At 34.5% G+C, this 57,671-nt stretch carries 59 protein-coding genes (1 of these 59 running past the window's edge); 43 read left to right on the forward strand and 16 right to left on the reverse strand.

What is annotated here, in order from left to right:
• Positions 1-192: 192 nt before the first annotated feature.
• The 3 genes from ACWNMZ_RS23760 to ACWNMZ_RS23770 are packed head-to-tail and all read left to right on the forward strand — an operon-like array spanning position 193 to position 3,811.
• The gene (locus ACWNMZ_RS23760; protein WP_251630096.1) at positions 193-2,520 is read left to right on the forward strand and encodes a xanthine dehydrogenase family protein molybdopterin-binding subunit; all 2,328 of its coding nucleotides are present in this window, start codon (positions 193-195) and stop codon (positions 2,518-2,520) included.
• Positions 2,510-3,334, forward strand: coding sequence for an FAD binding domain-containing protein (locus ACWNMZ_RS23765; RefSeq protein WP_251630095.1), 825 nt, complete (start codon positions 2,510-2,512; stop codon positions 3,332-3,334). The genes ACWNMZ_RS23760 and ACWNMZ_RS23765 overlap by 11 nt, the downstream gene beginning before the upstream one ends.
• The gene (locus ACWNMZ_RS23770) at positions 3,335-3,811 is read left to right on the forward strand and encodes a (2Fe-2S)-binding protein (protein ID WP_251630094.1); all 477 of its coding nucleotides are present in this window, start codon (positions 3,335-3,337) and stop codon (positions 3,809-3,811) included.
• Between the two features lie 47 nt (positions 3,812-3,858).
• Here the strand turns inward: ACWNMZ_RS23770 and ACWNMZ_RS23775 are convergent, their stop codons facing one another.
• Both ACWNMZ_RS23775 and ACWNMZ_RS23780 read right to left on the reverse strand, forming a co-directional pair.
• Entirely contained in the window at positions 3,859-4,005 is a 147-nt protein-coding gene (locus ACWNMZ_RS23775) for a DUF4021 domain-containing protein (protein ID WP_231512600.1), read from the reverse strand.
• A 74-nt stretch (positions 4,006-4,079) separates the two neighbouring features.
• A complete protein-coding gene (locus tag ACWNMZ_RS23780; RefSeq protein ID WP_251630093.1) occupies positions 4,080-4,652 on the reverse strand; it encodes a CBO0543 family protein in 573 nt (190 codons plus the stop codon).
• Between the two features lie 147 nt (positions 4,653-4,799).
• On the opposite strand from ACWNMZ_RS23780, the gene ACWNMZ_RS23785 reads away from it, so the two are divergent.
• From ACWNMZ_RS23785 to ACWNMZ_RS23795, 3 genes are all read left to right on the forward strand, one after another.
• Complete coding sequence (locus tag ACWNMZ_RS23785) at positions 4,800-4,928, forward strand: hypothetical protein (protein ID WP_268817968.1); 129 nt, start codon at positions 4,800-4,802, stop codon at positions 4,926-4,928.
• Positions 4,929-5,024: 96 nt separating this feature from the next.
• Positions 5,025-5,453, forward strand: a complete 429-nt coding sequence (locus ACWNMZ_RS23790; protein ID WP_251630097.1) for a cell wall hydrolase — start codon at positions 5,025-5,027, stop codon at positions 5,451-5,453.
• 166 nt (positions 5,454-5,619) lie between these two features.
• Positions 5,620-6,090 carry a YbaK/EbsC family protein gene (locus ACWNMZ_RS23795; protein ID WP_251630092.1) on the forward strand — a complete coding sequence of 157 codons (471 nt, stop codon included), beginning with the start codon at positions 5,620-5,622 and terminating at the stop codon, positions 6,088-6,090.
• Positions 6,091-6,206: 116 nt separating this feature from the next.
• On the opposite strand, the gene lexA is transcribed toward ACWNMZ_RS23795, so the two are convergent.
• Positions 6,207-6,827, reverse strand: coding sequence for a transcriptional repressor LexA (lexA, locus tag ACWNMZ_RS23800; protein WP_031540276.1), 621 nt, complete (start codon positions 6,825-6,827; stop codon positions 6,207-6,209).
• 154 nt (positions 6,828-6,981) lie between these two features.
• Between lexA and yneA the strand changes: the two genes are divergently transcribed.
• The 8 genes from yneA to ACWNMZ_RS23840 all read left to right on the forward strand — a co-directional run bounded on the left by yneA (position 6,982) and on the right by ACWNMZ_RS23840 (position 13,093).
• Positions 6,982-7,293, forward strand: coding sequence for a cell division suppressor protein YneA (yneA, locus tag ACWNMZ_RS23805; protein WP_251630091.1), 312 nt, complete (start codon positions 6,982-6,984; stop codon positions 7,291-7,293).
• Positions 7,294-7,315: 22 nt separating this feature from the next.
• Entirely contained in the window at positions 7,316-7,969 is a 654-nt protein-coding gene (locus tag ACWNMZ_RS23810) for a YneB family resolvase-like protein (RefSeq protein ID WP_251630090.1), read from the forward strand.
• A gap of 222 nt (positions 7,970-8,191) precedes the next feature.
• Positions 8,192-8,425: a DUF896 domain-containing protein gene (locus ACWNMZ_RS23815; protein WP_251630089.1), complete on the forward strand. Its 234-nt coding sequence runs from the start codon at positions 8,192-8,194 to the stop codon at positions 8,423-8,425.
• Positions 8,426-8,670: 245 nt separating this feature from the next.
• Positions 8,671-10,677: a transketolase gene (tkt, locus tag ACWNMZ_RS23820; RefSeq protein WP_235249517.1), complete on the forward strand. Its 2,007-nt coding sequence runs from the start codon at positions 8,671-8,673 to the stop codon at positions 10,675-10,677.
• Positions 10,678-10,830: 153 nt separating this feature from the next.
• Complete coding sequence (gene sirA / locus ACWNMZ_RS23825) at positions 10,831-11,271, forward strand: sporulation inhibitor of replication protein SirA (RefSeq protein ID WP_251630088.1); 441 nt, start codon at positions 10,831-10,833, stop codon at positions 11,269-11,271.
• 86 nt (positions 11,272-11,357) lie between these two features.
• Positions 11,358-11,576, forward strand: coding sequence for a YneF family protein (locus ACWNMZ_RS23830; RefSeq protein ID WP_016205025.1), 219 nt, complete (start codon positions 11,358-11,360; stop codon positions 11,574-11,576).
• A 939-nt stretch (positions 11,577-12,515) separates the two neighbouring features.
• Positions 12,516-12,653 carry a hypothetical protein gene (locus tag ACWNMZ_RS23835; RefSeq protein WP_155986794.1) on the forward strand — a complete coding sequence of 46 codons (138 nt, stop codon included), beginning with the start codon at positions 12,516-12,518 and terminating at the stop codon, positions 12,651-12,653.
• On the forward strand, positions 12,650-13,093 hold the full coding sequence (locus ACWNMZ_RS23840; RefSeq protein WP_251630087.1) for a putative toxin-antitoxin system toxin component, PIN family: 444 nt from the start codon (positions 12,650-12,652) through the stop codon (positions 13,091-13,093). Before ACWNMZ_RS23835 ends, ACWNMZ_RS23840 begins: the two co-directional genes overlap by 4 nt.
• A 470-nt stretch (positions 13,094-13,563) precedes the next feature.
• On the opposite strand, the gene ACWNMZ_RS23845 is transcribed toward ACWNMZ_RS23840, so the two are convergent.
• Positions 13,564-14,016, reverse strand: coding sequence for a GNAT family N-acetyltransferase (locus ACWNMZ_RS23845; protein WP_251630086.1), 453 nt, complete (start codon positions 14,014-14,016; stop codon positions 13,564-13,566).
• A 527-nt stretch (positions 14,017-14,543) separates the two neighbouring features.
• Between ACWNMZ_RS23845 and ACWNMZ_RS23850 the strand changes: the two genes are divergently transcribed.
• Together ACWNMZ_RS23850 and ACWNMZ_RS23855 are read left to right on the forward strand one after the other, a co-directional pair.
• The gene (locus tag ACWNMZ_RS23850; RefSeq protein WP_031537591.1) at positions 14,544-16,298 is read left to right on the forward strand and encodes an ABC transporter transmembrane domain-containing protein; all 1,755 of its coding nucleotides are present in this window, start codon (positions 14,544-14,546) and stop codon (positions 16,296-16,298) included.
• Positions 16,291-18,102, forward strand: a complete 1,812-nt coding sequence (locus ACWNMZ_RS23855) for an ABC transporter ATP-binding protein (protein ID WP_031537592.1) — start codon at positions 16,291-16,293, stop codon at positions 18,100-18,102. Before ACWNMZ_RS23850 ends, ACWNMZ_RS23855 begins: the two co-directional genes overlap by 8 nt.
• A 76-nt stretch (positions 18,103-18,178) precedes the next feature.
• Here ACWNMZ_RS23855 and ACWNMZ_RS23860 read toward each other — a convergent pair whose 3' ends face one another.
• On the reverse strand, positions 18,179-18,445 hold the full coding sequence (locus ACWNMZ_RS23860; protein WP_449598937.1) for a Spo0E family sporulation regulatory protein-aspartic acid phosphatase: 267 nt from the start codon (positions 18,443-18,445) through the stop codon (positions 18,179-18,181).
• Positions 18,446-18,631: 186 nt separating this feature from the next.
• Between ACWNMZ_RS23860 and ACWNMZ_RS23865 the strand changes: the two genes are divergently transcribed.
• The 4 genes from ACWNMZ_RS23865 (at position 18,632) to ACWNMZ_RS23880 (ending at position 22,445) form a co-directional block, all read left to right on the forward strand.
• Entirely contained in the window at positions 18,632-19,336 is a 705-nt protein-coding gene (locus tag ACWNMZ_RS23865; protein ID WP_031537594.1) for a cytochrome c biogenesis CcdA family protein, read from the forward strand.
• Positions 19,337-19,549: 213 nt separating this feature from the next.
• Positions 19,550-19,909 carry a response regulator gene (locus ACWNMZ_RS23870; protein ID WP_031537595.1) on the forward strand — a complete coding sequence of 120 codons (360 nt, stop codon included), beginning with the start codon at positions 19,550-19,552 and terminating at the stop codon, positions 19,907-19,909.
• Between the two features lie 156 nt (positions 19,910-20,065).
• Positions 20,066-20,539, forward strand: a complete 474-nt coding sequence (locus ACWNMZ_RS23875; RefSeq protein WP_031537596.1) for a CcdC family protein — start codon at positions 20,066-20,068, stop codon at positions 20,537-20,539.
• Between the two features lie 217 nt (positions 20,540-20,756).
• On the forward strand, positions 20,757-22,445 hold the full coding sequence (locus ACWNMZ_RS23880; protein ID WP_031537597.1) for a methyl-accepting chemotaxis protein: 1,689 nt from the start codon (positions 20,757-20,759) through the stop codon (positions 22,443-22,445).
• Positions 22,446-22,554: 109 nt separating this feature from the next.
• On the opposite strand, the gene ACWNMZ_RS23885 is transcribed toward ACWNMZ_RS23880, so the two are convergent.
• Positions 22,555-22,815, reverse strand: a complete 261-nt coding sequence (locus tag ACWNMZ_RS23885) for a phage holin family protein (RefSeq protein WP_031537598.1) — start codon at positions 22,813-22,815, stop codon at positions 22,555-22,557.
• A 171-nt stretch (positions 22,816-22,986) separates the two neighbouring features.
• Between ACWNMZ_RS23885 and ACWNMZ_RS23890 the strand changes: the two genes are divergently transcribed.
• From ACWNMZ_RS23890 to ACWNMZ_RS23920, 7 genes are all read left to right on the forward strand, one after another.
• Complete coding sequence (locus tag ACWNMZ_RS23890; protein ID WP_031537599.1) at positions 22,987-23,208, forward strand: DUF1659 domain-containing protein; 222 nt, start codon at positions 22,987-22,989, stop codon at positions 23,206-23,208.
• Positions 23,209-23,242: 34 nt separating this feature from the next.
• Entirely contained in the window at positions 23,243-23,458 is a 216-nt protein-coding gene (locus ACWNMZ_RS23895; protein ID WP_031537600.1) for a DUF2922 domain-containing protein, read from the forward strand.
• Between the two features lie 98 nt (positions 23,459-23,556).
• Entirely contained in the window at positions 23,557-23,694 is a 138-nt protein-coding gene (locus ACWNMZ_RS23900; protein ID WP_031537601.1) for a YvrJ family protein, read from the forward strand.
• Positions 23,695-23,920: 226 nt separating this feature from the next.
• Positions 23,921-24,121: a cold-shock protein gene (locus ACWNMZ_RS23905; RefSeq protein ID WP_031537602.1), complete on the forward strand. Its 201-nt coding sequence runs from the start codon at positions 23,921-23,923 to the stop codon at positions 24,119-24,121.
• A gap of 450 nt (positions 24,122-24,571) precedes the next feature.
• On the forward strand, positions 24,572-25,717 hold the full coding sequence (locus ACWNMZ_RS23910; RefSeq protein ID WP_031537604.1) for an exonuclease SbcCD subunit D: 1,146 nt from the start codon (positions 24,572-24,574) through the stop codon (positions 25,715-25,717).
• Positions 25,714-28,854: an AAA family ATPase gene (locus tag ACWNMZ_RS23915; protein ID WP_251630079.1), complete on the forward strand. Its 3,141-nt coding sequence runs from the start codon at positions 25,714-25,716 to the stop codon at positions 28,852-28,854. The genes ACWNMZ_RS23910 and ACWNMZ_RS23915 overlap by 4 nt, the downstream gene beginning before the upstream one ends.
• Positions 28,855-29,031: 177 nt before the next feature.
• Positions 29,032-29,577 carry a M15 family metallopeptidase gene (locus ACWNMZ_RS23920; RefSeq protein WP_031537607.1) on the forward strand — a complete coding sequence of 182 codons (546 nt, stop codon included), beginning with the start codon at positions 29,032-29,034 and terminating at the stop codon, positions 29,575-29,577.
• Positions 29,578-29,623: 46 nt separating this feature from the next.
• Here ACWNMZ_RS23920 and ACWNMZ_RS23925 read toward each other — a convergent pair whose 3' ends face one another.
• Positions 29,624-30,670 (reverse strand): M42 family metallopeptidase, encoded by a 1,047-nt coding sequence (locus ACWNMZ_RS23925; protein WP_031537609.1) that lies wholly within the window; start codon positions 30,668-30,670, stop codon positions 29,624-29,626.
• Positions 30,671-31,182: 512 nt separating this feature from the next.
• Between ACWNMZ_RS23925 and ACWNMZ_RS23930 the strand changes: the two genes are divergently transcribed.
• The 3 genes from ACWNMZ_RS23930 (at position 31,183) to helD (ending at position 37,168) form a co-directional block, all read left to right on the forward strand.
• Positions 31,183-33,114: an LTA synthase family protein gene (locus ACWNMZ_RS23930; RefSeq protein ID WP_251629944.1), complete on the forward strand. Its 1,932-nt coding sequence runs from the start codon at positions 31,183-31,185 to the stop codon at positions 33,112-33,114.
• Between the two features lie 292 nt (positions 33,115-33,406).
• Positions 33,407-34,657 (forward strand): MFS transporter, encoded by a 1,251-nt coding sequence (locus tag ACWNMZ_RS23935; RefSeq protein ID WP_251629934.1) that lies wholly within the window; start codon positions 33,407-33,409, stop codon positions 34,655-34,657.
• A gap of 204 nt (positions 34,658-34,861) precedes the next feature.
• The gene (helD, locus tag ACWNMZ_RS23940; protein WP_251629936.1) at positions 34,862-37,168 is read left to right on the forward strand and encodes an RNA polymerase recycling motor HelD; all 2,307 of its coding nucleotides are present in this window, start codon (positions 34,862-34,864) and stop codon (positions 37,166-37,168) included.
• A 165-nt stretch (positions 37,169-37,333) separates the two neighbouring features.
• On the opposite strand, the gene ACWNMZ_RS23945 is transcribed toward helD, so the two are convergent.
• A complete protein-coding gene (locus tag ACWNMZ_RS23945; protein ID WP_031537615.1) occupies positions 37,334-38,704 on the reverse strand; it encodes a dipeptidase in 1,371 nt (456 codons plus the stop codon).
• Positions 38,705-38,875: 171 nt separating this feature from the next.
• Between ACWNMZ_RS23945 and ACWNMZ_RS23950 the strand changes: the two genes are divergently transcribed.
• Positions 38,876-42,229, forward strand: a complete 3,354-nt coding sequence (locus ACWNMZ_RS23950; protein ID WP_449598938.1) for a hypothetical protein — start codon at positions 38,876-38,878, stop codon at positions 42,227-42,229.
• 31 nt (positions 42,230-42,260) lie between these two features.
• On the opposite strand, the gene ACWNMZ_RS23955 is transcribed toward ACWNMZ_RS23950, so the two are convergent.
• The 3 genes from ACWNMZ_RS23955 to ACWNMZ_RS23965 form a co-directional block, all read right to left on the reverse strand.
• Positions 42,261-42,833, reverse strand: a complete 573-nt coding sequence (locus tag ACWNMZ_RS23955) for a class D sortase (RefSeq protein ID WP_031537617.1) — start codon at positions 42,831-42,833, stop codon at positions 42,261-42,263.
• A complete protein-coding gene (locus tag ACWNMZ_RS23960) occupies positions 42,826-43,764 on the reverse strand; it encodes a processed acidic surface protein (RefSeq protein ID WP_031537618.1) in 939 nt (312 codons plus the stop codon). Before ACWNMZ_RS23960 ends, ACWNMZ_RS23955 begins: the two co-directional genes overlap by 8 nt.
• A 322-nt stretch (positions 43,765-44,086) precedes the next feature.
• Complete coding sequence (locus ACWNMZ_RS23965; protein WP_031537619.1) at positions 44,087-44,632, reverse strand: pyridoxamine 5'-phosphate oxidase family protein; 546 nt, start codon at positions 44,630-44,632, stop codon at positions 44,087-44,089.
• A 127-nt stretch (positions 44,633-44,759) separates the two neighbouring features.
• Here ACWNMZ_RS23965 and pdxR point away from each other — a divergent pair, with 127 nt between their 5' ends.
• A complete protein-coding gene (gene pdxR / locus ACWNMZ_RS23970) occupies positions 44,760-46,151 on the forward strand; it encodes a MocR-like pyridoxine biosynthesis transcription factor PdxR (RefSeq protein WP_035416451.1) in 1,392 nt (463 codons plus the stop codon).
• Positions 46,152-46,164: 13 nt separating this feature from the next.
• A complete protein-coding gene (locus tag ACWNMZ_RS23975; protein WP_031537623.1) occupies positions 46,165-46,800 on the forward strand; it encodes a hypothetical protein in 636 nt (211 codons plus the stop codon).
• Here the strand turns inward: ACWNMZ_RS23975 and ACWNMZ_RS23980 are convergent.
• Together ACWNMZ_RS23980 and ACWNMZ_RS23985 are read right to left on the reverse strand one after the other, a co-directional pair.
• The gene (locus ACWNMZ_RS23980) at positions 46,795-47,178 is read right to left on the reverse strand and encodes an Hsp20/alpha crystallin family protein (protein WP_048717490.1); all 384 of its coding nucleotides are present in this window, start codon (positions 47,176-47,178) and stop codon (positions 46,795-46,797) included. The two genes, ACWNMZ_RS23975 and ACWNMZ_RS23980, sit on opposite strands and share 6 nt — an antisense overlap.
• A 108-nt stretch (positions 47,179-47,286) precedes the next feature.
• Positions 47,287-48,045 carry a TraR/DksA C4-type zinc finger protein gene (locus ACWNMZ_RS23985; RefSeq protein ID WP_031537626.1) on the reverse strand — a complete coding sequence of 253 codons (759 nt, stop codon included), beginning with the start codon at positions 48,043-48,045 and terminating at the stop codon, positions 47,287-47,289.
• A 218-nt stretch (positions 48,046-48,263) separates the two neighbouring features.
• Between ACWNMZ_RS23985 and ACWNMZ_RS23990 the strand changes: the two genes are divergently transcribed.
• Genes ACWNMZ_RS23990 through ACWNMZ_RS24010 form a run of 5 tightly spaced genes read left to right on the forward strand, consistent with a single transcriptional unit; the run spans position 48,264 to position 50,584 of the window.
• Entirely contained in the window at positions 48,264-48,536 is a 273-nt protein-coding gene (locus ACWNMZ_RS23990) for a hypothetical protein (RefSeq protein ID WP_031537628.1), read from the forward strand.
• Complete coding sequence (locus ACWNMZ_RS23995; RefSeq protein WP_031537631.1) at positions 48,526-48,894, forward strand: spore coat protein; 369 nt, start codon at positions 48,526-48,528, stop codon at positions 48,892-48,894. Before ACWNMZ_RS23990 ends, ACWNMZ_RS23995 begins: the two co-directional genes overlap by 11 nt.
• A gap of 18 nt (positions 48,895-48,912) precedes the next feature.
• Complete coding sequence (locus tag ACWNMZ_RS24000; RefSeq protein WP_031537634.1) at positions 48,913-50,049, forward strand: zinc-dependent alcohol dehydrogenase; 1,137 nt, start codon at positions 48,913-48,915, stop codon at positions 50,047-50,049.
• A 17-nt stretch (positions 50,050-50,066) separates the two neighbouring features.
• Positions 50,067-50,288 (forward strand): hypothetical protein, encoded by a 222-nt coding sequence (locus ACWNMZ_RS24005; protein ID WP_031537636.1) that lies wholly within the window; start codon positions 50,067-50,069, stop codon positions 50,286-50,288.
• Positions 50,285-50,584: a spore coat protein gene (locus ACWNMZ_RS24010; protein WP_031537637.1), complete on the forward strand. Its 300-nt coding sequence runs from the start codon at positions 50,285-50,287 to the stop codon at positions 50,582-50,584. The genes ACWNMZ_RS24005 and ACWNMZ_RS24010 overlap by 4 nt, the downstream gene beginning before the upstream one ends.
• 274 nt (positions 50,585-50,858) lie before the next feature.
• Here ACWNMZ_RS24010 and ACWNMZ_RS24015 read toward each other — a convergent pair whose 3' ends face one another.
• Complete coding sequence (locus tag ACWNMZ_RS24015) at positions 50,859-51,218, reverse strand: FlxA-like family protein (protein ID WP_031537638.1); 360 nt, start codon at positions 51,216-51,218, stop codon at positions 50,859-50,861.
• A gap of 207 nt (positions 51,219-51,425) precedes the next feature.
• On the opposite strand from ACWNMZ_RS24015, the gene ACWNMZ_RS24020 reads away from it, so the two are divergent.
• Positions 51,426-51,983 carry a hypothetical protein gene (locus ACWNMZ_RS24020; RefSeq protein WP_031537639.1) on the forward strand — a complete coding sequence of 186 codons (558 nt, stop codon included), beginning with the start codon at positions 51,426-51,428 and terminating at the stop codon, positions 51,981-51,983.
• Positions 51,984-52,081: 98 nt separating this feature from the next.
• On the opposite strand, the gene ACWNMZ_RS24025 is transcribed toward ACWNMZ_RS24020, so the two are convergent.
• A complete protein-coding gene (locus tag ACWNMZ_RS24025; RefSeq protein WP_031537641.1) occupies positions 52,082-52,225 on the reverse strand; it encodes a small acid-soluble spore protein P in 144 nt (47 codons plus the stop codon).
• 155 nt (positions 52,226-52,380) lie between these two features.
• Here ACWNMZ_RS24025 and ACWNMZ_RS24030 point away from each other — a divergent pair, with 155 nt between their 5' ends.
• The 4 genes from ACWNMZ_RS24030 to ACWNMZ_RS24045 all read left to right on the forward strand — a co-directional run bounded on the left by ACWNMZ_RS24030 (position 52,381) and on the right by ACWNMZ_RS24045 (position 56,834).
• Complete coding sequence (locus ACWNMZ_RS24030; RefSeq protein WP_031537642.1) at positions 52,381-52,638, forward strand: hypothetical protein; 258 nt, start codon at positions 52,381-52,383, stop codon at positions 52,636-52,638.
• Positions 52,639-52,861: 223 nt separating this feature from the next.
• On the forward strand, positions 52,862-55,567 hold the full coding sequence (gene acnA / locus ACWNMZ_RS24035; protein WP_031537643.1) for an aconitate hydratase AcnA: 2,706 nt from the start codon (positions 52,862-52,864) through the stop codon (positions 55,565-55,567).
• 246 nt (positions 55,568-55,813) lie between these two features.
• Positions 55,814-56,365 carry a GNAT family N-acetyltransferase gene (locus ACWNMZ_RS24040; RefSeq protein ID WP_235249338.1) on the forward strand — a complete coding sequence of 184 codons (552 nt, stop codon included), beginning with the start codon at positions 55,814-55,816 and terminating at the stop codon, positions 56,363-56,365.
• A 79-nt stretch (positions 56,366-56,444) separates the two neighbouring features.
• Positions 56,445-56,834, forward strand: coding sequence for a rhodanese-like domain-containing protein (locus tag ACWNMZ_RS24045; protein ID WP_031537644.1), 390 nt, complete (start codon positions 56,445-56,447; stop codon positions 56,832-56,834).
• A 54-nt stretch (positions 56,835-56,888) separates the two neighbouring features.
• Here ACWNMZ_RS24045 and ACWNMZ_RS24050 read toward each other — a convergent pair whose 3' ends face one another.
• On the reverse strand, positions 56,889-57,671 hold the 3' portion of the coding sequence (locus ACWNMZ_RS24050) for a D-2-hydroxyacid dehydrogenase (protein ID WP_251629940.1). Its footprint extends 201 nt past the window's final position; the window shows 783 of its 984 coding nt (coding positions 202-984); the start codon falls outside the window, past its right edge; it ends in the stop codon at positions 56,889-56,891.

Below are 57,671 nucleotides of genomic sequence, written 5' to 3' on the forward strand. Positions count from 1 at the left end.
AAGTAAAAGTTATCAGAACTAAAATGGTTGAAATTACTTTTTCTAATTTATTTCCTTATCTCATATACATATAAAGATTTGCAAGAAAAGATTTAAATTGTTTTTCTAATATCCGAAAGATATGAAATTAAATTACTGGCCAGAATACATACTTCATTCCAATATTTATCGATGAAAATGAGGAGGGAAACTGTGACATATATCGGAAAAAGTGTTTATCGGAAAGAATCCCTTGAAAAAGTGACAGGAAAAGCAAAGTATACAGCAGATTACTTAGCAAGTGATGCATTACATGTGGAGATGGTAAAAAGCTCGTATGCCCATGCGACTATTCGTTCAATTGAAATAGCTGAAGCCAAAAAGACAGAAGGGGTAAGAGCAATCATCCTTGGAGATAATTTACCTTTGATAGGAGAAGAAGTAATTGATCGACCTCCACTTGCTGTCAATAAAGTTCGATATTATGGAGAAGTCATTGCCTTAGTTGTCGCAGATACAATCCCCATTGCAAAGAAAGCAGCCCAACTTATTCACTTCGAATATGAGCCCCTGACAGTTGTTAATTCTCCATTACAAGCACTAGAGAAAGATGCACCACGCCTTCATGACAATTTACTCGATTACAAGAAAGACGAAGGGATTTATCCTGTGGAAGGAACAAATATTATCAATCACACAAAGATTAGAAAAGGAGATGTAAAAGCAGGAATGAAGGAAGGGGAAGTGATAGTTGAATCCCATTTTTCTATTCCGATATCTGATCATTCTTCTATGGAAACAAGAGCAGCACTGTGTGAAATTGGAGAAAGCGGAATCGTCCGAATTGTCACAAGCTCACAGGCACCTTATATGGTGAAAAAAATTATCAGTAGAGATTTTAAGGTGGAAACAGGAAAAGTAGTCGTAGAAACGCCATTTGTAGGTGGAGGTTATGGTGGAAAAGCTTCTGTTCACTTAGAAATATTTGCATACCTTGCATCAAAAGCAGTTGGTGGGAGAAAAGTACGTGTATTTAATACGCGTGAAGAAGATTTAACGGTTTCCCCAGTACATGTTGGCTTAGAAGCGACGGTTCAGCTTGCATGTACAGCGGAAGGCAAGCTGACTGCTGCAAAATTGAAATATGTATTTGATGGCGGAGCATATGCAGATAAATCGCCTCATCTTAGTACAGCAGGGGCAGTAGATTGTACAGGACCATATAAAATCGATCATGTCTGGTGTGATGCTTTATGTGTGTATACAAACCATCCCTATGCATCCCCATTCAGAGGATTTAGCCATGGAGAAGTCCATTTTGCTTTTGAAAGAGCGATGGATATGCTTGCGAAAAAAATAGATATGGATCCTCTATATTTCAGAAAAATCAATGTCATTCACCCAGGTGATACGACTCCGACACAAGTAGTTTTAACGAGCAGCAAAATAGGAGATGTAGAAAAATGCATAGATCGCTTAAGGGAATTAATGGAGTGGGAAAACGGTCAATTGGAAGCAATCTCTCAAAATATGGTCCGTGTAAAAGGAATCTCATGTAGCTGGAAAAACTCAACAATCGGTCCAGCAGTTAGTTCTGGAGTAGTGCTCACCTTTAATTCAGATGGAAGTATCAATCTAATGTCTGGATTAGTCGAAATAGGCACAGGAACGAAAACGGTATTAGCACAAATTTTAGCAGAGCAAATGAAAATGAGTGTGGATCGAATACATGTACGTATGGCTGTTGATACACAAACAGTACCAGAGCATTGGAAGACAGTAGCAAGTAGAGGAACGTTAATGGCAGGGAGAGCAGTGATGGCTGCAGCAGATGATGCCATTCGTAAACTGAAAAAAATGGGAGCGATTGTCTTAAGGGTTTCAGAAGATGATTTAGATGTAGCGAATGAAACGGTATTCTTACGAGATAACCCGAAACAATTCGTGCCATTTAAAGACATTGTGTATGGATATACCTATCCAAATGGAAATTCAATTGGCGGACAAATCATTGCAAATGGTAGTTACACACTGACAGGTTTAACTAATTTAGATCCAGAAACAGGTGCAGGAAATCCTGGTCCTGAATGGGCAGTAGCAGCACATGGAATCGAAATTGAAATGGATAGGAAAACATTTCGGTACAAAATTCTAAAAGCAATTACGGTCGTTGATTTAGGAGAAGTCCTTAATTACAAGGCAGCTCTTGGGCAAATAAAAGGAGCCATGAGTATGGGTATTGCCTGGGCAGGCAGGGAAGCTTTTTATTTTGATGAAATTGGTAGAGTTCTAAACCCCCAATTGAGAACCTATCGACCTTTAAGATTTGGTGAACATCCGCAATATGAAGTCGATATTATAAAAACACCTCACTTAGAGGCACCATTTGGAGCAAGGGGAGCAGGGGAACATGGGTTGGTTGGCATTCCGGCGGCGTTAGGAAATGCCCTTTCGCATGCCATAAACACTGAATTGAAAAGTCTCCCACTTACACCAGAAGCTATTTGGAGACAATGGAAGGAGGCACATAATGGCATTTGAATATAAACAAGCTTCCACCATGGAACAGGCAATGCAAATATATACAGAAACAAAATCGCAAAATAGACATCCAGCCTATTATGCGGGCGGTACAGAAATTATTACGCTAAGAAGAATAAACCAATTAAATGTGGATGTCACAATTGATATAAACAAAATAGCGGCATGCAATGTTCACCAGATGGAAGAAGAATACCTTGTAATCGGTTCCTGTATCACATTGACAGAAGTAGAAGAAAGCAATTATTTTCCCTTATTAACAATGGTTTGTAAAGAAATTGCGGATCGAACAGCAAGAAATAAGATTACGGTTGGTGGAAATATTTGTGGTGAAATCTTTTATCGAGAAGCAGTACTGCCATTCCTTTTAACAGATAGTGTGTTGGTGCTTGCAAATGAATCTGGAATCAGAACAGAATTTATCCATCATGTATTTGAGGGAAAATTATTGCTTCAGACGGGAGAATTATTGGTGCAGGCTTTTATTGAAAAACGATATTTGACTCAAGAATATATAGCAATAAAAGTGAGACAGCAGTGGGAGACAGGGTATCCATTAATTACAGTAGCTGCCTTAAAGCTGGATGGTCAAATTAGAGTAGCCATCAGCGGATTATGCCCTTTCCCGTTTCGAGCATTTGAAGTGGAGCGCATAATAAATAATCAAAGCATGAGTAGAGAAGAACGAATCGATTTAGCATTAGCCCATCTCCCTTCCCCTATCCTTAACGATGTCGAAGGTTCAAATGAATACCGATTATTTGTACTTTCTGACCTTTTAGAAAAAATAATTGATCGATTGGAGGGAGTGTAATTGGCGGAAAGTAGACAAAATTTAGTAATCGTAAAACTGCGGATAAACGAGGAAAACCATTCAGTAGTTATTCCTTCATCGAAAACATTACTTGCTACATTGCGCGAAGACCTCTATTTAACAGGTGCGAAGCCAGGTTGTTTCAACGGAGATTGTGGTGCTTGCACCATAATTATGGAAGGGATGCCGATGAAATCTTGCTTAATGCTCGCAGTGGAAGCACAAGGCAACGAGATTATTACGATAGAAGGACTGAATAATAGTCCCCTTCAACAAATATTTATCGAAGAATTTGCTTTTCAATGTGGCTATTGTACACCTGGATTTATTATGAATGGTCATGCACTCCTCCTTAATGAAGCTATTCCTAATAAAGAAAAGATTAAAGAATGGCTGGAATCCAATATATGTCGCTGTACGAGTTATGAGGAAATCGAGAAAGCGATTTTAAAAGCCATCGCTAATCGAAACGGATAAGGAAAATACCTCCTGCATAGCGAACGAAGTATGCAGGAGGCTGAAAATTACATTTTTTGCTGCTTATTTTGGCTATTTAACGCATCTTCTTCCATCGTTTCAGCCATTCCATATAAACCATTCATTTCTTGTTCATCTGCATCCAATCCTAATTTGTTTTGCTGCTTTGTGTCTTTCGCATTGGGATCTTTCATCGTTTTCTCTCCTTTCAAGATTCATTGCTTAGTTTGTGGAAAATGAATAATATTATGTGATAAATAGAACATTCTTATCTAGAAAGATGCTTTTTTATGGTTTCAAAAACTGCTTTTAAGAAAATACCTAGAACAATAAAGCCAATAAATGACTTTGTATGGGACCAATTTTCCCCTAATACGAACATTTTCCTAAGCATAAATAATGGCTCAATAATATAGGAAAATAGGATGGACCAGCATAACGTGGCGAACAAAAAATTTTTCCACGTGCTAAAATATTGATATACAAGCATAGCGGTGATAGGGATTACGACCAAATTAGCAGGAATAAGCGGGGTAATGATGGGGAGTAATTTGTCCGGATAGCTCCATAAGAACATCTCTGTGCCCATAATATCTAAGAGCATGCATAAAATGGCACATACCATTCCATAACAAAATATTTCAAAATAACGTTTTTTATCTACTACTCTCCAAAAAATAAAATATGGAATTACTGTTGATAGGAAAAGTATCCACCAATTAAAAGAAAATAAATCATGCTGAAACCAATGCTCAATGGACAGATGAAATAATTTTTCTTTTTCGTTATCAATTTCTACATTACTAGGGATGTGCAATAAAAAAAAATTTATATATCTCACCACTTTTACTCCTCCTAAATGGGTAATAAAAAGGAAGATTTTATTAAATTAGTATGAATCAAAAATAGAAAATTATTAGTTTTTTTATGTATACATAAATTTACCAAATGAGGGGAAGTTAGAGAGTATTAAAGGTGGGGATATGGGATGAAGAAAAAGTGGAAAAAATACAAGGTATATATCATTGGATTATTCTATATTTTGTTTATTAATGGATTAATTGCAGCGAGCTATATAATTGGATTTAAAGAATTTAAAAAACTAATCAATTTTTAACAAAAATCATCACCAAAGTCACTTTTCATCGTAATGTTTCCTATAGGAATAGGATAAGGTATGGAAAAATATGATGAAAGGGTAGGGGGGGGTTAAATAGCAGTCGTACGTGTTAATGATGCGGATATTGACTTATTGGCAAGACTTCTTCGTGCAGAAGCAGAGGGAGAAGGAGAATTAGGCATGTTATTAGTTGGGAATGTAGGGATCAATCGAATGAGAGCAGATTGTTCCGATTTCAAAGGTCTTCGCACTGTAAATGATATGGTTTATCAAGCCCATGCATTTGAAGCAACAACAAAAGGCTATTTTTATCAACGACCAAGAGAAAGTGACCGAAGATTGGCAAGGAGAGTAGTAAACGGAGAATCCTTTTGGCCAGCAAAATATAGTTTATGGTATTTTCGTCCTCCAGGTGATTGTCCTAATACCTGGTATAATCAACCACATGTAGGAAGATATAAACTACATTGCTTTTATGAACCAACAGCAGAAGAATGTGAAAATGTTTATAATACATTCTAAATGGAATAATTAGTTAAAAGGAGTCCTCTTTAGTGAAAAGGACTCCTTTTTTGTATGCTTATTAAAAGCTATAATTCCGATTCATTTAAAGAATTTGAGCTTTATAGCAATTAATGATATATTTTAAATTATTAAAAAAAAAGGAATATTCAGGGAGTGTCATGCGTTGTCATTAGAAAATGTTCAAATTCATTTAAGTAAATGGAATAGAGAAAAAGATATTCAAGTATTTCAAACGTCTAGCGCTACTGTCTTAGAAGCAGCTGAAACATTAGGGGTAGAGCCAGAAAGAATCGCCAAAACGTTATCTTTCCGGAAAGATGATGATGCCATATTAATAGTTACAGCAGGGGATGCGAAAATTGATAACAAAAAATTTAAGCAAATCTTTGCAGAAAAAGCAAGGATGCTAGCGCCAGAAGAAGTATTGGAAAAAACAGGCCATGCAGTTGGTGGTGTTTGTCCTTTTGGGTTAGTAGAAAATTTGCCTGTCTATATGGATGAATCACTAAAACGATTTACCACTGTGTTCCCAGCATGTGGAAGCAGTAATTCAGCGATCGAATTGACCAATGAAGAGCTATATATATATAGCAATGCAGTTGATTGGGTAGATGTCTGTAAGGGATGGGAATAAAAGGAATCTCCATCTATGAGCATAAATGATACATAGAAAAGGCTTGTCCAAAAATGGGACAAGCCTTTTGCGTGCTCTTATATTCTTATATTCTTATATTCTTATATTGAGAATTATTATTGAATATGACGATATACGCCAATTACTTTCCCAAGAATGCTTACATTACGAAGAATGATTGGTTCCATTGTACTGTTCTCAGGCTGAAGGCGAATAAAGTCGCGTTCTTTAAAGAATCGTTTAACCGTAGCTTCATCTTCCTCTGTCATTGCAACAACAATGTCTCCGTTGTTAGCAGAATGCTGTTGTCTAACGATAACATAGTCACCATCTAATATTCCTGCTTCAATCATACTTTCTCCCATAATTTCTAGCATGAATATTTGTTCATCACTTGGTGCTAGTCTTTCCGGTAACGGGAAATATTCCTCGACATTCTCGATAGCAGTGATAGGCAACCCCGCTGTAACTTTTCCGACTACAGGTACATTAATAATATTATATTTTGGTATATTGCTTTCTTCTAAATCCAATATTTCAATAGCTCTAGGTTTTGTTGGATCACGACGGATTAATCCTTTACTCTCTAATCTTGCTAAATGGCCATGAACAGTTGAACTGGATGCAAGTCCAACAGCCTCTGCAATTTCACGAACAGAAGGTGGATATCCTTTTAGCTTTACTTCTTCTTTTATGTATTCTAGTATGTCTAATTGCCTCTTTGAAAGCTTCTGCATTATACGCACCTCGTTATATTATTCTTGTACTAATTATAGCACGTTCTATATAAGGATACAAACATAAGTTCTGTTTTATTGTTGACAGGAAACGTGTGTTCGTATTAAACTAAATTCATAAACGAACATATATTCTAAAAAGGTGGAATTATTTATGTCTAAATTGTGGGAAAAATATTCTTATACTATTATTCTTTTAATTTGTGGTTTTATAGCGTGTATAATGATTGTGGCGAATACTGGAGAAACAGATTCTAGCAAATATGTGTCAGTTACGGTGAAAAATGGAGAAACTGTATGGCAATTATCTAATGAATATGCAGGTACGTATAATATGACAAAAAAACAATTTATCAAATGGATAGAAGAGCACAACAATATAGCTGCTAATAATATTAAAGTTGGGGAAGAATTGGTCATCCCAGTAAGAGTAGAGGACCATCAATTAATGTTAGCTGCAGAATAATAGAAAGGGAATCTAGCAAGTAATGAAAAATAATAAGAATGCAATCATTTATTGTAGAGTAAGTACAGATAAAGAAGAACAGACAACGTCTCTTAAAAGGCAAGAAGAGGAATTATTAGAATTAGCAAGTAAAATGAACTTTCATGTAAAGAGAACCATCTCTGAAAGAGCAAGTGGATACGATCTCGATAGAGAAGGACTGCTTGATCTCTTATCCATGATAAAAGAAGAGGAAATATCGTCGATTTTAATTCAGGATGAAACAAGATTAGGGAGAGGAAATGCAAGAATTGCTATTCTTCACTGCATTTTAAAGGAAAATATTAAGCTTTATAGTATTTCTTCATCAGGAGAGCTTACTCTTTCAGAAGCCGATACGATGGTTTTACAGATTGTTAGCATAGTGGAAGAATATCAACGGAAAATACATAATTTAAAGATAAAAAGAGGCATGAGAAGAGCTGTAGAAAATGGGTATCGCCCAGACAAGAATTTAAAAAACTTAGGGGATCATTCAGGTCGACAGAAGTTAGATGTTCCCATAGAGGAAATCGTAAAACTAAAGCAAAATGGGTTAACATTTACAGAAATAACCTCCACTTTAAAGGGACTTGGATATCATTTTTCAAAGGCGACTATTCATCGCAGATATCAAGAATATATGGAGAAGCTATAATAGGAAAGACTAGATTACTTCTATGCTATGCTTAAAAATAGGAATGTACATGTATTTATGATATAATAGATTTTCAATTAGCCAGTTCATTTTTATAGACTGAGCTTTTTATTTTTGCTTTTATAAATAACCACCTTTAGTCCATACATGTAAACACAGCAAAAGTAAATGAAGAAGACTATTAAACAGAAATCATATACTATTTCTATAAAGGAGTTTAAAATGTTTCCTAAAAATAAACTTGATCGCATAAATGAACTTGCAAAAAAGAAAAAAGAGAAGGGCCTAACACATGAAGAAGCAAAAGAACAAACTAAGCTCCGTGGTGAGTATTTGAAAAATTTCCGTTCCACAATGGTAAATACGATTGAAAATGTAAAGATTTTTGATCCAAAAGGTAATGATGTAACACCACAAAAAGTGAAAGATATACAAAACAAAAAAAAGATGCACTAAGTTTCATGCTCGCGTCCTAAATAAAGGGCTGTTGTTTATGAACGAAGAAAAATATATAAAGTAATCTTTATGAAAAAATCTTAACATACGTTGTTAAGGTTTTTTTTTATGTTTTCTATTGGAATTTATGGGTAAAATACGAAATAAATGTCGAAAGTATATAGTGGTGCTTATTTTCTTAGTTTATTGGAGAAAAAGAATCTTTTAGGCATAATTATTATTTGAAAATGAGAGGATGTTGAATAGTGAATACAAAGCTTGACCATTTATCGATTGCTTCGATTAGAACTCTATCCATTGATACAATTGAAAAAGCAAAATCAGGTCATCCAGGAATGCCGATGGGAGCAGCTCCGATGGCGTATACCTTATGGACATCTTATATGAATCATAATCCTAAAAATCCTGACTGGTTTAATCGTGATCGCTTTGTGTTATCTGCCGGACATGGCTCTGCATTACTGTATAGCTTATTGCATTTATCAGGCTATGACTTAACCCTTGACGACCTAAAACAATTTAGACAATGGGGAAGTAAGACTCCAGGGCATCCTGAATATGGACATACTGCTGGGGTTGATGCTACAACAGGTCCTCTTGGACAGGGAATTGCGATGGCTGTGGGGATGTCGATTGCAGAAAAACAATTAGCGGGAGTTTACAATAAAGATAACTATGCAATCGTTGATCATTATACATATAGCATTTGTGGGGATGGCGATTTAATGGAAGGGGTATCTGCTGAAGCTGCTTCTCTTGCTGGACATCTAAAGCTAGGCAAATTAGTTGTAATGTATGATTCCAATGATATTTCTTTAGATGGCGATTTAGATAAATCCTTCTCCGAGAGTGTGGAACAGCGATTTAAAGCATATGGTTGGCAGTATATCCGTGTAGAAGATGGAAATGACACAGATCGGATCGCAAAAGCACTTGAAGAAGCGAAAAATGATCAAACGAAACCAACGTTAATTGAAGTGAAAACGATAATTGGATTTGGTGCGCCTAATAAAGCCGGTAAATCCCTTGTTCATGGCGCTCCCCTTGGTGCAGATGAACTTAAGCTAACAAAAGAAGCATATAATTGGACATTCGATGAAGATTTTTATGTTCCAGATGAAGTATATAATCACTTTAAAGAGTCTGTTGCTGTACATGGCGAGAACAAGGAAAAAGAATGGAATGAGCTTTTTTCAAGCTATGAAAAAGAATATCCAGAACTTGCAAAACAATTAAAAGCTGCATTAGCAGATACCTTGCCCGAGGGTTGGAATCGAGAAATGCCAGTTTATGAAGAGGGAAGCAGTTTAGCAAGTCGTGCATCTTCAGGGGAAGTAATCAATAGTATTGCAAAAAATCTTCCATTCTTAATTGGTGGTTCCGCCGATTTAGCAGGAAGTAATAATACAATGATAAAGGGAGAGAAAGATTTTACACCTGAAACTCCAGAAGGTAGAAATATTTGGTTTGGAGTAAGAGAATTTGCGATGGGAGCTGCTTTAAACGGAATTATGTTGCATGGTGGCTTAAAAATATTTGGCGGAACATTCTTTGTTTTTTCCGATTATTTAAGACCTGCCATTCGTCTTGCAGCACTAATGGGATTGCCTGTAACCTATGTATTCACCCATGATAGTATTGCAGTAGGTGAGGACGGCCCAACTCACGAGCCTGTTGAGCAATTAGCTTCATTAAGAGCGATGCCAAATCTATCTGTCATTCGACCAGCCGATGGGAATGAGACAGCTGCCGCTTGGAAAATTGCTCTAGAGTCTAAGGATAAGCCAACAGCATTAGTGTTAACAAGACAAAACTTACCGACGATTAAAGGTACAAAGGATAGTGCTTATGAAGGGGTATCAAAGGGTGGCTATATCATCTCTCCTTCAAAAGCAGAAACGCCTGATGCCCTATTAATTGCAGCAGGTTCAGAAGTTGGCCTAGCGGTTGAAGCCCAAAAAGAATTAGAGAAAGAAGGAATAAATGTTTCAGTCGTTAGTCTACCAGCATGGGATCGATTTGAGCAGCAATCCAAAGAGTATAAACAAAAAGTATTGCCAAAAACAGTGAAAAAAAGATTAGCGATTGAAATGGGAAGCTCTCTTGGTTGGCATAAATATGCAGGGGACGAAGGAGATGTACTCTCCATAGAAACCTTTGGAGCATCTGCGCCTGGAAATGAAATTTTAGAAGAATACGGATTTAGCGTGTCTAACGTAGTGAAGCGATTAAAAGCACTGTTAGAAAATTAAATGGTGCAGGATGGCTGTGTTTACTATCAGTCCATCCTACTTTCTCTGATTCGACAAAATAAGTCTGTTTTTTTTACACCTTGAGACACATCTTGAAATAAACCTTCTTTATAATAGAAGGAAAAGAAGTGGACAGGTTGGTGAAGGTGAAGTATGAGAAGATATCAATTGTATTTAATAAAAGAAAAGGTCGCCATTCATTATAACGGTAGAGAACGCTTGTTTTACAATTTATTTTCGGACCATACTAAAACAGACGATGAACAATTAAAGAGAATTCTTCAAAAACAGGTTGATTTTATCACACTTCCTATTTCCAAATGGATGATGGAAAATCAATTATATGCCGATCTGCAGCAAAATAAAAGCTTTCAATTAAAAGATGGAGTTTTTTATATTGATAATGGAAATTTAAGCAAAGCATCGTTAACAGTGGAAGAGAATTATTTATCGATAGAAGCAGATGGCTACTATGATGCAGAATCTATTTTCTTTGAAATTATTCGCAAACATGAGCCTTCTTTTTTAGCCATTGATGTAGAAAATGGGAGATTCGGCTGGTTAAAACCGATAAAAGAAAGAAATTTTGTGTAAAATGGAGAAATTCTGTAACAGATATTGTATAATATTATCTGGTCTAGTACACTAAAGTATAGACAACATGAAGGAGGAAAAAAGATATGCCTTGGTACGCTTGGTTAAGTATTGTCGTAGCCTTAATCGCCGGTATTGTTATCGGATTTTTTATTGCGCGTAAATACATGATGAACTACTTAAAGAAAAACCCACCAATTAATGAGCAAATGTTAAAAATGATGATGATGCAAATGGGAATGAAACCTTCTCAAAAGAAAATCAATCAAATGATGACAGCGATGAACAAGCAACAAGGAAAATAATAGGACGAGCTCCGTTGGTAACAAGGGGTGACATCCTATTCTCTTGGTTGATTAGATAGCAATCATTCGTTTTTATAACGTGATTATTAGTGATAGATGAAACAAACATAGAAGTTTTAAGTGAAATTGGTTAATCTGTCATCAAACTAGTTAAAACCGCCTATTCTGTTGGAAACTAAACCAATAGGAAGGTGGTTTTTTGTATTAGATTCACAAAAAAATTATTAACAAAAATCAAGAGTATCGAGCGATGAAACATTATCTACAAGAGAAAAAAGGAATTACTGTGTAAGATTTTATAACAGTACATGATGTAAAAGCTTATATTAGAAGCATACAATTAGAGGGTTTACAAGCTCAAATTATTGTTTCAATGTTTAAGATCACAGAGCATTCCTCTTAGGGTTTGAATCTAAAAAATATGAAGAGAAGATTGCTAGAAAAGTTGAATCGCTTTAGTTACCTTTCTCGAACTAATAATACAAATATATTAATGATTTTGGTATATCGATTTTTGGTGAAGGAAGTGGTTTAACTTTTTTTCAGATGCAGAAGTTATAGGATTACAAGCTACTGAGAATTTTCCAAACGTGACTGAAGTTATTGATTTACGTGTATGTTGTAAGGGAATCTTTATTCAACAGCTAGAGTATATATAATTTCGCACAAAGAACGTATTGAAGAGTTAGTAGATACAATTAAAAACATTGTTGAAAATGCTTAGGACGGGTTTTAACTCCTGGCTTATTTATTTTTCCAAAAACCTCGATAATTGACAAAATATTCTTTATTTCAAATTATTTTGTTTTGTCAATGAGAAAATATCCCAATGAATTTCTTCTTCCGAAGAGGAATATATGGTACAATATAGGCAATAAAGTATAGTAATAACTTCTTTTAAGGTGGTGTTACTATATGGATAATAGGGAGGAAAAAGACATGGCAACAGTCGTAAAAAAAGAAGACCAAGTATTAGACTTCATGGATGATCTTCAAGACATTATTCAAAAAACAATTAGTGAAAAAAATCTAACTCCTGATGAAATTAAAAAAGCATTAGATTATAAAAGAAGATGACGAAAAAGTATAAAGTAGTTATTGATACAAACATTTTCATTCAAGGATGGTTTTATGGTAATTCAAATTGCCAAACTATTCTTAAACTAATAAGAGATAATAAAATATATTTAGGTTTTTCACAAGATAGTATAGGCGAATTATTATATGTTACTAAAAATTTCGCTAGAAAATTTATCGATGATAAAAATGATAGATTGAAAACTTTAAATTACATTTCAAAATTATTTTATTATGGTAGTTCAGTAAATATAGCAGATATGGATGATGTTTCTGAGATTAAAGATAAAACAGATTTAATGTTTGTGCAATGTGCCATAGGTTATAACGCAGACTTTATTATTTCAAATGACTATAAAAGCGGCATGTTCGATGTATCACAATATTCATTCAATGTTCTTTCTGCTGAAGATTTTATCGAATTAATTAATGAAATATGAGAAACCCTCTCCTAAATTTATACTGATTGCTAAAAGTTATAATAAAGAATTTAACTTTTGAGGTTAGTACAATTGGTGAAGGTCTGTTTATTTTAGATAGGAGAAAAGGTGAATATACCACATTCCACCTATCTTTTTCTCTTAATTCAGACCAAAAATATGAAAAATATAGATGCAACTATTTAAAAGATGAAATGAAGGATTCCTTTTTGGATTATTTAAAAAGAATGTAAATAAATTAAAAAAAGGCTCCTCGGCTTAAGTTTTGTGGGGTCTAAAGCTTGCTCTACTTCCAGCAGGAGTCGACCGTCCTCCGCTCCATTTCACTTCATTTTTAAACCTTTTTCTAAAATATAAATACGAACGATTATGTAAACTAACCGCATAATCGTTCGTATTTATTGTTAGCTGCAATGTTTATGTCCCAACCTTAGTTGCAGTAGGGATAGATGTCCATTCTGATAGAAGCTTTATTTTATATTTTTAACAACAGCCATTTCTTTCCCAAATCTATCTCCATTATCAATAAACCCCAAACTGGAATACAAAGAATGGGCTGCTTTATTTTCGGGATGATAGCCAACCACAATTTTTTTGAGATCAGGTATTTTTCTCATTTCCGCTACCATTAATAAAGTGGCTGCTTTTCCTATCCCTTGTCCTTGGAAATCTTTATCAATCATGATTCTATATATCCAATGTCCACCAAGTTCTTCGATTGAAGAATTGAACATTAAAAAACCTACTACATTCTCTTCATAATAGATAGCAAACGGATTCAAAGTTGGTGCAAATTTAGATTGAGCGATAGATATAGCATTTGGTTCCATAAATTTTGCTTGTTCCTCTGATAAGTTTAATCCACAGCATGTATACCAATTATCAGCATTCAGTTCTACAATTTTTACTTTGGCAGTATTCATCATTTTTTCCCCTTTTCAAATTTGGGGAATCCTAAATAGTTTTGTTAATTAGGCATATTCCCCTTGGAATCGATATGATTAAATTGCTTGTTTGTCATAATGAACGCCTCCTTTAACAAATTTGATTTCTAAATAAACAACCTTTTTATTATAACATATATACAGAAAATTAATTTAATTAAATTTTTTTAAACCATATTACAAAAGATGAGTTATTCGAACATTTATTCCTTTTTGTATTGACAGCTAACAATGGCGATATTAAACTAAATTTATATACGAACACATATTCGATTAGGGGGAGAGACGGGAAATAGACAAAACATTATCGAGAAATATAAAGCAACATACACACTAGATAAAAAGACGATTAATAAAGTAATATCATCCTAAAAGAACTAATATTTTTACTCCATTAAATATTTTGAAAATATAATAAAATTTCTTTCCAGTTCCTAAATATTTTGCTAAACTAATGAAGGGTATTTTTACATAATTAGTTTCCAACAGACAAGAGGTGTATAAGTTTGAAAGTTTTTTTCGATTTAAAATGGTATTTTATGCAGGAGAAGAAGGCATATGTTGGAGGAGTTTTCCTGTTGATTTTAGTTGCAGTTCTGCAGCTTATTCCTCCAAGAGTAGTTGGTATTGTAGTTGACCATATTCAAGGAAGGACGTTGAATTGGTCCATTTTATTACAGTGGTTAGGAATTCTAGTTGCATCAGCTATAGCCATGTATGTGCTACGTTATTATTGGCGAGTGATGATATTTGGATCAGCTGTCAAGCTTGGAAAATTATTGAGGAATCAATTATATAGTCATTTTACAAAGATGTCCCAGTCCTTTTATCAGCGAAATCGCACGGGGGATTTAATGGCACATGCAACAAATGATGTTCAAGCTATCCAGCAAACAGCTGGGCAGGGAGTGCTTACACTAGTTGATTCATTAGCAACAGGCGGATTTGTTATTATAGCAATGGCTACAACCATAAGCTGGAAACTTACGCTTATTTGTTTATTACCCATGCCTTTAATGGCAATATTGACTAGCTATTATGGCTCATTAATACATAAATATTTTCATCAAGCACAGGCTGCTTTTTCTTCTTTAAATGATAAGACACAAGAAAGTATTTCGGGAATAAAGGTATTAAAAACATTTGGGCAAGAAAAAGAAGATATAGAAGATTTTCGTAAGTCCTCTCTTGATGTTGTAGATAAGAATATTAAGGTGGCTCGTGTGGATGCGTTATATGATCCGACCATCTCTATTATTGTAAGTATCTCTTTCTTTTTAGCGATTGTTTTTGGCTCTCGTTATGTTATTAATGGTGAACTCAGTTTAGGACAGCTTGTTTCCTTTACTACCTATCTGGGACTACTGATTTGGCCAATGCTTGCATTTGGATGGCTCTTTAATATTATGGAAAGAGGGAGAGCGTCTTACGACCGAGTTACTGCGTTGCTTGAAACCAGAGTTGATATTATCAATAATCCAGCAGCTATCAAGACTCCTCCAGCAGGAGACATTATGTACGATTTGAAAAAATTTTCCTATAACAAGAAAGTAGACGTTCTACAAAACATCCAATATCATTTAAAACGAGGGCAGACACTTGGAATAGTAGGGAAAACTGGGGCTGGGAAAACAACACTCTTAAAATTGTTATTTAGAGAATATGATCATTACGATGGAAAGATAATGATTAACGGGACAGAAATAAAACAAATAGATATAGATGCATTAAGAGTTTCGATTGGGTATGTACCACAGGAGCATTTTCTCTTTTCCGCTAGTGTAAGAGAAAATATTGCTTTTACAAATCCGAATGCTTCTGAGAAAGAAATCCATGAGGCTGCAAGGTTGGCAAATATTCATGAGGATATCCTTATGTTTACAGATGGCTACGACACAGTTGTCGGAGAAAGAGGAGTTTCCTTATCTGGTGGTCAAAAACAACGGATTTCTATTGCAAGAGCACTTCTGATGAATCCAGAAATTCTTATTTTAGATGATTCCCTTTCAGCGGTGGATGCAAAAACCGAGGAAACCATTTTAACAGCCCTGAAGGAAAATAGGGAAGGGAAAACAACGATCATTACTTCACATCGATTAAGTGCAATTGAGCATGCAGACCTTATCATTGTATTAGATGAGGGGCAAATTATTCAAAGTGGGGACCATCAAAAGCTTGTGAAAGAAAATGGTTGGTATAAAGAGATGTACCATCGCCAAGCTTTAGAAGTAATGGTCAGCATGGGGGATACAAATGGATAAGACAATTAAATTGACGAGTGAACAACAGCGAAAAGTATTGTTTCGTTTATTGCGTTATATTAAACCACACAAGAAAGCGGTAATGATTGCTTTCGCTCTTCTAATTTTATCAACATTGGGAGAACTTGCAGGACCGTACTTAATTAAAGTATTTATTGATGATTATTTAACACCACGAAATTTAGAATTACAGCCATTAGCGGTATTGGGCATAACCTATATTCTTATTCAAATAATGAATGTCGTAATTATGTATTTTCAATTGTTTAAGTTTCAAGAAATAGCGTTATACATTATCCAGCAGCTTCGAGTTGATGTATTTTCAAAAATTCATACACTAGGACTACGCTTTTTTGACAAAATTCCCGCTGGAAGTATTGTTTCGCGAGTTACGAATGATACAGAGGCAATTAAAGATATGTTTGTTAGCGTTCTTGCGACTTTTATTCAAAGTGGATTTATGATATTTGGCATCGTAATCGCGATGTTTGTGTTAAATGTAAAGCTCGGTGCCATTTGTTTAATTTTACTGCCGATTCTTGGATTTATTATTTATACGTATCGAAAGTATAGTGCTAGCTTTTATCAGGATATTAGAGAACGATTAAGCCAGTTAAATGCGAAACTTAGCGAATCTTTACAGGGAATGAATATTATTCAAGTATTCAGACAAGAAAAAAGATTAAATGCGGAGTTTGATGATATTAATACAAAGCACTATAAAGCAGGAATGAAGAATATAAAGCTTGAAGGTTTATTGCTTAGACCAGCAATAGATCTAGTCTATGTCTTAGGTCTAATTCTTGTGTTAAGTTATTTTGGAATATCTTCTTTTACGAATCCAATTGAAATCGGTGTATTATACGCGTTTGTTAGCTATTTAGACCGTTTTTTCGAACCTGTAAATAATATGATGATGCGTTTATCGCTATACCAACAAGCAATTGTATCTGCGTTTCGCGTATTTACTATTTTGGATGAGGAAGATTTAGAGCCAACTCTTGTGCCCGATAGCAAGAATAAAATTGAAAATGGAGTTATTGAATTCAAAAATGTTACATTTTCCTATGATGGCAAACAAGATGTATTGAAAAATATTTCCTTTACTGCTCGCGAAGGAGAAACTGTTGCATTAGTAGGGCATACCGGAAGTGGAAAAAGCTCGATTGTTAATCTACTTATGCGGTTTTATGATTTTGGAAAAGGGGATATTCTTATTGACGGCAAATCGTTAAAGACCTTCAGCAAGCATGAACTCCGCGAGAAAATGGGCTTGGTACTACAAGATCCGTTCCTCTTTTATGGGACAGTAAAGGATAATATCCGTCTATATAATAGGGAAGTTCGGGACGAAGAAGTAATCGAAGCGGCAAAATTTGTGCAAGCGAACCAGTTTATAGAAAAGCTAGAGGATCAATATAATCATAAAGTGGTGGAAAGAGGTTCTGCATTTTCTAGCGGACAGCGCCAACTTATTGCGTTTGCGCGCACAATCTTGACCAATCCGAAAGTCTTGATTTTGGATGAAGCAACCGCAAATATTGATACAGAAACAGAAGAGGCAATTCAGTTTGCCTTATCAAAAATGCGTAAAGGTAGAACAACAATTGCAATTGCTCATCGTCTTTCTACTATTCAAGATGCGGACTTAATTCTTGTCCTTCATAAAGGAAATATTGTTGAAAGAGGTAATCATCAGCAATTGCTTCAGCAAAAGGGATTGTATTATAAAATGTATCTTCTTCAAAATGGAGCGGCAGATTCTATTGAAGAAACGGTAGAGCATCAAGTAGAACTTACTTAAAATAGCAAAAAGCCTTTTAAGCGAATAAAAAACCGAAGATTTCCGCAGTATTTGCGGTTAACTTCGGTTTTTTTGCTTAAACATTCCATTGCTCTTTTGATTTTCGAAAGTTAGGAAATTCTTTTTTTAGATTCATTTCATTATATTTATTTAGTAATACATCTAATTCTTGACTGCATATAATGGCTGAGGACGATGAAAAACCATGTTTCATAGCAATTTCAATTAGCTCTGACCGTTTTAATTCAATTTGAGTTAGTAATTGCTTTTTTAGCATGGTATATGGTCCTTTCCGTATATTAATCCTGATAACTCTAATAGTTGTGAAATCGTTAGGAAACATAGTTTGATATTAATTTACTCATACAAGATAGTAGGAAGTATCCCCACTAATGCAAGTTTCTATTTTTTTGAAAATGATTTATTTAATTATATCTATTTTTGGAAGTAAATGCAAAAATATTGAAAAGTACATAAACAGATTGAACAAGCATATAGTTAATATATGGGAGAAGGTGAGAAATAAATAATGGTTGATATAAATTTATTTATAGCTTTGGGTGCAGGTTTTTTAAGTTTTATTTCTCCATGCTGTTTACCATTATATCCAGCATATTTATCCTATATTACTGGAATGTCAATTGGGCAGCTTGAAAAGGGAAGTATCATTAAAAATGCTAGCTTTTGGCATACACTATTATTCCTTTTAGGGTTTTCACTTATTTTTATAACGCTCGGTTTCGGTTCGTCCTTCATAGGGACATACTTTAAGACATATCAAGAAGAAGTTAGAAAGATAGGATCCATTCTTATTATCTTGTTTGGTCTCATGATAATTGGGTTATGGCAGCCTAAGTGGTTGATGAAAGAATATCGTTTTTCCTTTAAAACAAGACCAACAGGGTATCTTGGCTCCTTTTTAATCGGTTTAAGTTTTGCAGCAGGCTGGACTCCATGCAATGGTCCAATTCTAGCAACAGTTTTATCATTAGCAAGCCTTCATCCAGAAACGAGCTTACTATATTTAACAGCCTACATTCTTGGATTTGCTTTTCCGTTTATCTTATTGTCTTATTTTGTCTCACATTTGAACAAGCTAAAAAAGTATAGTCATTATTGGATGAAAATTGGTGGTTATTGTATGATTTTAATGGGTATATTGTTATATATGGATGGAATGAAATGGTTAACACGCGTCATTTCACCAATATTTGGCGATTTTCAAGGCTTTTAATAGTCTTATGTTCCTGTATAATGATAGTTAAAAAGTAGGATAGAAAATTCGTTTAAAATCTCAAAAAGTTAGACACATACATGCCATGGTTTGTCATATATTATGACAAAATAGATTGAAATTATCATAAAGATTCGCTATATTGAAATAAGGGATAGTAAATAAATTTATATTAATAGATTTTTTGTTTTTGGGTGTTGAGGAGGAAGCAAGATGGCTAGAATATTGATTGTGGATGATGCAAAGTTTATGAGAATTACTCTCTCAAATATTTTAACTAAATCAAATCATGAAGTAGTTGGTGAAGGAGAAAACGGGAAAGAAGCAGTAAGATTGTATCGTGAATTAGATCCGGATTTGGTCACAATGGATATTACAATGCCAGAGATGAGCGGATTGGACGCTGTTAAAGAAATAAAACAAGAATTTCCGCAGGCAAAAATAATTATGTGTTCTGCAATGGGGCAACAAAAAATGGTCGTTGAAGCAATTGAAGCAGGTGCAAAGGATTTTATTGTAAAGCCTTTTGATGATACACGTGTACTAGATGCAATAAATAGAGTTTTAAAATAACGATTGTGTAGTATTAAAGGATATGTTTATCGTATCCGTTTTTTTTTGCCTTTAATTAGACACTGTTGTTCTATAAAAAATGGACAGAGGACTAATCTTGATGGTAAGATTAAAAATATTATTATGAGATAAAAGGTAAGTAAAGGGGTTTTTTCTATGGCTTCTGTCATAATTTCAACATGTATCGCAGTGTTTATGGGTGTCTTTTTTATGGTGTTAAGAATGAAAGCGGCTACGAAGCCAGTTTCACCAAAAAAGATTATTCTTCCTCCATTTTTTATGAGTACAGGTGCACTTATGTTTGTTTTTCCTTATTTTCGGATTACTGGACAGGAAATTTTGGAAGCAGCCATTGCGGGAATATTATTCTCATTTCTTTTAATTAAAACAACAAAGTTTGAAATTAAGGATCAGGATATATATTTAATTAATTCGAAAGCATTTGTCTATATTTTATTTGGACTATTAGCCATTAGAATTGTTGCTAAATTTATTTTAAGCAGTTCAATTGATGTGGGACCATTAGGAGGCATGTTCTGGATGCTAGCTTTCTGTATGATAGTACCTTGGCGAATTTCTATGTATTTCAATTACAAGAAGCTGGCAAAAAAATTAAGCACTGTCCATTAAGGTAAATATCGCTAAACTAGCAGGAATTCATGTGTGAATTCCTGCTAGTTTTTTATGTTGGAGTAAATCTGTAACGATGGAAAAAATTTTTTTACTAAAAAACTATCTAGTAAAAAAGTCTTAATTGCTAGTATAATAGAATAATCATCATAGAATAATAGAAAAAGTCATTAATTTCTTAAAAATCTTAATTGGTTAATATAGAAGGGAGAAGGTTATGAGATTTACAATTACAAAAAAGTTGGGGCTAGGTTTTCTCTTAGTTATTATATGTATTTTATTAATTGCGACTCTCTCTATAACACAAATTGCAAAGGTTGATAAAAACTACACAAATGTGATTGATCAGCAAGTAAATAAGGTAATCATCTTAAAAAACATGAAAATAGACATGTTGCTCCAATCAGATGGTATAAATGGATATTTACTTACAGGAGAAACCTCCTATCTGACAAATTATGATAGTAGTTCGAAAAGACTGGTGAATGATTTTGATACATTAAATAGTATGGAAAACGATGCTACTAGTAAAGACTTATTTGAAAGCATCCAAAAGCTTCAAGCTGATTTTTTAGTTCTAGGTGACAAGGCAGTCCAGGAAAAAATTTTAGAAAATGAAGAAAATTATCTTTCCCTTATTAATCAGTCTAATGACATTCGTACTGAATTTAGTAATCAAACAGATCAGTTAATTAAATATGAAGAAACAAGAATGAGTGAAATAAGAGGCAAAGTAGAAAGTGAAACAAAGATTTATATTTATATAGTCCTTGCAATAAGTGCCTTTGCGATGATTTCAGCAGTCATACTTGCTGTGTGGATTAGTAGAACGATAGCAAGAGGCATGAGAGATTCTTCTCGTATTATCAAAAAGGTTAGTGAAGGGAATCTTACAAAGCAAGAAGTGAAAGGAAAGCGAAATGATGAATTTGGAGAAATGGTCCAATCATTAAGTATAATGAACGATGAATTAGGCTTAATTATCCAGGAGGTAAGAGAGACAGCTAATATCGTTACTGCCAGTAGTACGGAAATGGAAAATAGTGCAAAAGAAACGGCGATTGTGGCGGAACAGGTTTCTAGTATTTCAGAAAAAACGGTAGAACAAGTGGAGAGCCAATTAAACCAATTTCAAATTGCAGTTGAGAATTACAGTCTTATGAATAAAAGCATGGAAGAAATAACCGTACGTAGTTTCAGTATGAAAGAAAAAATGACTGGCTCCATGCAGAAGGCAAAGGACGGTAATCGCTCCATTGATGATGTGGTTCATAAAATGAAGGACATAAGTTATTCTGTTGAAGATTCCTCCCTGACCATCAAAATGCTGGAAGAAAAGTCTGTAGAAATTAAAAAAATTGCTGAATTAATAACGAATGTCGCAGAGCAAACAAATCTATTGGCATTAAATGCAGCCATCGAAGCTGCAAGAGCAGGAGAACATGGTAAAGGATTTTCTGTTGTGGCAGACGAGGTTAGAAAACTTGCTGAAGAGAGCAGTAATTCTGCCCATTTAATTCAACATGTAACGGATACGATTCAAAAGGAAATAAGCCTGGCAGTTGATGGCATGAATAATACTAACTCGATTGTAAGTAAAGGTCTCTTAGAAACGGAAAAAACAAGTATCGCCTTTAAAGAAATTTTTCAATCTGTTTCCGATGTATCAGAAAATGTACAAGAAGTAACGAATGAAATAGAAGAGCTATCAAAAAATAGCAATGAAATGAAGCGGATTATGGAAAGTGTTTATAAAATTTCGGCAGAAAGTATTTCCTTTACACAAGAAACGTCTGCAGCAACAGAGGAGCAGTTAGCATCTATGACCGAGATGACAGATTCAGCTAAAAGGTTATCGGAAATTGCATCAAGGCTTCAAAAAACTGTGTCCCATTTTACATTATAATTAGCTATAAATAGAAAGAGTCGATCTTTTTGTATAAACAAAAGGAAGATCGGCTCTTTTTTAGCAAAAACATGTAATCATCCCTTTACCATGTATCTATAGAATAGAACTATTTCGTTCTATCCTTAACTGTCTGTTTGACAAGCTGGTGTCCGAATACAGATACTCCTGCAGCTATAATGCCGTTAGTAACTGCTTCAAAGCTAAATCCATATGCAAAAGTGGCTAATACAATAGATGCTAGGAGAAGAATCCAAATGATAGACCAATCAGGTATTATTGGCGTTTGCTTAAGAGCATAGCCGATGATCCATAGAACCGGTACTAATATATAATAATGGTCAAGTAAAAAAGATTGTAACCATTCCACAGTATTTTCCCTCCTTTTATTCTATATTACTAGCATATGTACTAAGGAAGAAAAATGATTGTTACATAACCTATGACAGAAAACACTCTAAGAAAAAATCATCTTATTTATTCATACACTGTCCTTTTTCTTTCCTTTCCTCTATTTAGGGAGTGAAAGGAGGTGATGGAGATGGCAGAAGCAATTTGGAATGAATCAAGTATTAAGCTAACGTTTCAAAATGGTATGAAGGAAAACGGGGATCCTAATTATGTAACAAAGACGTTTAGGAATGTTAAGCAAACGGCATCCCCTGAACAGCTAGCTGAGATCGCAGCAAGTTTATCATCGCTAGTTACTTATACTTTATTTTCTATTGAAAGAAATGATGTCTCAGAAATTATTCAGCCGTAGTAACACCTAAATAGGAATGAAAGGAGAATCTTAAATGGCGAAATCATTAGAGTTAACTTTTGAAACGAGTAATGGGAAGTCAACAAAAATTTCCCTTGAAAGTCCTGTTGAACCAGTAGATGCGGAACAAGTATCAACAGTCATGCAAAGTATTATTTCAGCTAATGCATTAAGCAGTGCGAACGGAGAATTAATTGCAGTGAAAGGAATACGCCTTGTTGAAAGAAATGTAACTGATTATGAGATTTAACGATTAGTAACGGTTTTTGAACAAATTGCTTAAGGGCTAATGGTTTCCATGCCAGTAGCCCTAAGGTAATAAAGAGATACTATGAGGAGGAACTTATAATGGAAGACTTGATTTCATTTATAAGCCAAGTTGGATTTCCAATTGTAATCAGTTTCTATTTGCTGAATAGAATTGAAACGAAACTGGATATTATGATCAAATCAATTCAAAGTTTACCCGAATTAATAAAAGGATAGAATGAAAGAGCTTCTCTATTAATTATAATTGTTTGAAAAATGAAAGGGTTTTCTATTGACAATAATAGTTAAAAATGTTAAATTTACATTAACCGTTATTAACGTATTTAGTATGTTATTTATTGATCGAACTTATATTTTAAGAGATTAATAGTTTAATGCTTATGCGATGAAAATGGTAATTAAAAGATGAAGCTAGCAAAGCTTTTTAGGAGGATTTTTTCACATGAAAAACGGTAAAGTTAAATGGTTTAATGCAGAAAAAGGATTTGGTTTTATTGAAGCAGAAGACGGAAATGATGTATTCGTTCACTATTCAGCGATTCAAGTGGAAGGTTTTAAATCTTTAGAAGAAGGCCAAGACGTTTCATTTGAAGTAGTAGAAGGTGCTCGTGGACCTCAAGCTGCTAACGTTACTAAAATATAATAATAGCATTCCTCATATAAAAAAGGTCAGATCTCTTAAAAGGTCTGACCTTTTTCTATACCATATCCCTCATTATATATAACCAGCTCTATTAGATTTATGTAAATAGAAATAATTGGTTTACTTTTTCTCTCATTCCTTCTCTTACAAAATGTTTGCTATAATGATAGAATATATGCTTTTATCTCCATGTAAATGCATTATGACTTTACTGCATGGAATAAATTGAAGTAAATAATAAGCGTAAATGCAGCTTATAAATAGTTGCATTTTCATAGGGTTACAAAAATTATTAGTAATAAGAAGCACTCTGCATATACGTACAATCTGATGAGATTAGAATGTAGCGCCCGATTGTAAACGAAGTGTATACAGGGTGCAGATATAGCAACAAACTTTACGAAAACAGCCAAAAATGCTTTTTCATAAAAAATTTTAGAGGTGAAAATAGTGAAATTTATTCATACTGCCGATTGGCATTTGGGGAAATTAGTTCATGGATTATACATGACAGAAGATCAACGCTTTATGCTGAAACAATTTATGGAGCTGGTAGAGAAAGAAAAGCCAGATGCTGTCATTATTGCAGGCGACTTATATGATCGCTCCATTCCGCCTACAGATGCCGTTAATTTACTGGATGAGGTTTTATATTTTATTAATGTTGAGCTAAATACACCAATACTTGCTATATCTGGAAACCATGATAGTGCAGAAAGATTATCTTTCGGAAGTTCTTGGTACCAGAAAAATCAATTTTATTTAAATGGAAAAATCGAAAATAGCTTTTCACCGGTGTCTTTAGCTGGGGTTAATTTCTACTTAGTACCATATTGCGAGCCAGTAGTAGTCAGAAAAATGCTAGAGGATGATTCGATTCTAAATCATCATGACGCAATGAAAGCCATTATTGGTAAAATGGAAAATAATTTGCAGATTAATGAACCAAATGTGTTGATTGGACATAGCTTTGTACTGGGGGGGAAAACATCTGATTCGGAGCGGATTTTATCTGTCGGTGGATCAGGCTGTGTCGGAGCTGAATTGTTTGCCCCCTTTGCTTATAGTGCTTTAGGTCATTTGCATAGCCCGGAGGCTATTAATCATCAAACGGTTAAATATTCAGGCTCCTTAATGAAATATTCATTTTCCGAAGCGAAGCAAAAGAAATCTGTGTCCATTATTGAAATGGATGAAAAAGGGAATTTTACGCAAAAATATCATGCGCTAACACCGGAGAAAGATATGAGAGAGCTAGAAGGTCATATAGAAGAACTGCTAGATATAAATTTTTATCAGCAACAAAAAGTAGATGATTATTTGAAAATAACTTTGCTTGATGAAGGAGCGATACTTGATCCAATCCAAAAGCTAAGACAAGTCTACCCAAATGTTCTGCACTTAGAAAGAAAAATAGAAAACAAAGATCGAAAAGATAAGTCTGTTTTGCAAGTGCAAAAGGAAATACAGCAAAATGAACTGGAATTATTTGCATCTTTTTACGAAGAAATGACTACTGCAACCTTTTCAGAAGAGAAAAAGGATTGGATGGCGAGTGTTATTAATCAAGTTCTAAGAGAGGAGGGACGAAAATGAGACCATTAAAACTAACCATGCAGGCATTTGGTCCATATGCTCACAAAGAGGTTATTGATTTTACTGTTTTAGGCAATCGTACAATGTTTGTCATCTCTGGAAAAACAGGATCAGGTAAAACTACTATTTTTGATGGGATTAGCTATGCTATTTACGGCAAAGCCAGCGGGGAAGATCGCAATGGGCAAGAATTAAGAAGTCAATTTGCCGATGATTCCTTATTAACAGAAGTCAGTTTTGAATTTAAATTAAAGGAAAAACGTTATCTCATCACTCGATCTCCTCAGCAAGAGAAGAAAAAAGAAAGAGGAGATGGATTTACGACAATTGGTGCGAAAGCTGAACTCTTTACATTCGATGAAGAAGGAAAGGAATTGCTTGTTGCTTCCTCTGTTCGTGATGTAGATGAAAAAGTGAAGGAAATTATGCAAATTGATAGCAATCAATTTCGCCAAATACTGATGATTCCACAAGGGGAATTTCGCAAATTACTTACATCAGACAGTAAAGAAAAAGAGAATATCTTGCAACGTTTATTCCATACAGAAATGTATAAGCGTATTGAAGATAAACTAAAGGAGCAGGCACAAGGACTAAAAAAGGAAGTTGAGCAAAAGGTAATATTACGTACAAATTCACTATCTAAAATAGCTGCAGTATTTAATAAAGATTTAATTGCACAAATGGCACAAGATAGTGAGAACGATGTCGCCATTCTCCCGCTATTAGAGCGAGAAATAGAGTCGATGGAAAAAGAGGTAGGAAGATTACAAACGAAGGTCGACGAGAAAAATAAAGAACGAGATGTCATTAAACAGCATTTATTTGAAGCAGAATCGATAATTAAGCAAATGAAGTTAAAAGAAGATCTTTCCACACGTTTAAAGGAATTGGAAAGTCAGAAAACGGAATATACAGAAATAGAAAAGAAAATCGATTTAGCCCAAAAAGCTGCCGTCCTTGCACAGCAAGAGGAAATTTGTCATCACTTAAAAAGACAAATTGATGATAGAAAAGAAGAAGAAAAGGCAATTCGAACATCTATAGAAGCGCTTAAAGCACAACTAATGGAAGCAGATCAACTATATAAGGAAGAGATAACGAAAGAAGAAGAGCGTAAACAATTAGCTAATTACCTTGTTGAATTGAAAAATATGGAAAAGGATGTTCTGCAGTATGCGGAAGTAGAAGGAAAGCTCCATCAATTAACAAAAGCGATGAAAAGCCATGCTTCTAAACAAGAAATCCTTCAAAAACAACGAAAAGAAAAAGAGATTACTATTCAAAAGTATAAAGAGCGGATAAAACAGCTAGACGGTATGAAGGAATTACTTCTAGATAATAAAGATAAAATTCGGAATCTGCAAACTATATTAGAAAGAATAAATGAATATATGGAAGTAGAACATACTAGCATGAAACGAAAGTCTGATGCCAATTCAAAAAAACAATTGCTAGATCAAGTATTAAATAGATATGATGATGCAAAAGCATTAGTAGAAGAACTTGAAAATAAGTGGATTGCCAACCAATCGCTTATTTTAGCAGCAAGTTTAAAAGTGGATGAAGCATGTCCGGTTTGTGGAAGTGTACATCATCCAAGTCCAGCAACAAATCATCTTCATACCGAAGATTTCTCTGAGGAGGATCGAAAAAGTGCAAAAAAGGATCTTGAAAGCATAGAAAAAGAAAAAACAAAAGCAGAAACTGCTTGGCTTGAGGCCAATACACAATGGAAATGGTATACAGAAGATGCAAAGAATAAGCTAAAAAAGGTTGTCGATGTCTATCCTTTATTTAGTGATGGGGATAGCGAGATAACAGCAAATACAATTAAAAATCAATTGCAGGAATTGAGTCTTGAGCAAAAGAAATTAGAGGCGCAAACAATAGAGATGGAAAAAATGAAGTTGTCTCTATCTGATGTTGAAGTGCAATTTCAAGAAGTGCAAGCACTACTTGAACAAACAACAGAAGTAATAAGAGAAACAACTATTGAATATACGGAACAAAATACAACCTTAAAAAAAATGCAGGATACGATTCCGGCCGACTTGAGAGAATTACCCAAATATAAAAAAGTATCGCAAGAAAGTATGCTGCGGTTAGAAAAATTGGAAGCTCAATTTGCTTTAGCTCAAGAAAAGTTGCAGAATACGAAAGAAAAATCACAAAAGGAGTTAGTTCGTTTAGAAAGCCTAGAAAAACAAATTAGGCAGCTATCCGAAAGCTTACAGACAGAAAGGGATATATTCTTAGAAAAAATGGCAAAGCAAGGGTTTCCAACCTATCGATCCTATGCAGAAAGTAAATTGCAGGAACAAGAAGTAGAAAAGCTAAAAGCAGCGGTTCAAGCATATCGAGAAGAGTGTCGTTCTGCTTCTGATCGCTTAAAGGATTTAGAAGTTGCACTTAAAGATATTGCGGTTCCAAATATAGAAGAGCTCGAAACGAAGCTAACAAGAATAGTGGAAGAAGAAAATAGATTCCAGCAAGAGCATACAAATATGATAATAAAACAAAAAGATAATAAAGAAATCCAAGCACAAGTACTTGAAATAAACCGGAAAGTAAAAGAATTAGAAAATCAATTTAATCTTGTTGGGCATTTATATGATATTTCAAGAGGTCAAAATGCACAAAGAATTACATTTGAGCGCTATGTTCTTGCATCCTTTTTAGATGAAATATTACTTCAAGCGAACAGTAGACTTAAAAAAATGACTAGTGGGCGATATAAGCTTGTCCGAAAGAGTGATCGATCAAAGGGAAATGTGCAAAGTGGATTAGAATTACTCGTATTTGATCAATATACTGGACAAGAAAGGCATGTTAAAACATTATCAGGAGGAGAAAGTTTTAAGGCAGCATTATCCTTAGCATTAGGTTTAAGTGATGTCGTACAAAATTTTGCTGGTGGAATCTCACTGGAAACGATGTTCATTGATGAGGGCTTTGGAACGCTAGATCCAGAGTCGCTAGATCAAGCAATTGAAACACTGATGGATATCCAAAATGCAGGACGATTAGTCGGGGTCATTTCCCACGTTCCTGAATTAAAGGATCGAATGGAAGTTAGATTAGAGGTTATTGCTGGACAGACTGGAAGCACTACTCGCTTTGAATATTTACATTAAAATATGGTAGAGACGGGATGGATAAGTCAGTGGCTGTATTGGCATGTCAAATCTAGAAAAGGGGAATCCTTCTGTCCATGATCTGGCATCTATTTCATGTCCCCAAAAAATTAACTATCGGTCCAAAATCATCGGCTTAATGAATGAAAACAACATCAGAAGTATGGGAGCGTAATTTTGCGAAAAAAAAGAAAGAAGCATGGCAGAAGCATTTTTATATTATTAATTTTTATCTTTATTCTTCTAATATATTGGAAATTAAATGTGCCTGAAAGAGACTATAGTGATGTGCCAATGCCTACTGAATTGAATCCTATTGTAAAGGAAAAGAAAGATATCCTTGTTCAAAAGGCAGGTGATATTGGAATTCGGACTGTCATTACAGAGGACTTTAGAAGTATAGAAGAGCAAGATCGTTTATATGAGCAAGGAAGAACGACAGATGGTTCAATTGTAACCAATGCAAAGGGCGGGGAGTCTTATCATAATTATGGACTAGCAATAGACTTCGCTCTTTTAGATATTAACGGTGTAGTCATCTGGGATATGGACTATGATGGGAATGGAAATGGCAAAAGTGATTGGATGGAAGTGGTTGAAATAGCAAAAGAATTAGGTTTTCAGTGGGGAGGAGACTGGGCTAATTTTAAGGATTATCCCCATTTTCAAATGGATTTTGGATTAACAATGAAAGATTTGCAAAAGGGCAAAAGACCAGAATAACAAAAAGAGGATGACATGATAATGTCATCCTCTTTTTGTTAACAATTTAGACTAATTCACTAAGTAAATAATGATAAATTAATTTTCCTGTTGCTTCAACAGAAGAAAAATGTGTACGTTCATAGGCATGTGAGGAATCAATTCCTGGCCCAATCAACGCATGTTTGATATCGTGACCAGATCGAATGGCAGCAGAAGCATCAGATCCATAATATGGATAAATATCTAGTTGGTATGGTACTTCATGCTTGTCTGCTAATTGAATAAGATGCTTTCTTAAAGCATAATGATAAGGTCCGCTTGAATCCTTCACACAAATGGATACAGTGTACTCGTCTGTTGATTGACCATCTCCCATTGCTCCCATGTCAACAGCCATATATTCAACAGTTTCTACAGGAATATTGGAATTTCCGCCATAGCCAATTTCCTCGTTATTCGAAAGAAGAAAGTTTGTTGTATACGGTAATTCAATGTTATTTTCTTTCAATTTTTTTATTAATAGTAAAAGAATCGCTGCACTCGCTTTATCATCTAAATGTCTTGATTTAATAAAGCCAGAAGGAGTAACCTCTACACGTGGGTAAAAAGATACAAAGTCACCCACAGCAATGCCAAGGTTATTCACTTCTTCTTGATTCTTAACCATTTCGTCAATGCGAACTTCCATATTGGCTTGATTACGCTCAAGCGTTCTGGCTTCTTTATATACATGGACAGATGCTTGATGAAGAAGGATTGTTCCTGTATATGTCATACCAGAAGAAGTTTCGATTATACAATTTTCTCCTTCAATGCTATTGTATGTGAAACCGCCAATTAAATCTAAGCGCAGTCTGCCGTTCGGTTTGATTTCCTTTACCATCGCTCCAAGTGTATCAACATGTGCAGTAAGCATGCGCTGTTTGTCTGTAATTTTTCCAGGAAGTGTCGCAATCAATCCTCCTTTATTATTTTGATAAGTAGAAATATTGGCCTCTTTTAAATATTTCTCTATAAATTGAATAATTGTTTCTGTATTCCCTGATGGACTAGTGACATTAAGCAATTGCTCTAATAGAGCTAAATATTCTTTTTGATCAATATGTATCAAATGAAATTCCTCCTTTTACTATCTACACCATTATACTATTAAAAAAATGAATATTAAATATGCTTGTTCGCTGTTTATCATACTTATGAATGGGGAAGAAAGAGAGGGCTGTGAGTATTTACCATTTTCATTTTAGAAAATATCTGCTATTATTCATTCTTGTCGAAAAAACACAAATTCTGTTCTTTTCGCCCTATTTTTCGTATAAATATAGATATTGCTGGAAATATTCATTAATTTAATGTAAGATGTGATTAATTTGAAATCTACTTTATGTAAATTTCTATTAATAGGAAGTAAAAGGAATAACCATTTTGAAAATGATATGTTATAATGGATAACGGCATTTTCATTAGCTGCTACTTCTTAACTAGGATGAACAAAAGGAAGGGCAGTAACATATGTAGATAAGGTAGCACTAATTAAGGGAAAATAAACAAATTACTTTAGAAATTGTAAATTTTGAATTGAGGTGAACGGGATTGAAAGGTACAGCAGAATTATTTCGTAAAATGTTATCTAAACATTCTTCTTTCTTTTTAATCGCCATATTTTTATTTTGGATGAAAACGTATATTGGATATAAGGTAGAGTTCAGCATTGGTGTACAAGGACCTATGCAGGAATTTCTATTATTTATTAATCCATTAAGCTCTGCACTTCTCTTTATCGGACTTGCTTTATTTGTTAAAGGGAAAGCACAGCCTGTTTATATTACGATTAATACAGCGTTAATGTCTGCTTTATTGTATGCAAACATTGTGTATTATCGATTTTTTACAGACTTTATAACAGTTCCAGTTGTAATGCAGGTAAAAGTTAATGGTGGACAGTTAAGTGACAGTATTTTATCATTACTTAAACCATATGATATTCTTTATTTCCTAGATGTTATTATTTTAATCGTCTTACTAGCAACAAAAGCGTATAAACCTACGATACAAAAAAATAGAAGAGCAGCAAAATCTGTTTTTGCACTAGCTATTTTGACATTTGTTATTAATTTAGGATTAGCAGAGGCAGATCGCCCGCAATTATTAAGTCGTTCATTTGATAGAAATTATTTAGTAAAATATTTAGGCGCATACAACTTTACCATTTATGATATCGTGCAAAACGCTAGATCTGAAAGTCAAAGAGCTTTAGCCGATAGCAGTGATATTACTGAAGTGCAAAACTTTATAAGTGCTAATTATGCTGAGCCAAATGATAAATATTTTGGAGTGGCTGAAGGTAAAAACGTTATTTACGTTTCATTGGAATCACTGCAAAGCTTTATTATTAATTATGAATTAAACGGAGAAGAAGTAACGCCGTTTTTAAACTCGTTAATTAAAGATGATAATACTTTCTATTTTGATAACTTTTTCCACCAAACAGGGCAGGGAAAAACCTCTGATGCTGAATTCATGATGGAGAATTCCTTATATGGAATGTCTCAAGGAGCTGTTTTTGTAAATAAAGCACAAAATACCTTACAATCAGCACCCGCCATTCTTAAAGGGGAAGGATATACTTCTGCTGCGTTCCATGGTAACTATAAAACTTTCTGGAATCGTAATGAAATGTATAAAACGATAGGGTACGATTATTTCTTTGATGCTGAGTATTATGATATGTCAGAGGAAAATACGAAAAATTATGGAATGAAGGATATCCCGTTCTTCGAACAAAGTATGCCTTTACTTGAAGGATTAAAGCAGCCTTTTTATACGAAGTTTATTACGTTATCCAACCACCATCCATTCGAAATGGATGAAGGCGATACGGACTTCCCAGCAGGGGACTTTGGTGATAATGCCGTAAACCATTATTTCCAATCAGCTCATTATTTAGATGAATCGATTCGCTTATTCTTTGAAGAATTAAAAGAATCTGGATTATATGATAATACAGTTATTGTTATGTACGGTGACCATTATGGTATTTCTGAAAATCATAATAAAGCAATGGCTCAAGTGCTTGGCGTCGATGAAGTAACACCATTTATGAACACACAGCTACAGCGAGTACCGTTATTTATCCATGTACCAGGTGTAGAAGGAAATGTAGTAAGTGAATTTGGTGGCGAAGTAGATGTTATGCCAACATTAATGCATCTTCTAGGTATTGATACAAAGGATTATTTACAAGTAGGTTCTGATTTACTATCTGAACAGCATCGTGAAACAGTTCCATTTAGAAATGGTGACTATGTGTCTCCAACCCTAACAAAAATTGGTGATAACTATTATAATGCTGATGGCGAGTTAGTTGATGCAGAACAAGGTGCTGAACAAGCAGAAGCAGCTGCTGCAGAATTACAAGCATCAGACAACATTGTCATGAAAGATTTATTAAGATTCCATCAGCCGGATGGATTCACGCCAATTAATCGTGATGATTATAATTATATAAAAGGTTCTACAACAACAACTGAAACTGAGGAATCAGTAGAAGAATAATGTGAAATAAAAAACCTCTTTCCAATTTGGAAAGAGGTTTTTTTGTCTTTAAAAAGAAAGGCAGAAAAATACTATAATAGATAATCTCTAAAGCCAAAGAATCTATAATTCTTTGGCTGAAATACGGATGTTTGAAGCTGTTTTTTTTGCTTATAAAAAGGCTCTAAATGTTCAAAAATATTTCATCAAATTCTTTTAAAAAAGACTTGCAGGTTAAGAAGGATGAGAGTATGATAACAATGAATATTTCAGAAATTGAAATAATTTTGATAAGAAAAAGGATGATATAGGAATGATGGAATCAGAACAGACGAATTCAGAAAATGAAAGGCTAAGCATCAAGAATGGAGTTTACACAACGATAATTTTGAACATCTCTAATAACTATTTTCCACTCTTTGCAATAAGTGTTTTAGGAGCAACCAATTATCAAGTTGGTTTAATTAGCTCGCTTCCTCCATTTATTGGAATGTTTGCGATGATTATTGGTTCATTGATCATTAATAGGCTTCAGGAGAAGAAGATGTTTACCGTGTATTCTTTTTTAGCTGCAAGGCTTTTTTTAGTTGGTATTGCATTAGTCGTTTTTATACCTGATAAATATCAAGTAATCGTCTTTATTGTTTTGGTTGGGATCATGAATTTTCCTTTTTCCTTTGCGAATTTAAGCTGGCAGGCATTTATAGGGGACATTATTCAAGAAGATAGACGAAGTGATTTTTTTAGCACAAGAAATAAAATGATGACTTTAATCGGGATGATCTCTACTTTTTTTATTGGCATATTTCTTCAATTTTTTGATAAAACAGATTCAATTCCTTTTGTTGGATTATATTTATTAGCTTTTGTATTAGGTTTGCTTGAAATAAATTATTTGAAGAAGCATGTGGAGCCGAAAAAGAAAGAATTGCCTAAAAAAAGGACTACGCATTTTGGGATTTCTGTGTTTAGAAATAAAGCTTTTTTATATTTTATCATTAGCGCCTTGTTTTTTAATTTTGCATGGCAAATGTGTTGGACCTTGTTTAGTATCTATCAAATAAAATACGCTGGAGCTACAGGATTATGGATCAGTTTATTTGCCGTTGCTAATTCAATTGGTCAAATTATTAGTTTTAAATGGTGGGCAAGAATGGCAGATAAACATTCCAATGCAAAGATGCTTATCTTAGTATCGCTTGGAATGGCAATCGCCCCATTCATCACGATCTTTTCAACCAATCTTGTTTTTCTTGTGATAACGAATATATTTGCTGGATTATTTGTGTCAGGTACTGTCTTAATGCTATTTAATCAATTATTGGATGTGACAAATGAGGATAATCGCAGTTTATGTATTTCTAATTATAATATTTTACTTGCGTTTGTTGCTTTTATTGCCCCACAATTTGGTGTATTTATTTTGGAAACAACGAATATTTATACAGCGATGAATATTTCTGGATTTTTACGAGCTTTTAGTGGGATATTTTTCTTTTTCCTCTATATATATTTAAAGAGGAGAGAAGGAGTTTCATTCAAACGCAAGATGGCAAAAATATAAATACACATAATAAATCCCATATCCGTAAAGGCTATGGGATGTCTATGCTTATTAAAGTGGAAAATTAATTCGGAATATGTTAAAATAAATGAATCTTTTAGTGATATCAATTTATCTTCAGTAAAATTCATATAATTTATCTATTATAATGATATCACATAATTGTTCTGCTTGTCAAGATAATTGATTAGGGGTGTATGCAATATGAGTAATAAAGAAGCGAAAGAAAAGGTCCAGGAACAAAAGAGGATAGATTTTGTTCGCAAGGAAATCGACGATAAGTTGAATGTGATGGAAAAAGACATTCACAATATTGGCGGTGATGTTGGTCAATTACGTTCAACCTTTTGGGAGGATGTTACGGTAAACCTTGATGAACCAGATGATGTTATTGAAACCTTTACGAGTATAAAACAACAAGCAGAGCTCCTTGGAGAACGGGAACGAACTTATGGGCAAATTCATCAGCAACAAAAGGTTCTTCAAAAATTGAAGGATACTCCTTACTTTGGCAGAATTGATTTCGATGAGGAAGGGGAAGGCACAGAAGAAATATATATTGGCATTGCTTCTTTTATGGATAAAAAAAATGAGACATTTTATATCTATGATTGGCGAGCTCCTATTTCAAGTGTTTATTATGATTATTCGCCAGGACCAGCATCTTATGAAACGCCTGGTGGGAAAATTGAGGGTGATTTACTATTAAAAAGACAATTTATCATCCGAGACGGGAAGCTTATCAGTTTATTTGATACAGGAGTAACGATTGGAGATGAGCTATTGCTTGAAGTACTTGGCAATAATGCTAATTCCATGATGAAATCAATCGTTGCGACGATTCAAAAGGAACAGAATCAAATTATACGCAATGAAAAAAGCAAATACTTACTTGTGCAGGGCGTGGCAGGAAGCGGAAAAACATCTGCTGCATTGCAACGTGTAGCTTATTTGTTATACAAGCATCGTGATACATTGAAATCAGATAATATTATGCTGTTTTCACCTAACCCATTATTTAATAGCTACGTGTCTACAGTCTTGCCGGAGCTTGGGGAAGAAAATATGCGCCAGTCTACTTTTTATGAGTATTTACAATCACGAATTGGAAAATCTTTTCAAGTAGAGGATTCCTTTTCCCAATTAGAATATTTGTTAACGGAAACGGACTCACTAAAAAAAGAAAATAGATTAAAAAGTATTCAGTTTAAAAGTAGTAAAGCGTTTAAAAAGCTTATCGATGAGTATTTAGATAATTTACATAAAGATGGTGTCGTATTTAAGGATATCGTATTTCAAAACAAAGTATTTATATCAAGTGAAGAATTGATGAGAAAATTTTATGAAATGGAGAGCCATATATCCATACCAAACCGAATGCAATTATTAATTGAATGGGCCCAAAAAGAAATGAAAAAGCATGCAAGAACCGAAAGAAAACAAGGTTGGGTTGATAACGAAATGGAGCTGTTGGATAAAGAGGAGTATTTGGAAGCATTTCATGCAGCTCAAAAAGAAGAAGACTTCGACTATTTCGATCAAGAGGAAAAATTCTTGCGGAAAATTATTGTTAATAAGCACTTTAAGTCTATCTATGCGGCTATTAAAAAATTGCGATTTATTGATGTTTCTGCTATGTATAAAGGGATTTTCGATTTAAGCTGTCCTGCACAATTAACGATGGACGAATGGAGAAGGATTGGCGAGCAAACCATCTTAAACCTGCAAAATAGAACACTGTCGTACGAAGATGCTACACCTTTTGCGTATTTAAAGGATAAATTGGAAGGAAAAAAATCCACTTCGGGAATTCGTCAAGTATTTATTGATGAAGCACAAGATTATTCTGATTTTCAAATTAATTACTTAAAAGAGCTATTTCCTTATAGCAAAATGACGCTACTTGGCGACATTAATCAAGCAATATATGCCCACCAGCATAATGAGATTGTTGCTAATGGAAAAAAGGAAGATGTCGAAAGCATCGTTTTAATGAAAAGCTATCGTTCGACCAAGGAAATTGTGGAGTTTACAAGAGGCCTTGCTGTAAATGGAGACAAAATCGAACCTTTTAATCGTCATGGTGAAAAACCACATGTAGTAAGTGTAGGAGATTCGGCTAAGCAAATAGATGATTTATTAAAGCGAATCGAAGACTGGAAGGGTAATGGCTATAAAACAATTGCAGTTATTTGTAAAACGATTAAAGAAAGCAGTAAAGTATACGAAATGCTTAAAGAGAAAGTAGAAGCAAGATTTATTCAAAAGGGCACCACATCCTATGAAAAAGGCATTTCCGTTATCCCTGCTTATTTAGCTAAAGGAATCGAGTTTGATGGAGTGATTCTTTATAATGCATCAAGCTATAAGGGCGATTTAGAAAAGGAATTGTTTTACACAGCCTGCACAAGAGCCATGCATGGATTAGCTATGTATATAGAAGATGGAATTCTGAATCCATATTTTGAGTGGATAAAGGAAGATACTTATGAGTTAATTGATGGAAGATAATATTTTTCTAAAAAAAGATAGATGAATTTAAAAGTGGTTGGAAGTAATAAGTAAAACGGAGCAGCCGAAATACACGAACTCGATGTTTCGCGAAACAGGGGAGAGCCCCTGTGACAAAGTGTATTTTGGCTGCTGCTTTATTAGTAAGTAATTTTTTTGGTTTTCTTACCAGACTTCTGCAAGTTCAAACCAATAATGGCAAATAGTTTGTAAGCCTTTATCATAATTTTCTAAATGGAAATGTTCATTTGGGGCGTGGAAATTTTCATCTGGTAATCCAAATCCCATTAACACAACAGGCAGATTTAAAATTTGGTCAAATGCTGCAACAATTGGAATAGATCCACCACCACGCGTATAGGAAGTTGGCACCTTATACACTGTTTCATAAGCTTTGCCAGCTGCTTGTATCGCTTTATGATCAAATGGCGTAACAAAAGGAGTACCTTTATCAAATAATTGAACTGTTACATCTACACCCTTTGGTTTATGAGCCTCAATATGTTTCTCTAATAATGCAACTATTTCTTCAGGATCCTGAGCAGGCACAAGTCTACAGGTAATTTTTGCACTAGCTTCTGAAGGGATAACGGTTTTTACGCCAGTTCCTTGAAAGCCACCTTTTATTCCATTGATTTCAAGAGTAGGACGCACCCAAAGCCTTTCTAAAGTAGAAAATCCTTCTTCACCGAATAGAGTAGGGGAGCCAGTTTGCTCGATGAAAGTGTCATCTGAAATTTGCAATGCTTTAAAGGCTTCCTTTTCATCTGGTGTTAAAGGTGTTACACGATCATAAAATCCTTCTACAGCAATTACTCCATTTTGATCGTGAAAGCTTGCTAATAGCCCGCTTATGGCAGCAATTGGATTTTGAATCGCTCCTCCAAATAATCCAGAATGAAGATCACTTCTTGGACCTTTAACATGAATTTCCATGCCACATAAACCACGAAGACCATAGCAAATGGTTGGTTTCCCTTGTTCTATCATCCCCGTATCGGAAATAACAATCACATCAGCACCTAATAACTCCTTGTTTTCTTCTACAAAGAGAGGAAGGGTAGGACTGCCAACTTCCTCTTCTCCTTCTATGCAAAATTTTATATTTACTGGAAGAGAACCATTTGTTTGAAGAATCCCTTCAATAGCTTTAATATGCATAAAAACCTGTCCCTTATCATCACTTGCACCTCTTGCATAGAGTTTCTCATCTCGTATTTCAGGTGAGAAAGGGGGAGTATCCCATAGTTCTAGTGGGTCGACTGGCTGTACATCATAGTGCCCATATACTAATACAGTAGGTTTTCCTTCTGCATGAAGCCAATCTGCATAAACAACTGGATTGCCTTTTGTTTGATAGATGGAAGCATTTTCTAAGCCTGCATTCGTAAGTGCCTGTACTAACCATTCAGCTGTTTTCTGTATATCTTCTTTATGCTCGGGGAGGGCACTGATACTTTCCAATGATAAGAAAGAAAATAATTCTTCCAAGTGGACATTTCGCTTCTCTTTTAAATAATCTTCAATCATTTTCATTTCTGTATTCCTCCAATTATTTCGATATGAAAAATAAATTCGTTATATAAAAAGAATATCCTCTTTTTTAGAAAATAAAATATATTGAAAAATCATAAATGATGATGTAAAATTACACCATTAGATGAAATTGTAAGAATTAAGGCTTGTTAAGAAGAAAGGATGCATGGAATGCAGAAGAATACGATTGCCATTTTTAATCGCATTTTGGAAATTTTATATACAAAGCAATACATATCAAACGAAAGTTATATGGACATAACTGCTGGCTTTGAACGGTATATAACAGATGAAGAGAAAAAGAAGGAGCTAGAAAAGGAAGGATTAGAAAAAAAACCTGTAAAAAAAGTAATTGTGAAAAAGCAGCCTGTAAAGGAAAAGAAAAAGTATACTGCTGAACAGCTCCGTGAACGAAATATAGGGGTGATGCTTTATTTAGGAGTAGCACTACTGCTAATAGGCGGGTTAGTCGTTGCGACTAGTAATTGGGACTCTATGCCAGGATGGATGAAAGCAGTATCGATCTTTTTTGTTTCGATTTTATTTTTTGGGGTTGGTTTATTATCGAAAAAAATTATCAAAATTGATCATACTGCATTTGCTTTCTTTCTCCTTGGGAGTCTTTTTTTGCCAATAGGATTTGTTTCCGTCAGCTTTTTTCAGCTAGCAGGGGACTATCTTTCTATGCATGGTGAAGGTCGATTTTTATTAGGGGTAATAGCTGGATTGGTATTATTCCCAATCTATACTGCTCTAGCTGTTTATTTAAAGTCTGGTCTATATAAAATCCTGACCATTGGGACAATAACTGGAACGCTTGCTTTTCTCTTTGCTTTCCTCCCGTTAGCTCAAGATGGATTCTTCTTTTTTATGATAATCTATCAATTTATATTGATATATGTTTTATTGAAGTGTCAGCATTTAAAATGGATACAATACTTTCAGAAGGAACTGACACCAATTGTTCAACTACAGTTAATTTTAACTGCATTATTTATGACATTTCTATTTGATAGCAGTATGATAAATGGTTTTTATTATTTAGTAATCAGCAGTCTTTTCATGATGACCGTTGCGTTAACGAAACGAAAGCATGATCATTTTTTTATTACCATTGCAATTGCGTTTGGTCTTTATCGAATTTTCACCAATCCAATTCTTCAAGACTTATTACCAGTAGCTTTTGCTTGCTTTAGTATTCTCCTTCTCTTTTTTGTGTTTATCTTAAAAGAGAAGCTGGAATGGGGAAAAGTTTGGGAGTTTACAAGCTTTGTCATTGCACTTGCCACTTTTTTCGTAACTATTGTATTTTATGGGGAACTTTTTCTCGAAGGCAGTATGTATTTAGTGTTTGCTTATCTCTTACTGGCCGTTGAATTTCTTCTTTTAACGAAAAAACTAACATATTCGTTTATTCGTTATTTGCCAGTTCTTTTTTTGAACCTAGCTTTATGGAATATAGCTGTATTGTTTTCGTTAATAAACGATGTTGATAGCTTATTCCTTGTAATCTATGGAATAAATATAGTGCTATTATTTCTGTTAGGCATATTTAATAAGTGGCATTATTTACAAGATATTAGAAAGGAATCTACCATCTATAATGTATCCTGGATGGTGTTAATAGCCTTTTTATCAACAGCAATTTTTATTGGAAAGTGGTATATTCCTGTCATGATAGGAGGAATAGCATTAAGTCTATATTTAGGAAGGCGCTTGATAAGAAATAAAACGCATAACCAACTCCTTTCCTATCTCATTCCGATTACTGTTTTTGGTGTTTATTTTACGACTGCAGAGACATTCAGCTTTATACAAGAACAAGGACTATCGTTATCGATTGCGATAGGAAGTATATTCACCGTCATAACTGGAAGTTTGTATGAAAGACTGGATAAGAACATGGGAAGGATTGGTTATTATATTGGTCAAATCTTGTACGGCTTTGGATTGCTTCTAATTCTTGAATATTTCACATTAAACAAATGGGTCACAACTGGAATGTATTTAGTAGCAATCCTTGTTTTTTACGATTTATATCGAAAAATAAAAAACAATCTTATCGCATGGCTAATTGGTATTGTTAGTTTGATTAGCTATTTAACCCTTGTTGGTTCTATTTGGAACAGTGATACATTTCTTTTTGAAACGCTTATGAAGTATGGATGGATTGGCCTGTTTATTATTGCGTTAGGGCTAAAACATACATCATTTAAGCTTCCATTCCTAACGATTTCCCATGTGTATATTATTGGAAGTATGGTCATTGATCGTTTATTTATAGGAAGTGATTCCTTCCTTCCGTTTATCTATTTGTTCATTGTTTATAGCATAAGTATCTATTTAGTTGCGAATAAATATGTGAAAATGGCTTTTCGATATGGTAGCTATCTATCTAGTTATCTCTTTCTAGCGACAATTATCTCATTTGATTTTGCAGGAGGAAATTCGTATCAACTTGCATTTATGGTACTGTCAATTGTTTTATTTGGTTTGTACTTTCTAACACAGAATAAGGTAGGGCTTCTTTACTTTTTTCTACCATTTAGTGTATTAGGGATTATTTCTTGGCTGTTTGCTTACCCATTTTCGACGGTCAGTTATTTTGTAATCCTACTATATATTATGATTGTGCTGCTTGTAATTCATTTGGAGAAACTGCATTTATTCTCCATTGGAGGAGTTGTCTTCCTGCTTATCAATAATGAAATATTGATGTATGCAAAGGAGTTTATCCCATTTGATCGTTATGTATTTACTTGTGTTTGGGGAGTAATGTTTTTGTTTATAAGTACGACAGTCTACTCGTCCATATTGAAGTGGAAGGAAGATGGGGAAAAATGGATTGATTTTTATCTAATTGGTAGTATCCTTTCTACAATATCGTTATTTGGAGTGGAAACAACCTTTAATTGGGATATTATAATACCAGGATTGTTCCTTTCTTTTCTAGCTTATTTGCAAATTAAACGAGTTAAAAAAGAAATCGAATGGATACCTAAACTTGTAAGCATATATTTGTTGCTCGTTCCGTATTATTCGTTTCTAATGATTATTACTATCAAAGAATATATTGTGACAGAGTTAGTTGTATTGCCTTGGATAATCATGGTAATTGCTACAAAGAAAATAATAAGTAAGCTAATGACATTACACTATATTGAATGGGGAGTGATCGTTATTGTAGCTCTTATATTAGCTATAGATGGATATATTTCCCATACTATCTATGATGCGATAATCTTAGGTGGTCTTGCTATTTTGTCCATTCTCTCTGGTTTTTACTTCCGGTATAAATCCTATTTCTTTGTTGGTATTGGTGTACTTGTTCTCAATGTTTTGTTACAAACAAGACCATATTGGGGGAATTTCCCATGGTGGGTGTATTTATTAATTGCTGGGTCCATTCTCATTGCGATTGCAAGTATTTACGAAATGCAAAAACAAGGGAAGCAGCCTTTAGCTATTACAAAGCTCCTTGATTGGAAAAATAGATTACTGCTATTTTTAAAAACATGGAAATAATATAATGGCCTGGACGGTTAAAAGTTCAGGCCTATTTGTTTACTAGAGCAATTGTATTTATTAATTCAGCGGTAACAATATATCTCTTCGGTGCATTTCCAATAAAGGCAAAAGGATAACATGTGGTTAAGGTAAGAATTGGTCTGGATTTAGGGGTTAGAATGGTTGAATCATTTGAATCTACAATGGAGAATTTTGTAACTTTATATTCATAATCATTTTCTCTTGTTTCGAGAATTAATGAATCATTCTTTTCTAAATCCTTAAGGAATCTGAAAAAAGTATCACGATGTCCAGACAGTACAATATTATTGTTTTCGCCAGGTAGAGCACTTTTTCGATAGTGACCCGCACCTTTTTCTAAAATTTTTGCACTTGTCCCTTCATAGATGGGAATAGACTTCTTCGTATTTGGGACAATGATTGCTCCAATTTTTTCACCTGGTTGTACCTGTCTTAAATTGGATAAGGCCATTTGTCTGCTGGGCTGAAAAACTGGTTGCTCTATAATGGCATTAATCTTCCAATAGCTAGAAAGAGAATAGAAAACCATTATCAATCCTATCGATAGGAAGAAAACTCCAATTTTATTGGGCTTATTCATAAGATGGTTTCCTAAAGGTTAATAACACGCCTATTAGTACAAGCATGTATCCAATACATAGGATGACAGGGAGCGGTGATGCTGTATTTGGAAGCTGTGCTGCATAGAGAGTAGCTAAACCTTTTGTTACTTCGGTCAATTCTACCATTTTATCTACTGCATCGACAGAGGAAACCATGTCTGGTGACACAATGGCATCTCCAATTAACGTATTGTTGGTATCATATAATTCAATTGCAACGGTTGTATCCATTTGTTTATTAAAAAGATCACTTAGTGCAAGCTCTTTTCTTTTCCCATTATCATCAATACTTATTAGTACAGGCTTCATAGCTGTTGTGGTAAAAAAATCTTGCCAAAAATGAGTTAACGCTGCATTTTCTTTATCACTAATCTCGCTTTCTTGGTCTATTTCTTGGAATCGATTTAAATTTTCTTTCCATTCCACGACTTTTGCTGCGAGTAAGGTAGGGCTTTGTTTATTTAAGTGCCCGTAAAATTGCTGTTTTTCTGTGTCGTCAAACCCGATATTCTCAAGAAACTCTTCTAATTGCAGCATTTTCTCTTCATGATTTTTATAAAAATCAATGGCAACCTCTAAATCTTCTAAAAACCAAAAATTCTCTACTGTTTCATGATAGCCTGCCAATAAGATATCTAATTCTTCTTTTGTCATCGAATTTTGAATAAGCAGTTCTTCCAGATTTGTAGGAGTGATAGGGGTGCCCAGCTGTTTTTCTAATAAATGTATATTATCAAAATCATTAACGTTTAATCCTTTAAATGTTAAATATTCTTCTAAATCATCTGTAGTCCAACCGAGTTTACTAGCTAAAGTCTCTATTTCTTTTTCACTTGGAGAAGCGAATGCAGGTGTTGCTTGCATGCATACTCCTAAGAAAAGAAGAAGAGAAGGAAGAATTTTTTTCATTAAGACAAGTCACCTCCATAATTCTATTGGTAGTGTTTGTCATTTTATGAAAATAATACGTGAATAGGAAAATTTATTTTGGGAGGAAGTGGAGGATAGGGCTGATGAGCAGTGGGGGTATGATTGGAAAAAGTAATATATGTTTCAAAGCATGATAGAAGATATATTGTCCGGTCGTCAGTGCCCAAAGCGAGAGCACAGCATTCTAAAGGCAACAGAAGGATAGCCTAAAACATCCAAAAATGGGAGCGTTAGAGTTAGAGGATAAAAGACAAAAACTTAACTCGATAATAATTAGGCTATCCATCCATTCCAATCATCTTTACGAATCCATTTTAATCGTTCTACCAGGGGTGAATTTTGCTACTTCATCTAACTTATTTTCTTTTGCTGAAATATGGCTTGGAGTAATTTTATAAATAGCTGTTTTACTCCCCAATGCCGAGACATATCTTTCTAAATGAGATTTAGCGAGCGGTTTCTCATAATATCCAGGTACATACTTATTTAGCATTGCCTGCATGACATCACGGCTTTCATTGATATTCTCAAGCAGTGTAACTTCTCCGAAGACTATAACACTCATATAGGCAGTATCTACTTTAGCTGGTATGGGATTGCTCATCACGCCTCTTGCTTCACTGACAGTAAAGCAAGCATGGTTATTTTTAAGGATAATCCGCGTTTTTCTGCCTTCACTGGCACCGTGAAAGTATAAACATTCATGGAACCAAACATAATTTAATGGAATAACATATGGAACATTTTCATCCACTAATCCAAGATGCCCTATATTTGTTTTATGTAAAAAATCATTAATTTTTTCCTTGTCTGTCACTTCCATCGTTGATTGTCGCATCGCATTCATTATTTATTCCATCCCTTCCTTGTATTGTTTCTATATTTTAAAATATAAATAGTCATTTCAATAGGAACAGTTTAAGATAATTTTATAGGTACAAATTTAAATAGCATCGAAAAATAGGGGGAAGAACGTGAATATTGCGATTCATTTGCATAAAGATAAGAAGGAGCCTGTATACATACAGTTGTATCACTATTTTAAACAGGAGATTTTGACAGGGAAAATAGAAGCTGGGACAAAGCTACCGTCAATTCGCTATTTAGCGAGTTTCTTGCATATTAGCAAAAATACAGTGATTGATGCATACCAACAATTATGGATGGAAGGATATGTGGAGAGCAAGGAGAAAAGTGGCTATACGGTTGTTGCATTACCTAGCTATGAATATACAGCACAGCAACAGAAAAAAGTAGTTGCAAAAAGTCCAGAGACGGGTACAAATGCTTGTATAGACTTTCATTATGGAGATATTGATGGGGTTAATTTCCCTCTAAACGGTTGGAAGAAGACGATTAAAGCCGTCATGGAGGACAATCAGACCCACTGGATGAAGTATGGCAATAAACAAGGAGAATTAGCATTAAGAGAAGAATTGGTTGGGTATTTATATAGATCTCGGGGCATTCAAACTACTGCTGACAATCTTGTCATTACGGCAGGGACAGAACATTTAATTCATCTAGTGCTATCTCTTATGGAAGATAAGTCCTTATTTATTGGGATGGAAGAGCCAGGATATGATGGAGTACGAAATGTATTTATGGAAAGGGGAATCCCGATTCAATCAATACCTGTTTTAGAAGAGGACGGGCATGACTTGTCGGCACTTCTAAACAGTGCATGTAACCTTACATATGTTACCCCTTCTCATCAATTTCCGATAGGGAAGATTATGCCTATTGGAAAACGTATAGAGCTATTAAAATGGGCAGAAAGAAGAGATGGCTATATTTTAGAAGATGATTATGACAGTGAGTTCCGTTTTCAAGGAGCGCCAATTCCAAGCATGAAAGCCATTGATCAACAGGATCGAGTCATTTATTTAGGGACATTTTCAAAGGCTTTTTTGCCATCTCTACGAATAAGCTATATGATTTTACCAGACGTGTTGCTTGAAAAATGGAAAGAAAAAAGGAGGCCTGATTCACAAGCAAGCTCTCCACTTTTACAGCAGGCATTGGCAAGCTTTATTCATAACGGAGATTTTGAACGCCATATTAAGCGAATGCGCAAGGTATATGAAAGAAAATATGTGTTCTTAGTCCAATGCATAAAGGAATATATGGGAGAGCAAGTGCAAGTAATTGGGGAGAAGGCTGGTTTACATTTACTTATCCGTATTCCAAATAAAGAAGATAGATTTCTTGAAGAAGCAGAAAGAATAGGGATTAAAATTTATACAACGGAATCTTATTATACAGAGAAAAAAGACAGATATCCTTTTTTACTAGGTTTTGGGGGATTGGATGAAAAGGAAATAAAAGAAGGAATACAACGATTAGCACGTGCTTTATTTACATAAGGGAGGAATAGTTTTGGTTTCCGTAATAACGTTTATTATTGGGATAATAGTTGCTTTTTTTACTTTCTTTCTATTGGACAACTATTTTTCATTTCCTGTCACTCTGAATATATTAATTTGTTATATTATAGTCCTAATCATCATGTACTTAACAACATTGATTAGTGTTAACGCAACGAGAAATATAAATAAATTGGAAAAGCTATTTAAAAAAAATAGAAAGCATCCCTATTACAGCTTTGTTTATGCGATAAGCAATAAAGACGATAAAAGGGTGATTACGAGCTATCGGAAACTGATAAAACAGAAAAAGTATCAGTCTCAGTATGCTCTTTTCACGATTATATTTTCTCTTTATTTTGATAAGACGTTATATCTTGGGGAAGAGGTAGAGAAAATAAAGAAATCAGAACAAAAGCTGTACTATCGAACATTGATTTTTATTAAAGAAAATAAATTAGCAGAAGCTAATAAGTCGATGAAAGCGATAAAGAAAAAATGGATGAAAGAAGCACTATTAGCAGAAATTGCGTTAAAAAATGGGGAAGAGGACATTGCGAAAAGGCATGCTAAAAGTGCTTTAAAGCATACAAAAGGCATCCAATATTATACATTGTTAAAAACATATGAAAGGGAATTATCTTTATAGATTTTGAATTGGGACAGAAGATGATTGCAAATAGTTCTGTTGCTTTTCTTTCTGAATGAAAATTTCAAGAATTTGATTTGTGTATACAGCATGTATTGGATTTTGAGTTATAGCAATCGGAAAATCAATTGTTCTCCTCTTTTCCTCAGAAGAAATCGAATCTTGAAGGAATGCCTTAATAATTAGGAGATTTTTTTCAACTGAAATATGAATATCGCCTGCCCGGCAATTTGGTAAAAATGCTTCGACAATATACTCCTTCTCTGTTTCATATACATCAATGCGAAATTCTGCTTCATCTAATACGGAAGTAAGTGGATCAAGAAAATGATTTTTAAACCATTCATCCATTAAATGAATCCAGTTATCATCATTCATATTAAGTCCTCCTTAGTATATGTAGCATATTCTAAAGAGGGGGAAAGAGTGACGGAGAATCTACAAAGTATAGGGGAGAATACTCTCCCCTAAGAAAGACAAATAATTTTAATCCTCATTTTCAACATAAGGTTCATGCTCATATGCAGGCAAGTCACCAAATGTTGTCATAATGCCTTCTTCGTCTAAGCTTTGTTCATATCGTTTATGCTGCTCATTCGGATAGACAGTTATATTTTTCCCTTCTATATCAACACCGATGAAATTTTCGTAATCTTCCACATAGCCAATATTCTCATTGCTCTCTGTGTATACGTCATTATAATGATCAAAGTCTGGATGGGCAAAATCAGATGGCGTCTCGGATGTTCCCCAGCTAGAAACCTCCTGCCAAGAATCCTCTGCATCAAATACGACAGATTCATCTTTATTATCCATATCAAACTTGCCGAAAGGAGGCATTAAAATTTCTTCTTCCACAGGTCGCTTTTCAGAAATTTTCTGATCAGGAGAATGTTCCCTACAATAAAGTGTAGTAGGAATAACCTCCAATCTTTCAATCGGTATATCTTGAGAACAGGTTGCGCATTTTCCGTATGTTCCTTCGTCTATTGCTTTTAAAGCATTTAAAACTCCCATATATTCATGATGATAATGTTCAGCAAGGGCGATATCCTTCTCACGCTCATAAAGCTCTGTTCCTTCATCACCTGGATGATTATCATAACTTGATAACTCTCCAACAGATTCATGGTAATGCCCATCTTTCAATCCTAAATTATCATTTTGATCAAATCTTACTTCTAAATCTCTTTTCTGTTCATCTAATACTTTTTGAAAATGGGACATTTGTTGTTTATTTAGCATAAGAACCTAATCCTTTCAAGAAGTCATTTGCTTTATTAGTATGAGCAAAAGAAACAAGAACATTAAAGGGAAAATGTACATAATTTTATTTTCTCTTTTACTGAAATAGAGAGGATTTATTATAAAGGGAATTAATTGTTAAATATTGTTAGTGAGATGACAACGAAAGAAGGAGAAAATAGCTAAGTAATTCTTATTAAGACAGGAGGTAATTGGTCATGGAAAGCAAAAGCTTGACTCCACATGAATCATTGGATTTACATGAAGTTATCAATTTTAAAACACTATGCATAGCAAAATCAAAGTTAATGCAAGGTCTTGTTTTTGACCAAGACTTAAAAAATTTAATGAAAAAAGATGTTGAACAGTCTATTCTGGCACTGTCAGAACTACAAGAAATGTATAAGAATGGCCCATTTGAAACGGTAATCCCAGAAATGCGTCCAACACCAATTTTAGATGGAGAGGAAGGTATAAAAGTTGAACAATGACTATCTTGATCCCATTAATGCATTAAATATGCCAGAGCTTGCTGATACAACCTTAGCAACCGATTTTCTTATTCGCGCTAAAGAAGGAGTAAGAAATTTAGCAGTAGCACTAACTGAAACAGCATCACCTGATTTAAGAATTCTCTTGCGCAAACAGCTTAAGCAGGCAATTCAAATGCATCAAGAAATTACCGAATTGATGTTGGAAAAAAAGTGGTTTCATCCCCATGATTTAAGTGAGCAATATCAATTGGACCAGCTTTCTGCAAAGAATACAATAATGATTGGAAATATGAACTTATTTACTGGTGAAACAAATCGCAAAGGAATGTTTGATCGGACACCTGATGCGCATTAAACTTGGAGGGTATATGGAATGAAAGCAGTAACATATCAAGGAATTAAAAATGTGGAAGTGAAAGAAGTAGAGGATCCGAAGATTTTAAAGGCAGATGACATGATTATAAAGGTAACGAGCACTGCTATTTGTGGATCTGATTTGCATTTAATTCATGGAATGATTCCAAATTTAGAGGAAAACTATATAATTGGCCATGAACCGATGGGAATTGTGGAAGAAATTGGACCCGGTGTAACGAAACTAAAAAAAGGGGATCGAGTCATTATTCCTTTTAATATTGCTTGTGGAGAATGCCAGTATTGTAAAAATAATTTGGAGAGTCAATGTGATAATTCCAATGATCATGGAGATATGGGTGCCTATTTTGGCTATTCAGGAAATACAGGTGGCTATCCAGGCGGCCAAGCAGAGTATCTACGGGTGCCTTTTGCTAATTTTACCCATTTTAAAATTCCAGAAACTTGTGAGGAGCCCGATGAAAAGCTAAGTGTAATTTCCGATGCAATGACAACAGGTTTTTGGAGTGTTGATAATGCAGGTGTTAAGGAAGGTGATACGGTCATTGTATTTGGTTGTGGACCTGTTGGGCTTTTTTCACAAAAGTTTGCTTGGCTAAAAGGAGCAAAGCGTGTGATAGCTGTAGATTACATTGATTATCGGCTTCAACATGCTAAACGGACGAATAAGGTAGAAATAGTTAATTTTGAACAGCATGAAAACGTAGGAAACTATTTAAAGGAAATCACAAAAGGTGGAGCAGATGTTGTAATAGATGCGGTTGGAATGGATGGGAAGATGAATGACCTAGAATTTCTAGCAAGTGGCATGAAGCTACAAGGCGGAACAATGAGTGCCCTAGTCATGGCAGCCCAAGCAGTTCGCAAATGTGGAACCATTCAACTAACAGGGGTTTATGGTGGTAGATATAATGGTTTTCCATTAGGGGATATTATGCAGCGCAATGTTAATATTCGTTCTGGACAAGCACCGGTTATTCATTATATGCCATATATGTTTGAATTAGTCTCTAGTGGCAAAATTGATCCAAGTGATGTAGTTAGCCACGTTATACCTCTTAGTGAAGCAAAGCACGGCTATGAAATTTTTGATACGAAAACAGACAATTGTATAAAAGTTGTTCTCAAACCATAAGGAAAGAAGGGAATAAAATGAACTATTGTTTACATGAGGTGCTAGAGGTTCAAGAATTAGCTACTTTTAAAACGATTTGTTTGACAAAATCCAAAACAATGCGTGCGTTAGTATCAGACCCTCTGCTAAAAGATATGATGATGGAGGATGTAGACCTTTCAACTAGACAGCTACAAGAATTTTCCTCTATCTTATCAAAAGCGAAAGAGATGGAAGGCTTAGGAGTGAAAATGCAATGAATTCTATTATTGAATATTTGACAGGCATGGATGCTTTAACCGATCAAATTATTGCGACTGATTTATTAATTTCAGTAAAAAGCGGAATCAGAAATTATTCTATGGCAATAACGGAAACTGTTCATCCTGAAATAAAAGAGATACTCGGACGTCATTTAGATGAAGCACTTGATATGCATGAAAGATTATCAAGTTATATGGCTGAAAAAGGCTGGTATCACGCTTTTGAGCCAAAGGAACAAATCAATCTTAATTTGCAAAATATTGATACAGCCTTAAATTTGCCTATATTGTAATGAAAAAATAGGAGAAGTTCGTGGAGACGAGATTACATGAATTATTCACAATGACAGCTTACTGAAGGCATGAATCATTTCATAACTAAAAAAACAATTGGCTTGTGTTACCATACAAGTTTGAAAAAATACTATTGAAAGCATTGGCTAAGATTTATTCAGTATAAAAGATAACGGAGACCGGTTTCCTCTTGAAATCGGTCTCACTATCTTAGCAAAGCTTTGAACAATATTTATCAAGTGAAGAATAGGATATTCACTTTTGATATATGGACTATTTTGGATTATTCTCCGTTTCTTTTTTTGAATCCTTGTACAAAGTGTATGCTTCCCTACTGATAAGTATATTATCTTCTTGTATTTTTGAAGCTGTATTGGAACTACTACTTCCTTCTGATTTCTGATTCTGCAGTGCTTGAATCTGTTCTTCTATTTCAGAAATTTGCTTTTTAAGCTGTTCAATCTGTTTTTCTCTTTCTTCTTCTTGAATGCTTTCATTTTGCTCAATTTGAGTTTGCTGTGATTGTAATTGTTGCTTTTGGGCTTCTAATGTTTTAATTTGATTGGTCACATCAGAGGAACGGGTGCTTGTGCTAGTAATTCCTGTGCTGGTATTTGAAATAGATTGTATCATGCTTTCTCTTTCCCTTCCTATTTAATAATAATTAATTATAAGAAAGATTTCTTTATTTTTTCTTAAGATTTTATAGCAAAGCTTTAAAATAACGGCATGATAGATAGGTTTATAACTAAAAAAGAGTCATTTCACCTAAGTATAAAATGACGTATCTAGGACAAATTACAGAAGAATAGATAAATAATTTTAATGGGAGGAAATACTATGTCAGTTGAAGAGTATTGGAGTAAAATTAACCATGCAAGTGCGAAAGTATCCTCTTTAATTAGTTCCTATTGGCATGAGCATTCTGATTGGACTAGCTGGCAATTTTGGATTATTCTAACCTGTTTAATTCTCCCACTTATTGTTCTTTTAATAAAACTGGATAAAGGGAAAGCACTTCAAATTCTATTCTTTGGATACACTGTACATATGCTATGGACTTATACAGAAATAATATTGATCAGATTGGGGCTTATGGATCATCATTATTTTCTTCTTCCGTTCTTACCACAAGCCATTGGAATAACATCTTCCTTTCTTCCCGTTTCTTTTATGCTATTATATCAGTATTGTATAAAACAGGATAAGAATTATCTATTATGGTCCATAGTATTGGCTGCTGTAATTGCCTTCCTATTTGTTCCTATTGAAAAGAAAATTGGATTTATTGCCCTTGTAAAAGGACTAAATAATTTTCATGTTTTTTTAATAGATGTTATTATTTCAATGCTTGCTTATGGATTGACAAAATTCTTTGTTGCTTTTTATCAGAAGTAAAAAGAGCCCAACTCAACTTTGAGAAGGCTCTTTTTACCACATATATGATCATGTAAATGTGTGACAAGTATAATATATTAAAAATAAATTAGTGTTGCTTACATATCATGGTGGTTGTTATGCTTTTGTCTTGAATGGTTACGATTTTTAACCTTTTTGCTACCGCTAAGTGGCTCGGGCTGTCCTGATTGATTCCCTTTAGGCGCGTTTCTTCTCATATCTTTGCTATCATTTTTGTTCATTTGTATTCTCTCCTTTCGTTTTTTCATGAAGAGGTATTGCTTCACTACCTTTATAGAATGGTTTTTCAAGCCGACATTTATACCGCATATTTTTATGATTCTCTGCACAACTTATTGGTAAGCAACATGAATATATAATGCAGGAGGATATGAACATGCCTTATCATAGTAATAAACAAGAAGCTTTTCAAGATGCCCAACGAAATTTGTATGAAACGCAGAATCTTTATCAGGATATAGTAAAAGACTCAGCTAATTATGGACATCAGCTTAAGCATTTAAAACAAGAAATAAATGAAACATATCAACAAATTGAAAATGCTTTGGAAGTAGCTTCTGAGCATCAAAAGGAGCAATTAGAAAGCTTTCAAAAAGATTTAAAAAGTATTGTTGACGAAGTAAACGAAATCTAAAATAGGAGACCATCTGAAAAGCCAGTCTTTTTCGATGGTCTATTTTTTCAGCAAGAAAATGAAAGTCAATAAGAAAAACTTATCGTATTTGATAACTTACTTGTTATTTACTTATCATGCTCCTTGTATTAAAATTATAGATGGTAAATAGATAATAGAGTGATCAAATTGTTCGACTATTTTTCTATTTTTGGTATATGATTACAATGAGGGGGTAATACATATGGCAAAGGATTTTTATAATGCCCGCCAATCATTTGAAGTAGGTGGGAAGCGCTATCATTACTATCAATTAGCAGCTTTGGAAAAGAAGGGAATCGGTAAAGTATCGAAATTGCCTTATTCTATCAAGGTGTTACTAGAATCAGTTTTACGACAAATGGACGATTTTGTTATTAAACAAGAGCATGTAGAAAATCTTGCAAAATGGGGAACGGATGAGGTAAAGGAAATTGATGTTCCATTTAAACCTTCGAGGGTAATCCTCCAAGACTTTACAGGCGTTCCTGCAGTTGTTGACCTTGCTTCTCTACGAAAAGCAATGGCTGACTTAGGCGGAGATCCTAGTAAAATTAATCCTGAGAAACCAGTAGACCTAGTTATCGACCACAGTGTCCAGGTAGATAAATACGGAACTCCAGATGCATTAAAAGCAAATATGGAATTAGAATTCGAAAGAAATGCAGAAAGATATCAATTCTTAAGCTGGGCGCAAAAGGCATTTGATAATTATCGTGCCGTACCGCCAGCAACCGGTATCGTTCACCAAGTAAATTTAGAATATTTAGCAAATGTAGTACATGTTAATGAAACGCCAGAGGGCGAATACGAAACATTCCCAGATACATTAGTTGGTACTGATTCTCATACAACAATGATTAACGGTATCGGTGTGCTTGGCTGGGGTGTTGGTGGAATTGAAGCAGAAGCAGGTATGTTGGGACAACCTTCTTATTTTCCAGTACCAGAAGTAGTAGGGGTAAAACTTGTTGGTGAAATGCCAAACGGTTCTACTGCAACAGACCTAGCCTTAAAAGTAACACAAGTACTTCGTTCAAAAGGTGTAGTCGGAAAGTTTGTTGAATTCTATGGACCTGGTGTCCCGCAATTACCACTTGCAGACCGTGCAACCATTGCGAATATGGCACCAGAATATGGAGCAACTTGTGGATTCTTCCCAGTCGATAAGGAATCTTTATCCTACATGCGCTTAACTGGGCGTTCCGAAGAGCAAATCAATGTTGTTGAGGCTTACTGTAAAGAAAACGGTTTATTCTTCGATCCGAATTTAGAACCGGTATATACAGATGTTGTAGAGATAAACCTAGCAGAAATTGAGCCAAATCTTTCTGGTCCAAAAAGACCGCAAGATTTAATTCCACTTTCTAAATTGAAAGAGGTATTTAATGCGTCTGTAACAGCACCAGAAGGAAACCAAGGTTTTGGCTTAAAAGCAGACGAATTTGATAAAGAAGTAGTAGTTGATTTTGCAAATGGAGATTCCACTACAATGAAGACTGGCTCTGTTGCAATTGCGGCGATTACAAGCTGTACAAATACATCCAATCCATATGTATTAGTTGGTGCAGGATTAGTTGCGAAAAAAGCAGTAGAAAAAGGTATGGAAGTACCTAAGTTTGTGAAAACATCTTTAGCACCAGGTTCTAAAGTAGTTACTGGTTATTTAAGAGATTCTGGACTACTACCATATTTAGAGCAAATTGGATTCAACCTTGTAGGTTATGGATGTACGACATGTATCGGTAACTCAGGTCCGCTTAAAGAAGAAATTGAGAAAGCTATTTCAGATTCCGATTTACTTGTAACAAGTGTATTATCTGGTAACCGTAACTTTGAAGGCCGCATTCATCCGCTAGTAAAAGCAAACTATTTAGCTTCACCACCATTGGTTGTTGCTTATGCACTTGCTGGAACAGTGGATATTGACCTACAAAAAGAACCTATTGGAAAAGATAAAGATGGTAACGATGTATTCTTTAAGGATATTTGGCCATCTACAGAAGAAGTAAACGAACTAGTTCATCGAACAGTTACGCCTGATCTATTTAATAAAGAATATGACAGAGTATTTGATGATAATGAGCGCTGGAACGAAATTCAAACAAGCAGTGATTCGTTATATAGTTTTGATGATACTTCTACTTATATTCAAAACCCACCGTTCTTTGAAGGATTAAAGCCTGATCCTGAACAAGTATTACCATTAAAAAGCTTGCGAGTTGTAGGGAAGTTCGGCGATTCGGTAACGACTGACCATATCTCTCCTGCAGGTGCAATCGGAGTAAATACTCCAGCTGGTAAATACTTAAAAGATAATGGTGTAGCGCCACGTGATTTCAACTCATACGGTTCTCGTCGTGGTAACCATGAAGTTATGATGAGAGGAACATTTGCGAATATACGTATTCGTAACCAAATTGCACCAGGAACAGAAGGTGGATTCACAACGCACTGGCCAACAGGTGAAGTAACCTCCATTTATGATGCATGTATGAAGTACAAAGAAGAAGGAACTGGCTTAATGGTTATTGCAGGAAAAGATTACGGAATGGGTTCATCTCGTGACTGGGCTGCAAAAGGAACAAACCTATTAGGTATTAAAACAGTTATCGCAGAAAGCTTTGAGAGAATTCACCGTTCTAACTTAGTGTTAATGGGAGTACTTCCATTACAATTTAAAGAGGGCGAGAATGCTGAAAGCTTAGGTTTAACGGGAAAAGAAACATTTAACGTATATGTAGACGAAACGGTTAAACCACGTGATTTCTTAGAAGTAACAGCTACTACAGAAGATGGAAAGAAGATTACATTCGAAGCGTTAGTGCGTTTTGACTCTGAAGTAGAAATTGATTACTATCGCCATGGTGGTATTTTGCCAATGGTATTACGTGAGAAATTAAAAAACTAATAGATTAAGAGAAGCTCTCTCTATGGAAGGTTGACAAGTTTTTTCTAGCTTTTTGGGTAAGTTAATGCTCAATAGTTAGACAAAATGTCTCATTCTAGAGAGAGTTTTTTTCATTAGGAATTATTATCTTAGTAGGATTTTTATTGATTCATTCTATTGACTTAATAGTTCCTCTACATACCTTAGCGTAATTTTTTATAATATTAGTATATATTTACAATCTTAAATGAAGGAGAATACTATTTCATGAAAATAATTCCCATTTCTTATCATCAAAATGGATTACGTTATACGATAAGATGTGCAGAAGAAAAAGACGCAGATCAACTTTCGCAAATAAGGCTAAAAATAGATGGAGAAACATCTTTCTTTGATCGAAATCCTGGTGAAGGGATGCTAACTCCAAATGATTTTAAACAATTGATTCATACAGATTTACAAGGATTCAATCGATTGTTTTTACTAGCTGAAACAGAAACAGGTCAAATTATTGCTTTTTCACGATGCGAAGGCTCTAGCTTGAAACGTCTTATGCATAAAGTAGAATTTGGCATTGGAGTATTAAAGGACTATTGGGGCTATAAAGTTGGACCGAAATTATTACAAGCATCCTTAACATGGGCAACGGAAAATAAAATGGCGAAAATGACACTATCTGTAATCGAAACGAATGAGAAAGCAATAAAATTATATAAACGATTTGGATTTGAAGTAGAAGGAATATTAAAAAAGGATAAACTACTTGAAGACGGAGAATACTATTCTACCATTATAATGTCAAGGTTCTTGTCTGAGTAAAAAAAGGAAGCGATTTATTAGTAAATGGAGGAAAATTTTGTTACTATGTAAATGTTAGATAATATAAGGAGTGATGTAAATGCCATTAACTTTTGGTCAACTAGTCGAAGAAGCAAGAAAGAATGTACCTGGAATTTCATCTGTAGAAGCAAAAAAGAAAATGGAGGAAAACCCAAACACTTACATAATTGATGTGCAAGATGCAGCAGATGCAGGAGCATGTGGCTTAATTCCAAGCTCTGTTAATATCTCTTTAGGAATGCTTCCAATTCGTGCTGATTTGGAATTGCCGGAAGAATTAAGAGATCCAGAATTAGCTGATCGTAATCGTCCAGTTCTTGTTACATGCGGTCTTGGTGGACAAGCATCACTTGGTGCATATTTATTAAAACAAATGGGATTTACTGATGTTGCTTTTATCGAAGGCGGAACAACTGCATGGAAAAAAGAAGGGTTTGAAACAGTATAAGTGAATGAGCAAGTAAAAAAACTGCCGAGATTAAATGAGGCAGTTTTTTCCTTATTAATAGCCCAATTGTTTATCAACTACATTGATTAGGTCTTTGCCATCTTTAAATCGCTGGATATTTTCTAGAAATACCTCCATGTAACGATCTATAGTGTTTGGCGAAAAGAAGGCATTATGTGGAGATATAACAACATTTTCCACCTCCCATAATGGGTGTTCATGTGGCAAAGGCTCTACCTCAAATACATCCAATGCAGCTCCAGCAATTTTTTTCTCGTTTAATAAATGGATGAGTTCCTCTTCTTCGATCGTATTTCCTCTTCCAATATTAATTAGAAAACTACTTTCTTTCATTTTTGCTAATCTTTCCTTGTTAATCAGCTGGTATGTATCAGGGGTTGAAGGCAAAGCAAGAATAAGAAAATCAGCCACTGCTATCACATCATCTATATGGTCCAGACCAACGATTTTATCTGCAGGATCCTCACCAGATAATTTGGAAGTTCTTTTCTTACAGCCGATGACAAACATATCCAATGCTTTTGCCCGTTTAGCAATTTGTTTTCCAATTTCCCCATAGCCAATTATTCCAACTGTTGAGCCTGAAAGGTCCGTAATAGGAGTGGGCGCCCACCTATTGTCCAGCTGGTTTCGAATCATTAAGTGTATTCCTCTTGCCAAACCAGCCATCATCGCAATTGTATGTTCTGCGATTGGAACAGATGTGCAACCCTTTGTATTCGTAATAACAATATCACTCTTTCTTACTTCCTCATGTAAAAGAGCATCCAGACCAACACTTAATGATTGCACCCATTTTATATTTGGGGCATTTTT

The sequence above is a fragment of the Niallia sp. Marseille-Q9988 genome (assembly GCF_976954375.1).

Coding starts and splice junctions, on each gene's coding strand:
- ACWNMZ_RS23765 (WP_251630095.1), top strand. CDS start 2,510: ATGGCATTTGAATATAAACAAGCTTCCACCATGGAACAGGCAATGCAA.
- ACWNMZ_RS23775 (WP_231512600.1), bottom strand. CDS start 4,005: ATGAAAGATCCCAATGCGAAAGACACAAAGCAGCAAAACAAATTAGGA.
- ACWNMZ_RS23785 (WP_268817968.1), top strand. CDS start 4,800: ATGAAGAAAAAGTGGAAAAAATACAAGGTATATATCATTGGATTATTC.
- lexA (WP_031540276.1), bottom strand. CDS start 6,827: ATGCAGAAGCTTTCAAAGAGGCAATTAGACATACTAGAATACATAAAA.
- yneA (WP_251630091.1), top strand. CDS start 6,982: ATGTCTAAATTGTGGGAAAAATATTCTTATACTATTATTCTTTTAATT.
- ACWNMZ_RS23810 (WP_251630090.1), top strand. CDS start 7,316: ATGAAAAATAATAAGAATGCAATCATTTATTGTAGAGTAAGTACAGAT.
- ACWNMZ_RS23815 (WP_251630089.1), top strand. CDS start 8,192: ATGTTTCCTAAAAATAAACTTGATCGCATAAATGAACTTGCAAAAAAG.
- sirA (WP_251630088.1), top strand. CDS start 10,831: ATGAGAAGATATCAATTGTATTTAATAAAAGAAAAGGTCGCCATTCAT.
- ACWNMZ_RS23830 (WP_016205025.1), top strand. CDS start 11,358: ATGCCTTGGTACGCTTGGTTAAGTATTGTCGTAGCCTTAATCGCCGGT.
- ACWNMZ_RS23835 (WP_155986794.1), top strand. CDS start 12,516: ATGGCAACAGTCGTAAAAAAAGAAGACCAAGTATTAGACTTCATGGAT.
- ACWNMZ_RS23840 (WP_251630087.1), top strand. CDS start 12,650: ATGACGAAAAAGTATAAAGTAGTTATTGATACAAACATTTTCATTCAA.
- ACWNMZ_RS23845 (WP_251630086.1), bottom strand. CDS start 14,016: ATGAATACTGCCAAAGTAAAAATTGTAGAACTGAATGCTGATAATTGG.
- ACWNMZ_RS23855 (WP_031537592.1), top strand. CDS start 16,291: ATGGATAAGACAATTAAATTGACGAGTGAACAACAGCGAAAAGTATTG.
- ACWNMZ_RS23860 (WP_449598937.1), bottom strand. CDS start 18,445: ATGTTTCCTAACGATTTCACAACTATTAGAGTTATCAGGATTAATATA.
- ACWNMZ_RS23865 (WP_031537594.1), top strand. CDS start 18,632: ATGGTTGATATAAATTTATTTATAGCTTTGGGTGCAGGTTTTTTAAGT.
- ACWNMZ_RS23870 (WP_031537595.1), top strand. CDS start 19,550: ATGGCTAGAATATTGATTGTGGATGATGCAAAGTTTATGAGAATTACT.
- ACWNMZ_RS23875 (WP_031537596.1), top strand. CDS start 20,066: ATGGCTTCTGTCATAATTTCAACATGTATCGCAGTGTTTATGGGTGTC.
- ACWNMZ_RS23880 (WP_031537597.1), top strand. CDS start 20,757: ATGAGATTTACAATTACAAAAAAGTTGGGGCTAGGTTTTCTCTTAGTT.
- ACWNMZ_RS23890 (WP_031537599.1), top strand. CDS start 22,987: ATGGCAGAAGCAATTTGGAATGAATCAAGTATTAAGCTAACGTTTCAA.
- ACWNMZ_RS23895 (WP_031537600.1), top strand. CDS start 23,243: ATGGCGAAATCATTAGAGTTAACTTTTGAAACGAGTAATGGGAAGTCA.
- ACWNMZ_RS23900 (WP_031537601.1), top strand. CDS start 23,557: ATGGAAGACTTGATTTCATTTATAAGCCAAGTTGGATTTCCAATTGTA.
- ACWNMZ_RS23905 (WP_031537602.1), top strand. CDS start 23,921: ATGAAAAACGGTAAAGTTAAATGGTTTAATGCAGAAAAAGGATTTGGT.
- ACWNMZ_RS23915 (WP_251630079.1), top strand. CDS start 25,714: ATGAGACCATTAAAACTAACCATGCAGGCATTTGGTCCATATGCTCAC.
- ACWNMZ_RS23930 (WP_251629944.1), top strand. CDS start 31,183: ATGTTATCTAAACATTCTTCTTTCTTTTTAATCGCCATATTTTTATTT.
- ACWNMZ_RS23935 (WP_251629934.1), top strand. CDS start 33,407: ATGATGGAATCAGAACAGACGAATTCAGAAAATGAAAGGCTAAGCATC.
- helD (WP_251629936.1), top strand. CDS start 34,862: ATGAGTAATAAAGAAGCGAAAGAAAAGGTCCAGGAACAAAAGAGGATA.
- ACWNMZ_RS23945 (WP_031537615.1), bottom strand. CDS start 38,704: ATGAAAATGATTGAAGATTATTTAAAAGAGAAGCGAAATGTCCACTTG.
- ACWNMZ_RS23950 (WP_449598938.1), top strand. CDS start 38,876: ATGCAGAAGAATACGATTGCCATTTTTAATCGCATTTTGGAAATTTTA.
- ACWNMZ_RS23955 (WP_031537617.1), bottom strand. CDS start 42,833: ATGAATAAGCCCAATAAAATTGGAGTTTTCTTCCTATCGATAGGATTG.
- ACWNMZ_RS23960 (WP_031537618.1), bottom strand. CDS start 43,764: ATGAAAAAAATTCTTCCTTCTCTTCTTCTTTTCTTAGGAGTATGCATG.
- ACWNMZ_RS23965 (WP_031537619.1), bottom strand. CDS start 44,632: ATGAATGCGATGCGACAATCAACGATGGAAGTGACAGACAAGGAAAAA.
- ACWNMZ_RS23980 (WP_048717490.1), bottom strand. CDS start 47,178: ATGAATGATGATAACTGGATTCATTTAATGGATGAATGGTTTAAAAAT.
- ACWNMZ_RS23985 (WP_031537626.1), bottom strand. CDS start 48,045: ATGCTAAATAAACAACAAATGTCCCATTTTCAAAAAGTATTAGATGAA.
- ACWNMZ_RS23990 (WP_031537628.1), top strand. CDS start 48,264: ATGGAAAGCAAAAGCTTGACTCCACATGAATCATTGGATTTACATGAA.
- ACWNMZ_RS24000 (WP_031537634.1), top strand. CDS start 48,913: ATGAAAGCAGTAACATATCAAGGAATTAAAAATGTGGAAGTGAAAGAA.
- ACWNMZ_RS24005 (WP_031537636.1), top strand. CDS start 50,067: ATGAACTATTGTTTACATGAGGTGCTAGAGGTTCAAGAATTAGCTACT.
- ACWNMZ_RS24010 (WP_031537637.1), top strand. CDS start 50,285: ATGAATTCTATTATTGAATATTTGACAGGCATGGATGCTTTAACCGAT.
- ACWNMZ_RS24015 (WP_031537638.1), bottom strand. CDS start 51,218: ATGATACAATCTATTTCAAATACCAGCACAGGAATTACTAGCACAAGC.
- ACWNMZ_RS24020 (WP_031537639.1), top strand. CDS start 51,426: ATGTCAGTTGAAGAGTATTGGAGTAAAATTAACCATGCAAGTGCGAAA.
- ACWNMZ_RS24025 (WP_031537641.1), bottom strand. CDS start 52,225: ATGAACAAAAATGATAGCAAAGATATGAGAAGAAACGCGCCTAAAGGG.
- ACWNMZ_RS24030 (WP_031537642.1), top strand. CDS start 52,381: ATGCCTTATCATAGTAATAAACAAGAAGCTTTTCAAGATGCCCAACGA.
- acnA (WP_031537643.1), top strand. CDS start 52,862: ATGGCAAAGGATTTTTATAATGCCCGCCAATCATTTGAAGTAGGTGGG.
- ACWNMZ_RS24040 (WP_235249338.1), top strand. CDS start 55,814: ATGAAAATAATTCCCATTTCTTATCATCAAAATGGATTACGTTATACG.
- ACWNMZ_RS24045 (WP_031537644.1), top strand. CDS start 56,445: ATGCCATTAACTTTTGGTCAACTAGTCGAAGAAGCAAGAAAGAATGTA.